This is a genomic window from Solihabitans fulvus, assembly GCF_008386585.1.
Classification (GTDB): domain Bacteria; phylum Actinomycetota; class Actinomycetes; order Mycobacteriales; family Pseudonocardiaceae; genus Solihabitans; species Solihabitans fulvus.
On record NZ_VUOB01000025.1, the window covers coordinates 1 to 57,671 of the forward strand.

Annotated in this window: 52 protein-coding genes (1 of these 52 running past the window's edge); 22 read left to right on the plus strand and 30 right to left on the minus strand. The window is 70.1% G+C overall.

Annotated features, from left to right (window positions below; translation table 11 throughout):
• Positions 1-236: 236 nt before the first annotated feature.
• The gene (locus F0L68_RS15175; protein WP_149850214.1) at positions 237-1,256 is read left to right on the plus strand and encodes a COX15/CtaA family protein; all 1,020 of its coding nucleotides are present in this window, start codon (positions 237-239) and stop codon (positions 1,254-1,256) included.
• A 35-nt stretch (positions 1,257-1,291) separates the two neighbouring features.
• On the opposite strand, the gene F0L68_RS15180 is transcribed toward F0L68_RS15175, so the two are convergent.
• The 3 genes from F0L68_RS15180 to F0L68_RS15190 all read right to left on the minus strand — a co-directional run bounded on the left by F0L68_RS15180 (position 1,292) and on the right by F0L68_RS15190 (position 3,105).
• Positions 1,292-1,756, minus strand: coding sequence for a GbsR/MarR family transcriptional regulator (locus tag F0L68_RS15180; protein WP_149850215.1), 465 nt, complete (start codon positions 1,754-1,756; stop codon positions 1,292-1,294).
• Positions 1,757-1,921: 165 nt separating this feature from the next.
• Positions 1,922-2,809: an ATP-grasp domain-containing protein gene (locus F0L68_RS15185; RefSeq protein WP_149850216.1), complete on the minus strand. Its 888-nt coding sequence runs from the start codon at positions 2,807-2,809 to the stop codon at positions 1,922-1,924.
• Entirely contained in the window at positions 2,809-3,105 is a 297-nt protein-coding gene (locus F0L68_RS15190; protein WP_149850217.1) for a Rossmann-fold NAD(P)-binding domain-containing protein, read from the minus strand. Before F0L68_RS15190 ends, F0L68_RS15185 begins: the two co-directional genes overlap by 1 nt.
• A gap of 81 nt (positions 3,106-3,186) precedes the next feature.
• Here F0L68_RS15190 and F0L68_RS15195 point away from each other — a divergent pair, with 81 nt between their 5' ends.
• From F0L68_RS15195 to fxsT, 4 genes are all read left to right on the plus strand, one after another.
• Positions 3,187-4,815, plus strand: a complete 1,629-nt coding sequence (locus F0L68_RS15195; protein WP_149850218.1) for a DUF885 domain-containing protein — start codon at positions 3,187-3,189, stop codon at positions 4,813-4,815.
• A 171-nt stretch (positions 4,816-4,986) separates the two neighbouring features.
• Positions 4,987-6,477: a VMAP-C domain-containing protein gene (locus F0L68_RS15200; RefSeq protein WP_149850219.1), complete on the plus strand. Its 1,491-nt coding sequence runs from the start codon at positions 4,987-4,989 to the stop codon at positions 6,475-6,477.
• Positions 6,478-6,730: 253 nt separating this feature from the next.
• Positions 6,731-7,537, plus strand: coding sequence for an AAA family ATPase (locus tag F0L68_RS15205; RefSeq protein WP_223198810.1), 807 nt, complete (start codon positions 6,731-6,733; stop codon positions 7,535-7,537).
• Entirely contained in the window at positions 7,534-11,808 is a 4,275-nt protein-coding gene (gene fxsT / locus F0L68_RS15210; protein ID WP_149850221.1) for an FxSxx-COOH system tetratricopeptide repeat protein, read from the plus strand. Before F0L68_RS15205 ends, fxsT begins: the two co-directional genes overlap by 4 nt.
• Before the next feature lie 33 nt (positions 11,809-11,841).
• Here the strand turns inward: fxsT and F0L68_RS15215 are convergent, their stop codons facing one another.
• Together F0L68_RS15215 and F0L68_RS15220 are read right to left on the minus strand one after the other, a co-directional pair.
• Entirely contained in the window at positions 11,842-13,050 is a 1,209-nt protein-coding gene (locus tag F0L68_RS15215; RefSeq protein ID WP_223198811.1) for an FxsB family cyclophane-forming radical SAM/SPASM peptide maturase, read from the minus strand.
• 39 nt (positions 13,051-13,089) lie between these two features.
• Entirely contained in the window at positions 13,090-13,278 is a 189-nt protein-coding gene (locus F0L68_RS15220) for an FxSxx-COOH-like cyclophane-containing RiPP peptide (protein WP_149850223.1), read from the minus strand.
• Between the two features lie 296 nt (positions 13,279-13,574).
• Between F0L68_RS15220 and F0L68_RS15225 the strand changes: the two genes are divergently transcribed.
• Positions 13,575-14,543: a quinone oxidoreductase family protein gene (locus tag F0L68_RS15225; RefSeq protein ID WP_149850224.1), complete on the plus strand. Its 969-nt coding sequence runs from the start codon at positions 13,575-13,577 to the stop codon at positions 14,541-14,543.
• A gap of 70 nt (positions 14,544-14,613) precedes the next feature.
• Here F0L68_RS15225 and F0L68_RS15230 read toward each other — a convergent pair whose 3' ends face one another.
• Positions 14,614-15,213, minus strand: a complete 600-nt coding sequence (locus tag F0L68_RS15230) for an FKBP-type peptidyl-prolyl cis-trans isomerase (RefSeq protein WP_149850225.1) — start codon at positions 15,211-15,213, stop codon at positions 14,614-14,616.
• Positions 15,214-15,436: 223 nt separating this feature from the next.
• On the opposite strand from F0L68_RS15230, the gene F0L68_RS15235 reads away from it, so the two are divergent.
• The 4 genes from F0L68_RS15235 to F0L68_RS15250 all read left to right on the plus strand — a co-directional run bounded on the left by F0L68_RS15235 (position 15,437) and on the right by F0L68_RS15250 (position 19,097).
• Complete coding sequence (locus tag F0L68_RS15235; protein WP_438672284.1) at positions 15,437-16,450, plus strand: hypothetical protein; 1,014 nt, start codon at positions 15,437-15,439, stop codon at positions 16,448-16,450.
• 5 nt (positions 16,451-16,455) lie between these two features.
• Positions 16,456-17,094 (plus strand): hypothetical protein, encoded by a 639-nt coding sequence (locus F0L68_RS15240; protein ID WP_149850226.1) that lies wholly within the window; start codon positions 16,456-16,458, stop codon positions 17,092-17,094.
• Positions 17,095-17,162: 68 nt separating this feature from the next.
• Positions 17,163-17,876, plus strand: coding sequence for an HD family phosphohydrolase (locus F0L68_RS15245; RefSeq protein ID WP_223198812.1), 714 nt, complete (start codon positions 17,163-17,165; stop codon positions 17,874-17,876).
• Positions 17,877-18,026: 150 nt separating this feature from the next.
• Complete coding sequence (locus F0L68_RS15250) at positions 18,027-19,097, plus strand: PA2928 family protein (protein WP_149850227.1); 1,071 nt, start codon at positions 18,027-18,029, stop codon at positions 19,095-19,097.
• A gap of 38 nt (positions 19,098-19,135) precedes the next feature.
• On the opposite strand, the gene F0L68_RS15255 is transcribed toward F0L68_RS15250, so the two are convergent.
• The 5 genes from F0L68_RS15255 to aspS all read right to left on the minus strand — a co-directional run bounded on the left by F0L68_RS15255 (position 19,136) and on the right by aspS (position 24,476).
• Positions 19,136-20,350, minus strand: coding sequence for a low temperature requirement protein A (locus F0L68_RS15255; protein WP_223198813.1), 1,215 nt, complete (start codon positions 20,348-20,350; stop codon positions 19,136-19,138).
• A 617-nt stretch (positions 20,351-20,967) separates the two neighbouring features.
• Entirely contained in the window at positions 20,968-21,798 is an 831-nt protein-coding gene (locus tag F0L68_RS15260; RefSeq protein ID WP_149850228.1) for a MerR family transcriptional regulator, read from the minus strand.
• Positions 21,799-21,818: 20 nt separating this feature from the next.
• On the minus strand, positions 21,819-22,109 hold the full coding sequence (locus tag F0L68_RS15265; protein WP_149850229.1) for a DUF397 domain-containing protein: 291 nt from the start codon (positions 22,107-22,109) through the stop codon (positions 21,819-21,821).
• 24 nt (positions 22,110-22,133) lie between these two features.
• Positions 22,134-22,964: a helix-turn-helix domain-containing protein gene (locus F0L68_RS15270; protein ID WP_188316590.1), complete on the minus strand. Its 831-nt coding sequence runs from the start codon at positions 22,962-22,964 to the stop codon at positions 22,134-22,136.
• Positions 22,965-23,171: 207 nt separating this feature from the next.
• Positions 23,172-24,476, minus strand: a complete 1,305-nt coding sequence (gene aspS / locus F0L68_RS15275) for an aspartate--tRNA(Asn) ligase (RefSeq protein ID WP_188316591.1) — start codon at positions 24,474-24,476, stop codon at positions 23,172-23,174.
• Positions 24,477-25,005: 529 nt separating this feature from the next.
• Here aspS and srmL point away from each other — a divergent pair.
• Positions 25,006-26,121 carry a PheS-related mystery ligase SrmL gene (srmL, locus tag F0L68_RS15280; protein ID WP_149850232.1) on the plus strand — a complete coding sequence of 372 codons (1,116 nt, stop codon included), beginning with the start codon at positions 25,006-25,008 and terminating at the stop codon, positions 26,119-26,121.
• A 62-nt stretch (positions 26,122-26,183) separates the two neighbouring features.
• Here the strand turns inward: srmL and F0L68_RS15285 are convergent, their stop codons facing one another.
• Entirely contained in the window at positions 26,184-26,498 is a 315-nt protein-coding gene (locus F0L68_RS15285) for an ArsR/SmtB family transcription factor (protein WP_149850233.1), read from the minus strand.
• A 92-nt stretch (positions 26,499-26,590) separates the two neighbouring features.
• Here F0L68_RS15285 and F0L68_RS15290 point away from each other — a divergent pair, with 92 nt between their 5' ends.
• Positions 26,591-26,902 carry a putative quinol monooxygenase gene (locus F0L68_RS15290; protein WP_149850234.1) on the plus strand — a complete coding sequence of 104 codons (312 nt, stop codon included), beginning with the start codon at positions 26,591-26,593 and terminating at the stop codon, positions 26,900-26,902.
• 77 nt (positions 26,903-26,979) lie between these two features.
• On the opposite strand, the gene F0L68_RS15295 is transcribed toward F0L68_RS15290, so the two are convergent.
• Positions 26,980-27,438: an HIT family protein gene (locus tag F0L68_RS15295; RefSeq protein ID WP_223198814.1), complete on the minus strand. Its 459-nt coding sequence runs from the start codon at positions 27,436-27,438 to the stop codon at positions 26,980-26,982.
• A gap of 2 nt (positions 27,439-27,440) precedes the next feature.
• Positions 27,441-28,364, minus strand: a complete 924-nt coding sequence (locus F0L68_RS15300) for a heme o synthase (protein WP_149850235.1) — start codon at positions 28,362-28,364, stop codon at positions 27,441-27,443.
• A 380-nt stretch (positions 28,365-28,744) separates the two neighbouring features.
• Here F0L68_RS15300 and tkt point away from each other — a divergent pair, with 380 nt between their 5' ends.
• The 9 genes from tkt (at position 28,745) to F0L68_RS15345 (ending at position 40,493) form a co-directional block, all read left to right on the plus strand.
• Positions 28,745-30,844 (plus strand): transketolase, encoded by a 2,100-nt coding sequence (gene tkt, locus F0L68_RS15305; RefSeq protein ID WP_149850236.1) that lies wholly within the window; start codon positions 28,745-28,747, stop codon positions 30,842-30,844.
• Positions 30,841-31,956: a transaldolase gene (tal, locus tag F0L68_RS15310; RefSeq protein WP_149850237.1), complete on the plus strand. Its 1,116-nt coding sequence runs from the start codon at positions 30,841-30,843 to the stop codon at positions 31,954-31,956. The genes tkt and tal overlap by 4 nt, the downstream gene beginning before the upstream one ends.
• Positions 31,957-31,965: 9 nt before the next feature.
• On the plus strand, positions 31,966-33,597 hold the full coding sequence (locus F0L68_RS15315; protein WP_149850238.1) for a phosphoglucose isomerase-related protein: 1,632 nt from the start codon (positions 31,966-31,968) through the stop codon (positions 33,595-33,597).
• Positions 33,594-35,126 (plus strand): glucose-6-phosphate dehydrogenase, encoded by a 1,533-nt coding sequence (gene zwf / locus F0L68_RS15320; RefSeq protein WP_149850239.1) that lies wholly within the window; start codon positions 33,594-33,596, stop codon positions 35,124-35,126. Before F0L68_RS15315 ends, zwf begins: the two co-directional genes overlap by 4 nt.
• Positions 35,123-36,259 (plus strand): glucose-6-phosphate dehydrogenase assembly protein OpcA, encoded by a 1,137-nt coding sequence (locus F0L68_RS15325; RefSeq protein WP_149850240.1) that lies wholly within the window; start codon positions 35,123-35,125, stop codon positions 36,257-36,259. Before zwf ends, F0L68_RS15325 begins: the two co-directional genes overlap by 4 nt.
• Positions 36,260-36,270: 11 nt before the next feature.
• Entirely contained in the window at positions 36,271-37,038 is a 768-nt protein-coding gene (gene pgl, locus F0L68_RS15330) for a 6-phosphogluconolactonase (RefSeq protein WP_438672286.1), read from the plus strand.
• 96 nt (positions 37,039-37,134) lie between these two features.
• Positions 37,135-37,626 carry a GNAT family N-acetyltransferase gene (locus F0L68_RS15335; RefSeq protein ID WP_149850242.1) on the plus strand — a complete coding sequence of 164 codons (492 nt, stop codon included), beginning with the start codon at positions 37,135-37,137 and terminating at the stop codon, positions 37,624-37,626.
• Between the two features lie 166 nt (positions 37,627-37,792).
• Positions 37,793-38,905 carry a hypothetical protein gene (locus F0L68_RS15340; RefSeq protein ID WP_223198815.1) on the plus strand — a complete coding sequence of 371 codons (1,113 nt, stop codon included), beginning with the start codon at positions 37,793-37,795 and terminating at the stop codon, positions 38,903-38,905.
• Between the two features lie 391 nt (positions 38,906-39,296).
• Positions 39,297-40,493 carry a sensor histidine kinase gene (locus tag F0L68_RS15345; protein WP_223198816.1) on the plus strand — a complete coding sequence of 399 codons (1,197 nt, stop codon included), beginning with the start codon at positions 39,297-39,299 and terminating at the stop codon, positions 40,491-40,493.
• A 9-nt stretch (positions 40,494-40,502) separates the two neighbouring features.
• Here the strand turns inward: F0L68_RS15345 and F0L68_RS15350 are convergent, their stop codons facing one another.
• From F0L68_RS15350 to F0L68_RS15405, 12 genes are all read right to left on the minus strand, one after another.
• Positions 40,503-41,030, minus strand: coding sequence for a DinB family protein (locus F0L68_RS15350; protein WP_149850244.1), 528 nt, complete (start codon positions 41,028-41,030; stop codon positions 40,503-40,505).
• 96 nt (positions 41,031-41,126) lie between these two features.
• Positions 41,127-41,474, minus strand: a complete 348-nt coding sequence (locus tag F0L68_RS15355) for an RNA polymerase-binding protein RbpA (RefSeq protein WP_149850245.1) — start codon at positions 41,472-41,474, stop codon at positions 41,127-41,129.
• A gap of 66 nt (positions 41,475-41,540) precedes the next feature.
• On the minus strand, positions 41,541-41,774 hold the full coding sequence (secG, locus tag F0L68_RS15360) for a preprotein translocase subunit SecG (RefSeq protein WP_149850246.1): 234 nt from the start codon (positions 41,772-41,774) through the stop codon (positions 41,541-41,543).
• A 102-nt stretch (positions 41,775-41,876) separates the two neighbouring features.
• Positions 41,877-42,662 (minus strand): triose-phosphate isomerase, encoded by a 786-nt coding sequence (tpiA, locus tag F0L68_RS15365; RefSeq protein ID WP_149850247.1) that lies wholly within the window; start codon positions 42,660-42,662, stop codon positions 41,877-41,879.
• A gap of 5 nt (positions 42,663-42,667) precedes the next feature.
• Positions 42,668-43,873: a phosphoglycerate kinase gene (locus F0L68_RS15370; protein ID WP_188316592.1), complete on the minus strand. Its 1,206-nt coding sequence runs from the start codon at positions 43,871-43,873 to the stop codon at positions 42,668-42,670.
• A gap of 8 nt (positions 43,874-43,881) precedes the next feature.
• Positions 43,882-44,886, minus strand: coding sequence for a type I glyceraldehyde-3-phosphate dehydrogenase (gene gap / locus F0L68_RS15375; protein WP_149850248.1), 1,005 nt, complete (start codon positions 44,884-44,886; stop codon positions 43,882-43,884).
• 201 nt (positions 44,887-45,087) lie between these two features.
• Positions 45,088-45,558: a hypothetical protein gene (locus F0L68_RS15380; protein ID WP_149850249.1), complete on the minus strand. Its 471-nt coding sequence runs from the start codon at positions 45,556-45,558 to the stop codon at positions 45,088-45,090.
• 428 nt (positions 45,559-45,986) lie between these two features.
• Entirely contained in the window at positions 45,987-46,973 is a 987-nt protein-coding gene (gene whiA / locus F0L68_RS15385; RefSeq protein ID WP_149850250.1) for a DNA-binding protein WhiA, read from the minus strand.
• Entirely contained in the window at positions 46,964-47,962 is a 999-nt protein-coding gene (locus F0L68_RS15390) for a gluconeogenesis factor YvcK family protein (protein WP_149850278.1), read from the minus strand. The genes whiA and F0L68_RS15390 overlap by 10 nt, the downstream gene beginning before the upstream one ends.
• Before the next feature lie 35 nt (positions 47,963-47,997).
• On the minus strand, positions 47,998-48,855 hold the full coding sequence (rapZ, locus tag F0L68_RS15395) for an RNase adapter RapZ (protein WP_149850279.1): 858 nt from the start codon (positions 48,853-48,855) through the stop codon (positions 47,998-48,000).
• 160 nt (positions 48,856-49,015) lie between these two features.
• On the minus strand, positions 49,016-50,986 hold the full coding sequence (uvrC, locus tag F0L68_RS15400; protein WP_149850251.1) for an excinuclease ABC subunit UvrC: 1,971 nt from the start codon (positions 50,984-50,986) through the stop codon (positions 49,016-49,018).
• A gap of 108 nt (positions 50,987-51,094) precedes the next feature.
• Positions 51,095-52,090 (minus strand): zinc-dependent alcohol dehydrogenase family protein, encoded by a 996-nt coding sequence (locus F0L68_RS15405; protein ID WP_149850252.1) that lies wholly within the window; start codon positions 52,088-52,090, stop codon positions 51,095-51,097.
• Positions 52,091-52,198: 108 nt separating this feature from the next.
• Here F0L68_RS15405 and F0L68_RS15410 point away from each other — a divergent pair, with 108 nt between their 5' ends.
• Positions 52,199-52,537 (plus strand): ArsR/SmtB family transcription factor, encoded by a 339-nt coding sequence (locus F0L68_RS15410; RefSeq protein ID WP_149850253.1) that lies wholly within the window; start codon positions 52,199-52,201, stop codon positions 52,535-52,537.
• Between the two features lie 54 nt (positions 52,538-52,591).
• Here the strand turns inward: F0L68_RS15410 and F0L68_RS15415 are convergent, their stop codons facing one another.
• The 4 genes from F0L68_RS15415 to F0L68_RS15430 all read right to left on the minus strand — a co-directional run.
• Positions 52,592-54,058: an ABC transporter substrate-binding protein gene (locus F0L68_RS15415; protein ID WP_149850254.1), complete on the minus strand. Its 1,467-nt coding sequence runs from the start codon at positions 54,056-54,058 to the stop codon at positions 52,592-52,594.
• 82 nt (positions 54,059-54,140) lie between these two features.
• Positions 54,141-56,147 carry a hypothetical protein gene (locus F0L68_RS15420; RefSeq protein WP_149850255.1) on the minus strand — a complete coding sequence of 669 codons (2,007 nt, stop codon included), beginning with the start codon at positions 56,145-56,147 and terminating at the stop codon, positions 54,141-54,143.
• A 523-nt stretch (positions 56,148-56,670) separates the two neighbouring features.
• Positions 56,671-57,204: a Rieske (2Fe-2S) protein gene (locus tag F0L68_RS15425; protein WP_223198817.1), complete on the minus strand. Its 534-nt coding sequence runs from the start codon at positions 57,202-57,204 to the stop codon at positions 56,671-56,673.
• Between the two features lie 87 nt (positions 57,205-57,291).
• On the minus strand, positions 57,292-57,671 hold the 3' portion of the coding sequence (locus F0L68_RS15430) for a Rieske (2Fe-2S) protein (RefSeq protein ID WP_223198818.1). It continues 49 nt past the right edge of the window; only the last 380 of its 429 coding nucleotides appear in the window; its start codon lies beyond the right edge, outside the window; its stop codon occupies positions 57,292-57,294.

Genomic DNA, 57,671 nt, shown 5'->3' on the forward strand with positions numbered 1-57,671 from the left:
TAATTATCTGCAACCCCTTAGCCGACGGGCTGTCGGTGTCCGCCTGTGGAGACCTCGGGGCTACCTGGTCCGTGAAGCAGGAACCAGCAGGAAACCGTGAGGGACTACTGCGCCAACCCGCATGACGGGTGGGAATCCCCGGCTTCAGCCGTGGGGAGGACGTCAACCTGAGACCGGCCTCACTACCGGTGGTGGCCGGCGAATCGCCCGAGTCGGCCCGCGCCTACCATCGGTGCGTGCCGGCCCCCTCCTGGATCTCGCGGATCCCCTCCCCCAGCATCGCCCTGCAACGCGCCTTTGCCGTCGCCGCCGTGATCGCCCAGGGCGGCATCGCGGTGACGGGGTCGATCGTGCGGGTCACCGGGTCCGGGCTGGGCTGCCCCACCTGGCCGCAGTGCGTCGACGGCAGCCTCACCCCCGTCGAACACCCCGACGTCGCCGGGCTGCACCAGTGGGTCGAGTTCACCAACCGCACGCTGACCGGGGTCGTCGGCGTCATCGCCGCCCTCTGCGTGCTGTCTGCGTACTTCCACCGGCCGAGGCGGCGACGCGTGCTGGTGCTCGCGCTGACCATGCCCATCGGCGTGGTCGTGCAGGCCGTCATCGGCGGCGTGGTCGTGCACCTCGGCCTGGTGTGGTGGTCGGTGTCCGTGCACTTCCTGGTCTCCATGGTGCTGACCTGGCTCGCGATGCTGCTCTACGGCGCGATCGGCGAGGGCGACGAGCCGGCCCGCCCGCTGGTGCCGCGCGCGCTGCGGTCGCTCGAACTCGCCATGGTCGGTGTCCTCGCGCTGCTGCTGATGGCCGGCAACCTGGTCACCTCGGCCGGCCCGCACGCTGGCGACGCCAAGACGCCCCGCCTGCACCTGCCGGTGTCCAACCTGGCCCAGCTGCACGCCGACGTGCTGTTCGTGTTCCTCGGCATGCTGGTGGCCCTCGGCTTCGCGCTGCGCGCGCACGACACGCCGACGGCGCTGTGGCGGCGCTACTGGGCGATGATCGCGGTGGTGCTCGGCCAGGGCGCGCTCGGCATGGTCCAGTACCTGACCGGCATTCCCGAGGTGCTGGTCTCGATCCACGTGTTCGGCGCCGGCCTGGTCGTGGTGGCCATGGCGGCGCTGTGGCAGGGCTCGCGCGATCGCGGCCCGGCGCCGACGCTGCCGGCCGAGGCCACCGTGAACACCGACGACGCGAAGGACGCAACCGTCGCCGAGCAGACCACCGACACGAAGTCCGACGCGACCGTGGCCGGCTGAGCGCTACTTAGCTAGGCCGCCACTTCTCCAGGCGGCTACTTCGGCGGCGCGGGCCGCCGCTCCCACATCGGCGGCAGCTCCTCGGCCAGCCAGCCGTACAGCTCGTCCACCGTGCGCAGCCGGTGCGCGCGCTGCGGATCGCCGCTGAGCAGCCGCATCCCGGAGTTGGTCAGCTCGCGCACGCTGACCATCGAGTCGAGCCGCCGCTGCACCATGTCGACCCAGCGGCGCTCGTCGATCCGGTACTGCGCCGCCTGCCGTCCCCGGCGCGTCCGCTTCGTCACCAGGCCCGAGTTGACCAGGAACTTCAGGTTCGTGCTGATCGACCCGCTGCTCGCCTCCAGCTCCTGGGACAGCTCGGCGGCGGTGCGCTCGGACGGGTCACAGACCAGCAGGTAGCCGAGGATCCGGCCGCCGATGAGGGGGATGCCCTCCTCGGCGAAGTGCGCCGCGAACCGCTCGATCCAAGCCGACAACCGGGTTTCTCGCCCGACGCTCACCTGGGCCTCCGAACATCGTCTTCAATTAACACTGAAAGCACAGTGTGACAAACGTATACCAATCACTCGCGTTTGGCGATCTTTCTACCCCCGGGCACCGACAGCCAACGACAAAGAGGCCCCCGGCGGGAGCCTCTTCGTCGTCCGAAAGTCCGACAGGCGGAGCTACAGGAAGGCGCGGATCGCCGACGCGAACCGCAGCGGCGCGGCGGCGTCTGTCTGCCGGAAACCGAGCGAGGGCTCGGCGATCTCGAGTTCGAGCAGCAGCGGACGGCCGTCCGCGCCCTGCAACACATCTACCCGCGCGTACAGCAGATCGGTGCGCCGGATGCCGAGGACGCCGCACGCCGCGTCCAGGGTGTCCTCGGCCAGCCGACGACGGTCCGCGGCAGGCTCCGGCTCCGGCCGCAGCTGCTCGGCGATGTACAGCCCGGAGTTGTCGATCACCGCGCCGGGCCGGAGCATCGGCCCCTTCACGAAGGCGTGCGTGTAGGCGCCCGCGACAAACACCAGGGCGGTCTCGCCCTCCTCGCCCACCGCGGCCTGGTAGGGCTGCACCACCGCGGTGCGCCCGGTCGCGTGCAGCAACGCCACGTGCTCGGCCGCCTCGTCGAGCCGGTCGGGGGTGAACCGCTTGACGTCCTGCGAGCCCGCGCCGACGGCCGGCTTGACCACGAACTCGCCGGCTGGCCACGCGGCGGGCTCCCCCGGCGCGACCAGCTCGGTCGGCACGACCGGCACGCCCTTGTCCGCGAGCTCGACCAGGTACGCCTTGTCGGTGTTCCACCGCACGGCCGGCGCGGCGTTCACGAGCGCCGGCACCGACTCGCACCAGTCGAGGAACTCCGTCCTGCGCTCGGGGTAGTCCCACGGCGCGCGCAGCACGACGAGGTCGGCGGCCGCGAAGTCGACCGACCCGTCGTCCCACACCGCCCACTCCGCGGCCACACCCAGCTCGGCGAGCGCGGCCGGCATCATGGCGTCGTCGCCGTCACCGGTCGGCAGGTGCGCGCACCCGACCAACAGCACCCTCGGCGCGGCGGCTCCCGCCATCAGCGGCCTGCCATCCGGTGCCGGTGGACCGGTCCGATCTTCACGGCGGCGGTCGTCTCCCTGTCCCACTCGCCGAGTTCGACGTCCGGCACGGCGGCGCACAGCGCCTCGCCCGTGGCCACGTCGGCCACCACGACGTCGCCGAGCGCGCCGTCCTTGCCGACCAGCACGACCCGCGCGCCCGCCCGCCCGATGTTCTGCACGACGGCCCGCGTGGGCTTGCCGTGCGCCGAGACGAACTCCGCCGCCGCCTTCACCGCGCGCGGCGGCACCTCAACTGAAGTCTGTTCTGCCACCCACCGAGCCTACGATCACCGGCCGTTCGCCGTGCGGTGAGATCCGCCTCGCCCGAATCGCCGAACCCACATAATCCTGCAATGACCGATGACAAGACCGTGCCCCAGCTCGTCGACGAGTTCGTCGCGTGGCACTTCGACCGGGTGCCGGCGCGCGCCGCGATGCTGGGTTCGCTCGACCACGACGGGACCCTCGGCGACTTCACCGAGGCCGGCTTCCTCCGCTACGAGCGCGAGGTGGACGGCTGGCTGGCGCGGATGACCGCCGTCGACCCCGCCGGTCTGAGCCTGGACGATTCGGTGGACCGGGACCTCGTGGTGGCGGTCCTGCGCGGCGACCAGGCCATGGCGGCTTGGCCGGACTGGCGGCGCGACCCATCGGTCTACACCTCTGCCGTGCTCAGCAACCTGTTCACCTCGTTCCTGTACCGGCTGCGCCCCGAGGCCGAGCTGGTGGCGACGGTCGAGGCGCGGCTGCGCGAGGTGCCTGGGGTGCTGGCCGCCTGCCGCCGCAACCTGGATCCGACCCTGGCCGCGCCGAAGATCGTCCGCAGGGGCCTGGACCAGGCGCGCACCGCCCGCGCGTTCCTGACCGTCGCGCTGCCGGCCGAGGTGTCCGACCAGACGCTGCGCGCGCGGGTCGCGGCGGCCGCCGAGCCGGCCGCGGCGGCGTTCGACGAGCTGGTCACGTTCCTGGACGCCTTCGCCGACCGCGCCACCGGCGACTGGCGGATGGGCGAGCGGCTGTACTCGACGCTGCTCACCGACCAGGAGCTGCTCGGCTACGGCGCGACCGAGCTGCACGAGCGCGGCAAGGTGGCCTACGCGGAGCTCGACGCGGAGATGCGGGAGCTGGCTGGACGCTACTCGGGCGGTTCCGACGACTGGCACGCGGTGATGACCCGGCTCCAGGCCGACTTCCCGCCGACCGAGGAGGACATGCGGGCGGAATACGAGGCGGAAACGCTGCGGGCGAGGGACTTCCTGATCGAGCACGAGCTGGTCACCCTCGCCGAGGGCGAGGAGTGCCGCGTGGTGCCGTCGCCGACGTTCCAGCGTCCGGTGCTGTCGGTCGCGTCGTACATGTCGCCAGCGCCGCTGGGCACCGGCCGCGTCGGGCACTTCTTCGTGCCCTTCACCCCGGACGGTTTCCCGCAGGAGCAGGTGCGGCAGCGGCTGCGCACCAACGCGCGGGCGCAGCTGGCCACGATCGCGGTGCACGAGGCGTACCCCGGCCACCACTGGCACCTGTCCTGGCTGGCGGGTTCCCCACGCACCGTCCGCAAAGTGTTCCGCACCCCGTACTTCTCGGAGGGCTGGGCGCTGTACGCGGAGCGCCTGCTGCGCGAGCAGGGCTACTTCACCGATCCGGCCCAGGAGCTGGCGCACGTGGAGGCGCGAATCTTCCGGGCGGCGCGGATCGTGGTGGACACCGCGCTGCACTGCGGTGACATGACGGTCGAGCAGGCCGAGGAGTTCATGTCCACCAAAGCATCGCTGACCCCGGGCACCGCGGCCGGCGAGGTGACCAGGTACTGCGCGTGGCCGACGCAGGCGCCGTCCTACCTCACCGGGTCGCTGGAGATCGAGCAGATCAGGACGGACTACCTGGCCGAGGGCCGCGGCGACCTGCGCACGTTCCACGACACGCTGGCCGGCTCCGGCGCGCTGCCGCTCGGTCTCGCGCGGCGGGTGGCTTTGGGCGCTTAGGGCGTCGAACAACCGATGTCCCATAGGCCGTATGGTCGGATTCCATCAGAACCAGTTGTGGTGCCAGCGCTCCTGGGATATCTCCATGAGTCTCGGGGTGGACGGCTCATCGGGTGAATCCGGGACCTCGGGTCCCGGATTCACCCGGATGCGCCGAAAGGAACGCGGGGGGTGCGGGTGGTTGCCGGCGAACGTCCGTTGTCGGTGACGGAACTGGAGAAGCTGTGCACGGCCTTCCTCAAGCTGTCGGGAATACGTGAACAGAACAGTCGCGAGCTGTACATCGACGCGCTCAACGGTGAACTGACCACCCCGTTGTTCTTCGCGCGACACCCGGATCCACAGCACGACGTGTGGTCGCTGCTGCGCGCCTGCCAGGAGCACTCCGGTGGAATTCGCCGGCTGACGGCGATCGTTCGGGCTTTCCACCGAGACAGTCGCCCTATGGCCGAGCTGGACGAACTGGTCGAATGCCTGTTCCCCGACGAGTTTCTCCTTCCGGACGAACGGGTGGAACTGCTGAAGCTGCTGGGGCACATCGACCCGCAGTGGCTGCCGGCCGCCCTTCGTTACGCCGGTCCGCCGTCCCTGCTGACGGTCGCACTGGACTGGACCGACCCGGTGACGGTCGTCCGACGCCTCGAGGCGTGTGTGGTCGTGGCCGGTCGGCCGCCGCCGTTGCTGGTGTTCGTGGACTTCCTCGCGCACCAGGTCGACGCGGTTCGCTCGGCGGAGCACCACCGGTGGCTCGACCAGGTGGGTGACCGCGTGGAGCTCGCAACGAGCGGGCTGCGCGATCTGTGCGTTGCGGCGACGGCCCGACTGGATCAGGCCCAGCAGCACTACTTCGTGGTGCAGCTGCAACCGGACGGCGTCGACCCCACCAGCTATCTACTCTCGGTGTGGTTGCAGCACCACCGCACCATCGAGGAGCCGCTGCACCGCGACGACACGCCACTGACCCTCGCCGAGATCGTCGAGCGGTTGCCCGATCTGCTCAGCCAGGCGCACTCGGCGGCCGGGGTCGGCGGCGGCGAGTTGATCCTGGAGTTCATCCTGCCGCGCAGCCTGATCGGCCAGCCCGTCGACCAGTGGCAGGTGGATCGCGTCTTCCCGCACCGGATCGGCACGAGCCATCCGGTCGTGGTGCGCAGCCTCGACCGGCTTCAGAAGCGGGAGCTGCACAACGAGTGGCAGCGCAAGTGGCGTTGGCTGACCGTCCACGGCCACCGCGAGGACCCGGACGCCATCTACTGGCTGCACCATCAGGGAGTCCGTCCGCCCGCGCTGCGCGCCGGACTGCTGCGGGGAGTGCCCCCGGTCGCCCTGGCGATGGCCTTCCCGCCGGAGGACAAGCACGAACTGATCGCCGACGAACTGACCGCGGCCCTCTACGCCGGTATGCCCATTGTGCTGTGGTGTCGAAATGCATTGTTGCGCCAACGGTTCGAGCGCGAGATTCGTGAAACGCTCACCGGCCGAGGCCTGACCGAGTTGCCGTCGCAGGTGCTCAGGATGCGTCGAGAAGCCGACGAGGTGGAGGAATCCGAGCCGCTAGGTCGACACTTGACCTTGTTGTGGGACGACGCCGATCGCATTCCCGAGTCCTTCACGCATGCTCGGCTCAAGGCCCCACAGCCCCATCGTCATCGACAAGCCTGACTGGGTAGGGTGAAGTGAAATGGCTACGACACCTCAGTGGTTGATCTATCGTGGATCCGGTGAGCCGCACGACGGTTTGGCCGAACTGCCCGAACCTCCACCTTGGCGGAGATTTGACGGAGATCCCGTCGAGGGCGCCACAACGATTGGTCCGCCTGACGGGACTCTGCCGTGGGAAGGTGGAGCGGTCAGTTCGCGTCCAGGCGTGTCAGAACGGGCCAGAGCCTACTATCCGAGTAGCGACGTGGTGGAGATGGTGAACGCTGCGCTGTACCTGCGACGACCGCTCCTGGTGACGGGCAAACCCGGCACCGGAAAGTCCACGCTGGCCCACAGCGTTGCCCGCGAACTGAAGCTGGGCCCCGTCCTGTACTGGCCCATCACCAGTCACGCCAAGGTCGACGACGGCCTGTACCGGTACGACGCGATCGGCCGACTGCAGGAGGCCAGCCTCGCGCGGACCGCCGAACCGCCCGACGTCGGCCGGTACATCCGACTCGGGCCGCTTGGCACCGCCCTGTTGCCCCGGCATCGGCCGAGGGTTCTGCTGATCGACGAGCTCGACAAGAGCGATGTGGACCTGCCCAACGATCTGCTGAACATCTTCGAAGAGGGACAGTTCGACATCCCGGAACTCGCGCGCCTGCCCGAGGAGCAGGACAGCGTGCACGTGATGACACGGGATCCCGGCGGGCGCGCCGCCATCAGGCGCGGCCAGGTGCGGTGCCACGCGTTTCCCTTCGTGGTGATCACCTCGAACGGCGAGCGCGAGTTCCCCCCGCCCTTCCTGCGCCGCTGCCTGCGGCTGAACATCCAGCCTCCGGACGCGGAGAAACTGGCCGCCATCGTGGCAGGACAGCTCGGCAAGGCCGTGCTCGACGAGAGCAGGCAGCTCATCGAGCAGTTCGTGGACAGCCGGGACCACGGTGACCTGGCCACCGACCAACTCCTCAACGCGATCTACCTGGCCGCCTCAGGAGCCAGGCCCGACGCGGTGACGAAGGAACGTCTGGTGGCACAGCTGTTCCGGCCGTTGGACCGTTCGCCCGGATCAGCATGATCGATCGCTTCGTTGACGCGATCCGCGCGGTTGACCCGGATGTCACCAGCGAGGAACTGGCCGACGTCTGCTGGCTCGCCACGCACATGGGCGCCGCGGCGCGGGAACCGTGGCCAACTCGCACAACGCAAGCGACCCGTCCCATCCCGGTCGACCGCGACGCGCCGCGAGCCGACCCGACGCCGCACACCCCGCCTGAGCGCACGGACGAACCCGCACCCGGTTCCTCGCCGGACCGCGGGCCGGCCGAGCCCGCGGCGACTGACCAGGACCTGGCCGCGGCGCTCCGACCGCCGTCGCGACGACTACTCGGCGATGATCGGGGAGTCCAGACGCGGAGCCCCGCGATGCCCGCGGTGCCCGACACCCTGGCGATCTGCCGGGCGCTGCGGCCACTTGGCCGGCGGGTGCCATCCCCGACCAGCACCCATCTCGACGAGGACGCGACCGCGCAGTGGATCGCGGACACCGACCTGTGGATTCCCGCGACCCTCCCCTCGTCCGACCGGTGGCTCGATGTGGCGCTGGTCGCGGACCACAGCGCGTCGATGGAGGTCTGGCGACCCACCGTCGCCGAACTGCGCACGCTGCTCGAGCAGACCGGCGCGTTCCGGGACGTCCGGCTCTGGCACCTGGACGGCGACCTGTGCCACGACGAGCGTCTGTCGGTGTCCAGCGAGTCCGTGCAGGCCTCGTCGTGGCGTGACCCGCGCGAGTTGATCGACCCGACCGGGCGGCGGCTGATTCTGGTCGCCAGCGACTGCGTCGGCCAAGCCTGGTCCACCGGGGCCGTCGCCGAGACGCTGAGGGCGTGGGCGAAAGCCGGGCCGATCGCCATCGTCCAGATGCTGCCGCAACGGTTGTGGACCGACTGCGCGCCGGAGTTCGTCCCGGTTCGGTTGCACAGCGTCGCCCCCGGCGTGCCCAACAGCCGCCTCGGCGTCGCGAGCCGGCACGGCGACGGCGACCTGACCGGGGTGGGAGTGCCGATCCCCGTGCTGGAGTTGGAGGACCGCTGGCTCAAGCGGTGGGCATCGCTGGTGGCCGGCACGTCCGGCGGCTGGGTCAACGGCACGGCCGTCTTCACCAACCAGCTGGCCGCGTTGACCGTCCAGGGCGACCACGCCGCGCAGGAACTCGCCAGCCAACCGACGCCGAGGGAACAGCTGCACCGCTTCCGCGCCCGCGCCTCTCCCGAGGCCTATCGGCTCGCGATCTGCCTGGCCGGAGCGCCCCTGAGCCTGCCGGTAATGAGGTTGGTGCAGGGCGCGATGTTACCTTCGTCGAGGCCGTCCCACCTGGCCGAGGTGTTCCTCAGCGACCTCCTGCACAGACTGGACACGGACGGCACAGGCTACAAGCCACGTCCAGATGACGTGGAATATGACTTCCAGCCAGGCATTCGGGACGAACTGCTCACGGAACTCACTCGACAGGACGCACTGCAGGTCCTGTCGCGGGTCTCGAACTTCGTCACCGCGCGGCTCGGGTCACCACTGGATTTCCGCGCTTTGCTGACCACCGACCAACTGCCCGATTTGCCGGACCTGAGCCCACCGTTCGCGCGGGTCGCATACCAGGTTCTGCATTCCCTTGGCGGCCGGTACGCCGAGGCCGCCGAACGGTTGAATCGATTGAGTGAAATAGGGCGTGTCGCACGTCAGGTCACCCAGCCGACGACCTCAGATCCGTCATCTTTCGATCCTGACGCACCGTCACGTAGCCAGGGAGCCGACTTGACCCGCACAGTCCCGCCGATCGCCACCGAGCGCGACCGACGGGAGGAGATGCCGCCTGCGATCATGCGCGGGATTCCCTCGCGCAATCCGCACTTCACGGGGCGCAAGGACATCCTTGCCAGGCTGCGCAGCATGTTGGTCAACAGCACCAAGCAAACCGCGCTGCTGCCACACGCGCTGCACGGGCTCGGCGGAGTGGGCAAGACGCAGCTCGCGATCGAGTACGTCTACCGCTATGCCAGCGCCTACGACCTCATCTGGTGGGTGCCGGCCGAGGACCAGACGCTCATCCGCACCTCGCTCGCCGCGCTCGGCTCCGCCATGGGTCTGCCGGAGAGCACCGACCTGTCGCGAACCGTCGACGCGGTACTCGACACCCTGCGAACCGGTCAGCGCTACCCGCGCTGGCTACTGGTCTACGACAACGCCAATCGCCCTGCGGATCTGCAACCGTACCTGCCCTACCCGACCGGACACGTGCTGATCACCTCGCGGAACTCGAGCTGGTCGGACGTGGCCAGCACGGTCGAGGTCGACGTGTTCAACCGGCAGGAAAGCGTTGCGCTGCTGCGACAGCGCAGCGAGGACATCAACGCGGCCGACGCCGACCGCCTCGCCGACCGCCTCGGCGACCTGCCGCTCGCTCTCGAACAGGCCGCCGCCTGGCAGGCCGAGACCGGCATGCAGGTGGACGAGTACCTCGAGCTGTTCGACGACCAGCTCGAACAGCTCACCGAGAACCCGCCGAGCAACTATCCCGACACCGTCGGCGCGACCTACCGAGTGGCGTTCGAGCGGCTACAGGAACAGGCGCCCGCCGCGGCACAACTGCTCGAACTGTGCGCCTTCTTCGGCGCCGAACCGATCTCGGTCGTGCTGCTCTGGGAGGGCCGCTACGCCGACCTGCCATCGCCGTTGGACGAGACGCTGCGCGACCGCATCCGGCTGCGCAGGGCCATGCGCGAGATCGTGCGCTTCGCGCTCGCGCGGGTCGACGCGGCCGCCGACCGGATCTCGGTGCACCGACTGGTGCAGGCCGTCCTTCGAGCCCGACTCACGCCGGAGGAACGAGACGTCACCCGGCGCCACGCGCAACAGATCCTGGCGCTGGCCAACCCCAGTCAACCGGACTCGGCACAGAACTGGCCTCGGCACGCGGAACTGTCCCCACAGATCCTGCCAACCGGGATGCTCCAGGCCGAGGAGCGCGACTCCCGCATCGTCGTGCTCGACCAGATCCGCTACCGCCGCCAGAGCGGCGACTACGAGAGCGCGAGGGAACTCGGTCAGCTGGCGGTCGACACCTGGACGGACCTCTGGGGTGAAGACGACGAGTTGACCCTGATCGCCGCCAGGCACCTGGCCGATGCCATGCGCGCGCTCGGCGAAAACCAGCAGGCGCGCGAACTCCAGAGGGACACACTGGCAAAGCTGCGGGAGGTGTTCGGCGACGATCACGAACACACTCTCGACACGGCCGACGGTGTCGCGCTGGACCTTCGGATCAACGGCGAGTTCGACGCGGCGAAGGCACTCGACGAGGACAACCTGGCGCGAGCCCGTCGGGTGTTCGAGGAGAACGAACCATTCCCGCTGCGGGCCACCAACAACGTGGCCGTCGACCTGCGGTGGTTGGGAGACTTCACCGAGGCCCGCAGGGTGGATACGGACCTGGTGCAGCGGATGCGGTTGCAGTACGGCGAACGGGATCGGCGGACCCAGCAGACCGTCAGCAACCTCGCGCACGACCTGTACGGGCTCGGCGAGTACGCCGAGGCCCTGCAAACGCAGGAACGGACGTTGTCGATCCAGCGAGAGATCCTCGGCATCAATCACAGCGAGGTCCTGATCGAGACGCGGATCCTGGTGATGGCGCTGCGCAAGACCGGCCAGCACGCCAGGGCGAGGGATGTGGCTGAGGAGCTGATTCGGACCCTCCAGCGCCGGTTCGGCCTGCGGCACGAGTACACGTTGGCCTCGATGTTGAGCTACGCCAACGCGTTGTCCGACACCGGCGATCTGGACGCGGCACGGGAGGTCGGCGAGGACACGCTGGCCCGATACCGCGACGTCTTCGGCCCGAACCACGCCGTCACGCTCGCCTGCGCCGCCAATCTGGCGATCGTGCTGCGCCGTCAGGGTGATCTCAACGCCGCGTTGGAACTCAACCAGGCAACGCTGGACACTTTTCGGCAGCAGCTCGGCGCGGACCATCCCTTCACCTTGTGCTGTGCCGCCAACACCAGTAGCGATCTCGCCGCGCTGCACCGCCATCCCGAGGCGCGCGAACTGTCCGACGACACCCTCCAACGCTCGCGCGTGGTGCGCGGCGACGACCACCCCTACACCCTGGCCTGCGCGCTCAACTCGGCGCTGGACCATCAGAGCACCGGCGACGCGGAGCTGGCCGAACCGCTGCTGCGTCAGGTGGTCGCCGATTTCGGTCGCCGGCTTGGTGACGGCCACCCCGAAACGGTTGCCGCGTCAGCACGCAGGCGGGCCGACTGCGACATCGAGCCGCCGAGGACCTGAACCGGTTTCCCTACCGCACAACGGATCAACAGCTCATCGGCCGCCCGGCCGGAGGGCAGCCAGATCGGTGTGAACACGCCCAATGACGTGCGTGATCAACCGAGTCAGGTCGGCGCAGTAGACCGAGGCGTGGCGGAAGCCGCTGCCACGACGGTAGCGGTGCGAATAGTGTCCACCACCGCACACCCGACGGATTCCACACTGCTGGCAGGTCTCTCCCAATGCGGCCAGACCGATCTGCCGTGCGGCGATGGCCGGATGGCGCAGCGCCTCGTCGAAGCTGTTGTCCGCGACGGTGAGTTCGGTCGCTGCCGCGCCGTGATAGGCGGAGCGAAGCGTGTCGACCTGCTCGAGCGAACCGTCGGTGTCGACCACGATCAGGGCGACGGGACTCAGGCCGACGCTCTCCACCTGGCTCTGTCCGCCGAGCACGAGGTTGACGATCTCGGCGAACAGCCGAACCTCGGTCTCCCGACGGGGTGCGTCGTACCAGCGGTCGAAGATCGTCACCAGCCAGTCGCCGTAGGAGGCGTCCCCCTCGTCGGCGGACCGACGCGGCACCGGCACCGACCAGTTGCCCTGCGGCAGCAGGAAATCGACCTGTGGTGGGCCGAACGCCAGCAACGACTCGTAGGTCTCCAACGGATCGGCGTCGAGGTCGATGACGCACAGCAGGCCCGCGAACAGCCTGCGGTACCGCTCGCCTCCGAGCAGTCGAAGCGCCCGCGCGGCCTCGGCGTGACTGCCGCGCCCGTTCGCGTGCCGGCGGTGCCGATCGTGCGCCGCGGGCGATCCGTCGAGGCTCACCCCGACGCGGATGTCGTGTGCCGCCAGGGAGTCGAGCATCTTCTCGTCCAGCAGCACGCCGTTGGTCTGCACCCGAAGGTCGAGCGCGCAGCCATCGGGCAGCTCCCGGCGCAGCGTGGCCGCGATCTCGGCCAGCATGCCGGCCCCGGCGAGCAGCGGCTCGCCCCCGTGCAGCACCACCTTGACCCGGTCGAGCCGGTGCCGCGCCGCGTGTTCGGCGATTCGTCGGCAGCTCAGCGCCATGACGTCCGAGGACATGACCTTCGGCTTCGACGACCAGGTCCGGTCGGCCATCTCGTACATGTAGCAGTAGTCGCAGGCGAGGTTGCACCTGCTGTGCACCTTCAGGATGAACTGCTGGAACGGCACCGCGCGCCAGCCGCTCGCGAGGAGGTCCGCGACCCGCAGGGTGTCGACCGGCCACTCGTCGGTCACGCTGTGTCCCCTCAATACCGGGTAGATGCGCCACGAGTGTCAGCGGTGCTGGGACCAGTCCGCGTTGTTCTGGTGGAAGGCGACCGGTTGTTCCTGGTCGTCGATCTCTCGCCGCACTCGACGCAGGGCGTGCGCCAGCACCGAATCCCCCCGGATGATCACGTCGTCGAACGGTCCACAAGTCGCCCAGTCGAATTCCGTCTCGCCGCCCGCGAACACCTCGGCCATCGACGAACCTCCCCCTTTCACGCCGGCGCCGAACAGAACGCTTCGGAGGTGGCAAGGGATCCGGCCCGCGTTTCGCTCGGCCGCGTGATCACCCCGACGACGACCGTGCCGACGCCCGCGAAACTACCGACAGAGACCAGCCCCTAACTCTACGGCTACCGTGGGAAGTTTCCCAGGGGTTGCCGCACGGCGGGTGCACGCCACGTGGTGAACCCGGCAGGTGCCGGGAACACCGGGCACACCATGTGGTGTTGGTTCCGACGACGCGATCATGCGGTTTGACGAGGAGGCAGTAGATGCGGGCGGTACAGGTACGGGCGATCGGCGGGCCAGAGGTGTTGGAGGTCGTCGAGATCGACGAGCCCCAGCCGGGACCCGGTGAGCTGCTGGTCGAGGTCGCCGCGGCCGGGGTGAACTACATCGACACCTACCACCGCCGGGGTGTCTATCCGCTGCCGCTGCCCTTCGTGATCGGGCTGGAGGGCGCCGGCAGGGTGGTCGCGACCGGAGACGGCGTGACGGAGTTCTCCGTCGGCGACCGGGTGGCGTGGTCGGACGCGGCCGGCAGCTACGCCGAGCGCGTCGTGGTGCCCGCCGACCGGGCCGTTGCCGTTCCGGACGCGCTGGATGACGACACGGCCGCCGGGGCGCTCCTCCAGGGCATGACGGCGCACTTCCTCACCGCGACGACGTACCCGGTGCAGGCGGGCGACACGGTGCTGGTGCACGCGGCGGCCGGCGGGATGGGGCTGCTGCTGACGCAGCTCGTCACGGCACGCGGCGGCCGGGTGATCGCGACGGTCTCCACCGACGAGAAGGAGGCGCTGGCGCGGCAGGCAGGCGCCGCCGAGGTGATCAGGTACACCGAGGCGGACGTGGCCAAGGAGGTGCGCGCGCTCACCGACGGCGTCGGCGTCGCCGCGGTGTACGACGGGGTCGGCGCGTCCACCTTCGACGCGAGCCTGGACAGCCTGCGGATCCGCGGCGTGCTCGCGCTCTACGGCGCGGCGAGCGGCGCGGTGCCGCCACTCGACCCGCAGCGGCTGAACAAGGCCGGCTCGGTGTACCTGACCAGGCCGACGCTGGTGCACCACGTGGCGACGCGCGCCGACCTGGAGTGGCGGGCGCGCGAAGTGTTCGAGGCGATCGCGGCGGGCACGCTGACCGTCCGCGTCGGCGGGCGCTACCCGCTCGACTCGGCCAGGCAGGCGCACGAGGACCTGGAGGGCCGCCGCACCACCGGCAAGCTCCTCCTCAAGCCCTGATCGGCGCCTCGTGAGTGGAAACCGCGCATCGGCGCGAGTTTCCACTCACGAGGCGTTAGAGCTCCTAGACCTACTGGGCCGGGGTGACCTTCACGGCGTCGACGACGAACACCAGGGTCTCGTTCGGCTTGATGGGCGCGCGGCCCTGCGGGCCGTATCCCTTGTCCCCGGGGACGACCAGCAGGCGACGGCCGCCCTCCTTGAGCCCGATCATGCCCTCGTTCCAGCCCTGGATCACCGGGGACTGGCCGACGTTCTTCATCTGGTACGGGGTGCGGCCAGCCTGCCAGGAGGTGTCGACCTCCTTCTGGTCCGACCAGGTGACCAGCAGGTAGTTCATGTCGGCGGTGTCGCCCGCCTTGATCGCCGCGCCGGTGCCCGGGGTGAGGTCGACCGACAGCAGGTCCTTGGGCGGCTGGCAGGTGGTCGGGATGGTGATCGTCGGCTTCTGCCCCGCGGCGCCGGTGACCTTGATGTCGGCGGCGGTGCAGACCGGGCCGCTCGCGTTCGTCGCCGGGGACGAGCCCGAGGACGGGCTCGTCGCGGCCGAGGTCGGCGACGAGTTGGTCGACGTGCTCGGATCGCCGGTGGAGGCCCGGTCGCTCGCACTACAGGCGGCGAGGGACAGCATGGACATGACTACGACGGCCGCACGGCCCGCGATGCGCATGCCTGGAGCTTAGGGAAGCCCGCGGTGCGACGGGTGCGTTGGGTGGGCCTGCGCCGCGCCTACCTGGCCTGACCTGTCCGGACAGCGTCACCGGACAGATCACGAGAATCGTTTGAATGTCACCGAATTGCTGGTTCCGCCGTGACTAACGCGCGCGTACAGTGACTGCGCGCACCCGATCGGACACACACCGCATTCGTCCGAACGGGTGCCCGCCGAGGAGGTGACCTCTGTGTCGGCGGATGCCAGGGGCTTCCGCAACAACCCGCTGCAAGAACTGTTCTGGACGCGAACCGGGCTGCTGCTTCTCATTCTCATCGTCACCTCTGGTGTGTGCCTGACCGTCTCGAGCCTGATGGCGCCGAGTCCCGTGCACAACTTCCTGGTGTCGCTCGGCACGGGCACGTTGATCTCCGCCGTGGTCAGTTTCGGCCAGACACTCGTCACCGCGACCGCCTCGCAGCGCGCCCTGGTCGCCCCGCTCATCGAGGAGAGCAGGCGCGCGCTACAGGAGCTCAGCGCCGAGTACCGCTCGCTGGACCGGGAGTTCTTCCCGACGCACGTGTTCAAGGCGACCAGCGAACCGGACCCGGCGTTCAACCACCTGATGATGCAGGACCTGCACCGCACCAGGCAGTACTTCTTCCGCGGCTTCTCCGGGCGGCACGCGGCGGCGCGGCTGTTGCTGTCGCACGCGGAGTGGGAGCTGCGCGCGGTCGTCGCCGATCCGTTGGACGGCCAGGCGATCAGCGGCCGCGCGCGGTACTGGCTTCGGCACGAGGGCGCCGACGGCGACTACGACAGCATCCAGACCCGACTGCACGACGAGACCTGTATCGGGCTCGTCGGGCTGTACCTCGCGCGCAGCCGGTGCAGCCGGGTCGACGTCACGGTCGTGTCCGATCCCCCGCTCGACCGGCTGGAGATGTTCGACGACAGCGTCTGGCTAACCCTCTACAGCGACCCGAGCGGCGCGTCCGCGCTCTATCCGAGGACGCTGCGGTTCTCGGAGGGCTCGTTCGTCTACAGCAAGGAACGCGCCGAGTTCCTGCGGGTCAGCAACTCCCGCACGGCGCACCACTACGTCATCACCCCCGATACCGCCAGGGACGAGTTCATGCTCCTGTTCGAAAAGATCACCGGCAGCCCGTTGACAGAGGAGGGCCTGCGCTCCCTGGAGAACAAGTTCCACACCTTCCGCCGCGAATTCACGTCCTCTGCCGAATTGGGGAGCTGATACCCGTGCTCACCAGGTTCTCTGCCTTGGGGGAGCTGGCCAATGAGATCAACACCGCCAACTTCCCACTCAACGACCACTGGAGCACGGTTGGCGAGTGGTTTCAGGACTGGTGCTCCCAGCCAGGCCTGCGCGCCGATCTGAAAACACATCTGCGGACCCTGCCGACGCAACGCAAGGACGAGATCATCTCCCGTTCACGCGAGACGACGACCCACTTCGCCTGGTGCCTGCGGGACGAGCAGTCGGAGCCGTTCTCGTTCTGGGTGCACGAGTACAAGCCGCAGCGGGAGTGGCTGCGCGGCTACGCGGACTCGGTGCACAACCACAGGTATCACTTCTGCACCACCATTCTCTGCGGCTCCTACCTGCACGAACGGTTCGCCGCGGAACTGGACGACGAGCGCGGGACGATCACCTCGACGAGCCTGTTGCAGCGCACCACCTACCGGACAGGGACCTCGGCGTGGCTGCTCTCCCACGAGTTCCACCGAATTCCGCAGGCCGAGGACGGCACCATGACGTTCCTGGTGAAGTCACGGCCGTTGACCAGGTACAGCCTGTCCTATGACCCGGAAACCCGATCGAGTCGCCGACATGTTCCGGTGGAGGGAAGGCTGAGCGAACTCACGAACGGCCTGTAGATTTTCGCAAACGCATCTACGATCTCCTCGCTTGCCCGCCGACGGCGGACAAGGATCGGAGGGGCCCGATGCACTGCGAAAATCTGTCAGTCGATCATATCGACGATCACGAGAACAACGTCGTCACCGCCTCGTTCACGGTGTCGAAAGCCGCGCTGGCCAGTGTCGAGCGGCGGGTCTGGCAGTTGTGTCAGCAACTGGCCGCGCGACTGCCGTTCCACGGCTGGCACCACGTGAGCTTCGTGCGGGACAAGGCCGTGCACTTCGCCGCGCGCAACGGCTCGGACGCCGGCGTGGTGGCGGCCGCAGCCCTCGTCCACGACCTGAACTACATGGTCCGCCGCAACTCCCTTGCGGTAGCCGGGCGCGACCTGCGGATGGACATCCTGGTCGAATCGGGAGTGTCGCCTGCGGTGGCGCGGCGGATCGACGAGATCGTGGACGAGGCGGAGATCACCAATCGCCGGCGGGACATCTCGCTCGAGGCGCAGGCGCTCAGCGACGCGGACACGCTGTTCAAGGCGCTGCCCGTGACGCCGGTTGTGCTGGCGCACCGCTACCTGGACGAGAACGGCGTCAGCCTGCGCGACCTCGCCACGAAGATCGTCGGCGAGCAGCGCGGGATCCATGACGACGGCTACTACTTCTACGACGAGGAGGCCGCCGCGACGTACTCGCGGTGGGCGCTGGCCAACCTCGAACTGTGGCAGTGCATCGTCGAGGCCCTCGACGACCCCACGGTCGAGGAGCTGCTCGACGCCGTGGACAGCGCGGCCTCGTAGCCGCATCTGCGTTCCGGGACCACGACGCCGGCCTTTCCACGGCGCCGTGGCCCCGCAACGCCGCGCGCCCGCCGCCGTACCTGTGATCGGTAGGCCGTTCGAGGACCGCAGACTGTGCTCCGACGACAGCGACGCGGCAAGGAGCGACCTATGGACCACCTCGACGCCAGACCCCGCAGGACGTCGGTCCGCTTCCGGGTGGCCTGGACGCTGTTCCTCGTTCCGTTCCTGTTCATCGGCTTCATGTTCTTCGGCTTCAGCTACCTCGTCTCCCCCGAGCCCGAGATCAGGATCCAGCCGGGCGTCGGCGTCGCCTCGGTCGACGGCCGCGACGTCGCCCTGGTGCCCTACGAGCGGTCCGGGACGCGCGGCATGTTCCAGGTGATGGTCAGGGACCTGTTCCAGATGCGGCTGGCCGCCGTCGACGCCGCCGACGGCAGGACGCTCTGGGACGTGCAGCTGTCCGACCGGCTGGTCTGGGAGTCGTCGGTGCTGGCGGCCGGCAAGCAGTACGTCTACCTCGCCACCGACTCAGGGCCGGTCGTCCTGAACCTGCGGGACGGCTCGGTCGCCGCCAGGAACGACGGCATCACCGGCCTCGGCGGCTCCTTCATCGCCAAGCGCGCGGCCTACGGGTACGACGCGCAGAACCACCGGGTGATGGCGATGAACGCCGACGGCCGCGTCCTCGCTATTCCGCTGGACTCGTTGGTCGCCGCGCCGATCGACCGGGACACGGCCGGTTGGGCGAGCGCGCTGGCCCCCGATCGTTTCCTCGACCCGGCGAAGGTGACGGCGGCCGCGGGCGACCTCGGCTCCGGCGAGCGGGTCGAACTGCGGGAGCGGTCGGCCGGCGTGCCGGGCAGCGCGCTGGTGCGGGTGGCGGCCGACGGCCGGGCGACCCCGGTCGGCGACACCGTGTTCCACCACGCGTTCGTGGTGCTCGACGGAAGCAGCGCGGCAGGCGCCGCCGCCGGGCACGTCCTGGTCACCGGCGATCGGTCGGTCAACGACACCCACACCGCGCTCCGCGTCGTCTCCGTCGGCAGCGGCGCGGTCATCGGCTCCCTGGACGTCGCCTCGTCGCCAACGGCGACGATCGCGCTGGCCGGCGGCGGCACGGCGGTGGCGACGTCCTACGAGATCGCGGTGGTCACCGCCGACGGCCGCGTCACGCCGCTGACCGTCGGGGCGACGGACTTCTTCGGCAACCCCAGCTGACCCACAGCGCTCACCCCGCAGCGCTCACCCGACAGCGCTCACCCGGCAGCGGTCGCGAGCGCGGCGCGGCGGTTCGACTGGATCACGCTCACCGTGATGAGCGCGGCGAGGATCAGCCCGATCGCGACGATCACACCCGCCAGCGACAGCACGCCCGACGCGAGCGGGACGACCAGCACCAGCAGCGCGCCGGCCAGGACGCGGCGCAGCGTGCGGCCGCCCTGCCGGCCGGCCGCGCGCATCACGCTGGCCAGCACCAGGAACACCGCGACCGGAACCGCGACGGTGTAGGCAGCGGCCGTCGGGCTCAGGTGCGTGGTGTGGTTGGCGGTCTGCGCGACGACCTGGAGGCCGGCGCCAACGGCGGCGATCGCCGCGAAGATTCCGAAGTGGACATACGCCCAGACCGCCGCGGTGTCCAGGGAGTCGAGGTCGTCGACGGTGTCGTGCTTGAAGTAGGACCACCACAGCCCGAACAGCAGGATCAGGCCGCCTGCCGCGATCACCATGAGCGGCACGGAAACGCCGTGGTCGCTGATGCCCGACTGGATCGCCAGGGTGGCCGCGGAGATCGACTCCCCGAGCACGATCAGCGTGAACAGCCCGTAGCGCTCGGCGATGTGCCCGGGATGCCAGGAGGTTCCGCTGCCCCGGGTCTCGGCCCACAGCGGCACGAGCAGGTCGGCGATCGCGATCGCGACGAAGGCGATCCAGCTCCACGGCACGGGCAGGAACAGGCGCAGGATCCAGGCAACCTGGCAGACCGAGACCCCGACGGCGTACCGCAGCGCGGCCGGTCGGCCGGCCGGATCGTCGCGGGCGGCGCGCAGCCACTGCGCGAGCAGCGCGAGCCGCATGATCACGTACCCGATGACGGGGACGGTGAAGTCGAAGCGCTCGAACGCCGCCGGGATGCCGGCGGCCAGCACCAGCGCGCCGGCGATCTGCACGAGGGTGAGCAGCCGGTAGAGGACGTCGTCGGTGTCGTAGGCGGAGGCGAACCAGGTGAAGTTGACCCAGGCCCACCAGATCGCGAAGAACGCGACCGCGTAGCCGATCACGCCGTGGGCGACCTGTCCCTCGGCGAGGCTGTGGTGCAGCTGGCCCGCGCCCTGCGCGACCGCGACCACGAACGACAGGTCGAACAGCAGTTCCAGTGGAGTGGACGCGCGATGCGGTTCGGCCTGGTCCCGGCCGACCATGGGCAGCCGCCACGGCCGACCCGCCTGCCGTGGCGCGGTGGTCTCCGACATGCGCGACATCATCCCCGAGGTCGGCCGATGCCGCCGCGTCACGCGCGTGTCCGGCGCGCGACCGCGCGAGGTTCCGGGACAGTTCGACCGCGCGAGATCGCCACCGCCTCGGCGGCCGCCCGCACGCCCTCGACGCCGTGCCGGTCGAGTGCGTGCCGCAAGTACCGCAGCCGAAGCTGCCACCGCAGGACACCGAAAAACGCCAGTCCGAGGGCCGGGACTCCGGAATAGGTCCACCAGGGCATCGCGCACTCCAGCCGGCAACCGTTCCGAGCAGATGGCCGCACAACGCTGGGGAGGGAGCCGTCACCGGCGGCAGGATGCCGCGCGTGCGTGGACCTCGGTCATGGCGCTCAGGCTCGGATTGGCTGTCTCGCAAGGGAGACGAACCGTCGGAGCACCGATCCGGTCCGTGTCACGCGACGCCCGCAGTGGGGAGACTGTCGCATTCCCTGCCCGTTCCATCCCGCATGAGCGTGGACTGGAACTCCCCTCGATAGCAGGTGAACGTGGCAGCAAGCCTACGCCGGGCGAGATCGGTTCTCGTTGCTCCGACCGGGTGGCGACGCGCCGAGGTCGGTCGAGGGCGCGCCGCCTCGACCGGCCTCGGCTCGGCGTCAGGAGGCCGGCGTGATCTCGATCTGGAACTCGGTCACCCACTTGTCGAGGTCGTCCCTCGGGCACTCCAGCGAGATCTCCCGCGCGTGGCCGACGGCCAGGTACCCGTTCGCGTCGATCCACTCCGCCAGCGCCTGGAACGTCGGGCCGGCGTCGTGCATCGGGCCCCGGTGCACGATGGTCGCGGCGGACCCGATCCCGGGCAGGTCCTTGATCTCGACGCCGTCGACGGCGCCCGGCTCGGCCGACACGGGGATGGCGGTGTGCACCGTGACCGCGTCGTCCTCCCCTGGCACGTCGACGTAGTAGGCGAGGCCGGGGCCGGTCAGCGGGACGCCGGACTCCTCGACGATCCCGCAGAGCCGGTCGAACAGCGGGCCGATGACCGGCCCGATATCCTCGGGGCCGTAGCTCGCGGCCACGCCGGACAGTTCCGCGACGCGGATCGCCGGCACGTGCTTGACCAGGACTTCTTCGGCGGGCATGCGCCCCTCGCTTTCGATGGTCCGGAGCCTCGCCTCGACGCCGGTCAACCTGGCCCGGTCGGCCGCGATCCGCGTTTCCAGGTCAGCGCGGCGCAACCGCAACATGCCGTGCAGTTCCTCGACGGTCACCCGCTCGGCCAGGATCTCCCCGACCTGGTTCAGCGTGAAGCCGAGGTCCTTCAACGCGATGACGCGGTTGAGCGTGGCCAGCTGCGCCGCCTCGTAGAAGCGGTAGCCGGTGGCCTGGTCGACGCGCGCCGGCCGCAGCAGCCCGATCGCGTCGTAGTGCCGCAGCATGCGAACCGACACGAGGCCGAGCCTGGCGAAGTCTCCGATGGTGAACATGGTGCCTGAGTTCTACGGCCTCACACGGTGTCAGGGTCAAGCCGACCGCGCTTGAGGGCCGTGACGAGCCCGGTGAGCGCGGTGGCGGGAAACAGCAGCACGGGACCGGCGGGGTTCTTGGAGTCGCGGAACGCGGCGGCCGAGCCACCGAACGCCACCTCGACGCAGGCGCCGTCACTGCCGTTGTTGCTACTGGTGCTCTTGCGCCATGACGCGTCCACCAGAGCCACCTCGACACAACAGCCATCGCTGCCGTTGTTGCTCCTGGTGCTCTTGCGCCACCGCACGCCGCTGATGTCCGCCGTAGGCATGAGACCGCCCCCTCCTGCACTGGGCTACAGGCCAGAGATCACCTTCTCGACCCAGTTCCGGGACTCGTCAGGCTCCAGAGCGAGTGTCGCGAGGTGCTCGAAGCTCAGCCTACTGGCCTTGACCTGGCTCGCGGCCTCCACATGCATCGAGCCACCCGAGTGCTCGATGTAGAGCACATCGGGGTCGGCCGGATCCGGAAAACGCAGCACGATGAAGGTGCCGTTCTGTCCGTCGTGCGGGCCGATGTTGCCAGGCAGCACCTGGAAGGTGATGTTCGGCCTTACCGACATTTCCACGATGTGGCGAAGCTGGGCGATCGCCACGTCCGCGTCCGGCATCCTCGATGTGAGCGCCGAAGCCTCGACAATCGCGTGGAGTCGCAGCGGGTTCGGGCCGAACAGCCTCCGCTGCCGCCTCAACCGTATCTCGACGTCGAGGTCAGTCCGCCTGGCTGACTTCGTGACCCGGCTCGCTCCGAGGATAGCCCGAATATACGGTTCGATCTGAAAGAGTCCAGGCACATAGCCGAGTTGATACTCGCACTCCAGAGAGGCCTCGTCCTCCAGGCTCACGAAGTTCTGCTTCGCCAGACCGTATGCGCGCCACCAGCCGGGCGACTTCGCTTCCTCCAGCCGGTCCTTGTAGGGCTGCCACTGGTCGAAGACGAGTCCGTAGACGTCCAGCAACGCGCACAGCTCGTGATAGCTCGGCGCCTGGCCCTTCTCGATGCGACTCAGCTTCTGGTTCTTCATGTTGACCGCTCTGGCCGCCTCCAACTGGTTCAGTCCCGCCTCCTGCCGCAGCACGACGAGGCTTCGCGCGAGCCGTCGTTCGTGGAAGTTGAAGTCCGTCATCCTCGGCATGAGCTACCTCCCGTGTATGCCTGAGGACACAAAGTAATGTGGACGGATTCAACTTCGGAGATCCGGCTGCGCCTCGGATTCCTACGTAACGCAGCGTCGTCGCAGGTGAAAGCGCCGCTCCCGACCGGGATTATGCAGCATCCCGGCCGGGAATCCACCCGTTGGACGGACGGGTGACAGCGCCCATTTTTGGCCCAGTTACGGGGAAAGGCGGTTCAGGTCACGCGGGAACAGCGTCGTCTCTCGGATGTTCGACGCCCCAACGAGTCTGGCCGTCCATCGTTCCAACCCGATGGCGAATCCGCCGTGCGGCGGCATTCCGTGCGCGAACGTGGACAGGTAGCTCTCGTACGCGGCAGGATTCCCACCTCTCGCCGCGAGAGCCGCGAGATAGTCGGAATAGCGGTGCAGACGCTGGCCACCGGTCACCAACTCCAACCCCCGGAACAGCAGGTCGAAACTGTTCGAGTACGCCGGCCGCGCCGGGTCGGGATGCGTGTAGAACGGCCGTTTGACCATCGGATATCCCGTCACGAACAGGAAGTCCGAGCCGTGCTCGCGCGCGGCCCACTCCGACAACCAGCGCTCGTGCGCCGGTGCCAGGTCGGGCTCGCCCCTCGGGTCCTCCCCCGAGTTCGCGGCGAGGAGTTCCTGCGCCTCGGCGAAGTGCAGCTGCGGGATCGCCTGCGGCACCACGGGAAGCGTCACGTCCAGCAGCTCGACAGCGGCCGCCGCCCGCGCGGCGACCGAGGCCACCATGCCGGCGATGACGTCACGCAGCACCACCATGACGTCGCGATGGTCGGTGATGTAGCCGAATTCGGCGTCCAGGCTCGTGTACTGCGCGAGGTGCCGCGTGGTGTCGTGCGGCTCCGCGCGAAACACCGGCCCGACCTCGTGCACCCGCTCGAACACGCCGACCACGGCCTGCTTGAAGAACTGCGGCGACTGCGCCAGGTACGCGGGCCGGCCGAAGTAGTCGATGCCGAACACGTTCGCGCCGGACTCGGTGGCCGACTCGACGATCTTGGGTGTCTGGATCTCGGTGAAGCCGAGTTCGTCCAGCGTGGCACGGAAACCTGCGACCGACGCCGCCGAGATCTCGAACGGCGCGCGCAGCTTCGGGTGCCGCAGCGCGACGCTCGCGTGGTCGAGAACCGTTGGCAGCGTTGCCCTCGCGGCCGGCCGGTACAGGTCGAACGGCGGCGGCTTGGCCGGGTCGGACAGTGCCGTGACCGTCGGCTCGGTCAGCTCCGCGCCGCCCGGGGCCTGCGGGTTCGCCGTCACCGTGCCGACGACGTCGAGCACGGTCTCCTCCGGCAGGCCGGCCGTCGCCGCTATGGCGGACGGTTCGGTCAGCACGACCTGGGCGAGGCCGGAACGGTCCCGCAGGACGAGGAAGGTCACGGACTTCAGTTCACGCCGGCGGTGCAGCCAGCCGGCGATTCTCGTGCGCTCGCCGACGTGCCGGGGCAGGTCGGCGGCGAGGGTACGGGAGATCATCACACTCCAGATGGATTGCGCGATCCCTTGGGAGTGCGGGCGAGAAGGGTACTCGCGGTGCCACCGCACTTTCGCCGCCGCCATACAGCGGCGGCCTCGTTCCGGCCCGGTGACGGGGGCCGGCCGGCGGGGCATTGAACGGTCCGCCTGTGTGTGCGACCGCTGTTTCTCCCCGCAACTCGGGAGGGTCTTCACCGAGGGGCGCGAGTCCGCCTTCCCAGCTGCCGGCGGCTCTCTCCTGCTCGCGTGGTCCCTCGGCTACTCGTCTCCGTCAACGCGTTGCGGACACCGTAGTCAACGTCCCGCCGCCGGACGAAATGAGTTTTCGCGGAGTGTCATGCCTTGCTAGCGTCGAGAACGTGTTGACCACGCGGCGATTTAGTTGCCCCCGGCTGGCAGTGCCAGCCGCCGGGGCTGATCGGCGCGCGGTGGCCTGAGTTCGGGTTCCGCTGCCGCAGCGGTGTCTCGGCGGCGGATCGGTCGGGGGAGCTTTCCAGCCCGCCGACCCCGGACCGATCGGAGCCATCCCATGCTCACCGTCACCGAACTCACGCACGCCCTGTCAGCCCGCGATCTGACCCGCCCCGAGCAGGGGCCGCACGCCGTCCAACTCCTCGTCGACGAGATCGTCGGGGCGCTCGGCACGGCGCTGGGCAGCGAGGTGCGCGTCCTGCGCGACCATCCCGTGGTGCCCGTCGAGGACAACTACGAACGGCTCGGCTATCCCCGCGACGCCGTCACCCGCGATCTGCGGTACAGCCGGTACGTCAGCGAGACGTGCATGCTGCGCAGCCACACCAGCGCGATGATCCCGCCTGCCCTGCGCGACGTCGCCGCGCGCCCACTCGGCCGACTGGACGTGTTGCTCGCCTGCCCCGGCATCTCCTATCGGCGCGACAGCGTGGACCGGCTGCACACCGGCACCCCGCACCAGCTGGACCTGTGGCGCGTCGTGGACGGCCCGCTGGGTTCCGACGCGCTGGACGAGGCGATCGCGCTGGTGCTCGGCGCGGCGCTGCCGGGGGCCACCTACCGCGCGGTCCCGACCGAACACCCCTACACCGAGGGCGGCCGACAGCTGGACGTGCTCGTGGACGGGGAGTGGGTCGAGGTCGGCGAGTGCGGCCTCGCCGCACCGAGGGTGCTGGCCGGCGCGGGGCTGCCGCCCAGGGTGCGCGGCGTCGCTATGGGCCTGGGACTGGACCGGTTGTTGATGCTGCGCAAGGGAATTCCAGACATCCGGCTGCTGTCGGCGAGCGATCCGCGCATCGCGGGTCAGCTGCTCGACCTGCTCCCCTATCGGCCGGTGTCCCGGCATCCGGCGATCGTGCGGGACCTGTCGGTCGCGGTGGCCGCCGAGGCCGACGCGGAGACGCTCGGCGACGAGGTCCGGGACGCGCTGGGGCCGGATGTTGTTGCGGTGGAGGAGATCCGGGTGCTCTCGGAGACCCCGGTCGAGGACCTGCCTGCGGCGGCGGTCGCACGGCTGGGTGCCCGGCCGGGACAGAAGAACGTGCTGCTGCGCGTCGTCCTGCGGGATCACTCCAGGACGTTGTCGGACGAGGAGGCGAACCTGGCGCGCGACCGCGTCTACGCGGCGGTGCACCGGGGTGCCGAGCACCAGTGGGCCACTGAGGATCACTGAGCCGGGGATCACTGAGCCGGGAAGTCGTTGCCGCAGCACCGTTCCCGGCGGGTGACCGAAGACTAGGGTTGCTCGGCACGCAGGATGGCGAGCAGCCCGGGGAACAGCGTCTCGACGTCGTCCCGGCGCAGCGTGGCCATCCTGCTGTTGCCCCGGTCGACCTGCCGGATCAGTCCGGCCTCGCGCAGCGCCCGGAAGTGGTGCGTCAGCGTCGCCTTGGACACCGGCAGGCCGAACGAGCTACAGGTCCGTGCGGTCCCGTCCGGCTCGGCTGCCAGCTCGCGGATCACGCTGCGGCGCAACGGATCCGCGAGCGCGGCGAGCACTCGGCCCAGCTCGATCTCGTCGCGGGAAGGATGCCCCTCCTCGTCCGGCACGGCACGCACCTCCAAAGGTTCGATTTGCATCTTACCTCAGTTCGCGCCTACCGTCCGAGGTACGAACATTGCCTTACCTCGGAGGAACAACCATGACCTACTCGCTCGTCGGTTTCGCCCGCCCCAGGCCGGATCGCGTCGAGGAGCTGCGCGAGCTGCTGCTGTCGTTCGTCGAACCGACCCGCGCCGAGGAAGGCTGTCTGGAGTACCACTTCCACACCGACACGCAGAACCCCGACGTCTTCGTGTTCTACGAGGTGTGGCGCTCCGAAGCGGACCTGGACCGACACCTCGCGCTCCCGCACATGCGGGAGTTCTGGCAGCGACGGATGGACTACCTGGAAACAGACCTGGACATCCGCTTCGTGACCATGCAGAGCCCCTACCCTGGGCAGGCCGCCTGAGTCAGTCCGCGCGGCGCAGGTTGAACGCGCTCATGTCCGTGCCACGCACTGTAGGTCGGGAATCCGGTCAGGACGGGTCAGGCCTGGGCGAGGAGATGAGCACGCAACCGCCCTGCCAACTCGTCGGCCAGCCCGGCCGGCACGTGTTCGGCCTCGGGGCGGCCGAGCAGCCCGAACACCCGGGGCCCGCGCAGCTCCTCGGGCAGCTCGGGTGGGCGCGGAACGACGTGGAAGTGCACGTGCGCGAACCCCGCTGCCTCGGCGAACTGCACGACGTAGGTCTTCACGCAGCCCGTGACCGCGTGCAGGGCGCGCGACAGGCGGATCTGCCAGAGCCCGAGTCCGGCGGCCTCCGCGTCGGTGAGCTCGGCGAGGGTCGTCACGTGCCGACGCGGCACCAACACCAGCCAGCCGGGCAGCGCGGTGTTGATCGCGCGCGCGACCCGCCAGTGCTCGTCGGTCGCGACCAGCTCGCTCGCCGGCAGCTCGTCGAACCGATCGTTGTTGGCGCAGCTGAAACAGCCCTCCGCGCCCACGGTCAGAACGGCCAGCCGAGCACCGGAAGGCCGATCACCGCGTCGACGGCCAGCGCCACGAACACCAGCGACAGGTAGCTGTTGGACAGGTGGAAGAACTTCATCGTGTTGGTGTTCTCGCCACTGCGCATCGCCGCGTGCAGCCGGTGCGCGAACACCAGGAACCACACGCCGGCCAGCGCCGCCACCGCCGGGTAGATCCAGCTGGTCGCCGGGGCCAGCGCGAGCGTCGCCGCGACCGTCAGCCAGGAGTAGATGACGATCTGCCGACCGACCTGCGCCGCCGTCGCCACCACGGGCAGCATCGGCACGCCCGCCCTGGCGTAGTCGTCCTTGAACTTCATGGCCAGCGCCCAGGTGTGCGGCGGCGTCCAGAAGAAGATCACCGCGAACATCACGAACGCGGGCCACTGCACGCTGCCGGTCACGGTCGACCAGCCGATCACCACGGGCATGCAGCCCGCCGCGCCGCCCCACACGATGTTCTGCGAGGTCCGGCGCTTGAGCACCAGCGTGTAGACGAAGATGTAGAACAGGATGGTCGCCACGGCCAGCCCGGCGGCCAACAGGTTCGTGGTGATCCACAGGAACCCGAACGACATGACGCCGAGCGCGATGCCGAAGATGAGCGCGTTGCGCGGCGTCACCTCGTGGCTGGCCAGCGGCCGCGCCTTGGTGCGCTTCATCACCGCGTCGATGTCCGCATCGACGAAGCAGTTGAGCGAGTTCGCGCTGGCCGCGGCCAGCGTGCCGCCGGTCAGCGTGCAGGCGATCAACCACAGCGGCGGCAGCCCGTGCTTGGCGAGCAGCATCGCCGGAATGGTCGTCACCAGCAGGAGTTCGATGACGCGCGGCTTGGTCAGGGCCACATAGGACCGGACGACCTGGCGCGGCCCTCGCGCGGGAGCTTCGAGAACGGCGCTCACGACAGCACCAGCGCAGCGCTCACCGAGGACATCGCACTCCTAAGGCTCAAATCGGAAATTCGGCCAAGGCACCACACATCGGTACCGAACGCCGAACTGATGGTAACCGCGTCCCACAATCGCGCAGCGTCAGGGGCCTGCGCGGTCACCCAGAGTCTGATCTAGGTCACACCATCACCCAATCGCGAACACTGAGATCACGCGCTGGGCCAGCCAGGACTAGGCTGACCGGCGGACGAGGAGAACATAGCGGGCCGGGCCAAGCGGAAAGAACGGCGGCGATACGCGGCGGGCATCGTGATCGATCGAGATGACGCCCCGTGGTCGCCCCATCCACCGCCTACGGTCCCCCGCGCTATCTGAGAGTGGGAGCTGTGTCCGTGTCCGTCACCGACGACCTCACCCGGCTGACCGAGGCCAACCTGCCCGAGGACTGGACCGAGCTCGACAAGCGCGCTGTCGACACGATCCGGGTACTCGCCGCCGACGCCGTGCAGAAGGTGGGCAACGGTCACCCCGGGACCGCCATGAGTCTCGCGCCGACCGCGTACGCGCTGTTCCAGCGCGCCATGCGGCACGACCCGAGCGACCCGAACTGGATTGGCCGCGACCGCTTCGTGCTGTCCTGCGGTCACTCCAGCCTGACGCTGTACCTCCAGCTGTTCCTGTCCGGCTACGGCCTGGAGCTCGACGACCTCAAGGCGCTGCGGACCTGGGGTTCCCAGACCCCCGGGCACCCCGAGCACGGTCACACCGCCGGCGTGGAGATCACCACCGGGCCGCTCGGCCAGGGCCTGGCCTCCGCAGTCGGCATGGCCATCGCCGCCCGCCGCGAGCGCGGCCTGTTCGACCCGGACGCCGCGCCGGGCACCAGCCCGTTCGACCACCAGATCTACGTGATCGCCTCCGACGGCGACATCGAGGAGGGCGTGACCTCCGAGGCGTCCTCCATCGCCGGTCACCAGCGGCTTGGCAACCTGACCGTCGTCTACGACGACAACCAGATCTCCATCGAGGACGACACCGCGATCGCGCTGTCCGAGGACACCGCCAAGCGGTACGAGGCCTACGGCTGGCACGTCCAGCGCGTGGAGGGCGGCGAGAACGTGGCCGGCCTGCTCGCCGCGCTGGAGGCCGCGAAGGCCGAGACCGAGCGCCCGTCGTTCATCGTGCTGCGCACGGTGATCGGCTACCCGGCGCCGACCAAGATGAACACCGGCAAGGCGCACGGCGCCGCGCTCGGCGAGGACGAGATCGCCAAGGTCAAGGAGATCCTCGGCTTCGACCCGGCGCGCACCTTCCAGGTCGACGACGAGGTGCTGGCGCACGCCCGCGAGGTCGGTGCCCGGGGCAAGCTGGCGCACCAGGAGTGGCAGGGCGCGTTCGACGCGTGGGCGCAGGCCAACCCGGAGCGCAAGGCGCTGCTGGACCGGACCTCCGCGCACGAGCTGCCGGCCGGCTGGGCCGAGAAGCTGCCCACCTGGGAGGCCGACCCCAAGGGCGTCGCGACCCGCAAGGCGTCCGGCGAGGTGCTCAACGCGCTGGCCGACGTGCTGCCCGAGCTGTGGGGCGGCTCGGCCGACCTGGCCGAGAGCAACAACACCACGATGAAGGGCGCCGACTCGTTCGGCCAGACGGACACCTCCACCAGGGAGTGGAAGGCCAACCCGTACGGCCGCACGCTGCACTTCGGCATCCGCGAGCACGCGATGGGCTCGATCCTCAACGGCATCGCGCTGCACGGCCCGACCCGCCCCTACGGCGGCACGTTCCTGGTGTTCAGCGACTACATGCGCCCGGCGGTCCGGCTCGCCGCGCTGATGAAGCTGCCGGTCACCTACGTGTGGACGCACGACTCCATCGGCCTCGGCGAGGACGGCCCGACGCACCAGCCGATCGAGCACCTCGCCGCGCTGCGCGCCATCCCCGGCCTCGTCGTGCTGCGGCCCGGCGACGCCAACGAGACGGCCGCCGCGTGGAAGGCGATCCTCGAACAGCACGACGCGCCGGTCGGCCTCGCGCTGACCAGGCAGAACCTGCCGACGCTCGAGGGCACCGACGCCGACGGCGTCGCCAAGGGCGGCTACGTGCTGGCCGAGGCGTCCACCGGCGAGCCGCAGGTCGTGCTCATCGCCACCGGCTCCGAGCTTCAGCTCGCGGTCGAGGCGAGGAAGATCCTTGAGGCCGACGGCGTTGCCACGCGCGTGGTCTCGATGCCCAGCGTGGAGTGGTTCGACGCGCAGGACGAGGCCTATCGGCAGCAGGTCATTCCGGCGTCGGTGAAGGCGAGGGTCGCCGTCGAGGCGGGCATCGCCCTGCCGTGGCACCGGTTCGTCGGCGACGCTGGCGAGATCGTCTCGATCGAGCACTTCGGCGCGTCCGCCGACTACCTGACCCTGTTCCGGGAGTTCGGGTTCACCGCCGAGCACGTCGTCGAGGCGGCTCGCAGGAGCATCGCGCGAGTGGAGGGAAACAAGTGAGCGACAACAACCCGCTGGCCGCGCTGAGCGAGGCCGGCGTCTCGATCTGGCTGGACGACCTGTCCAGGCAGCGCCTGACCACCGGCAACCTCGTCGACCTGATCGAGAACAGCCACGTGGTCGGCGTGACGACCAACCCGACGATCTTCGCGGGCGCGCTGTCCAACGGCGCGTCCTACGACGAGCAGGTGCGCGAGCTGGCCGCGCGGGGCGCGTCGGTCGACGCCGCGGTGCGGGAGATCACCACCACCGACGTGCGCAACGCCTGCGACGTGTTCCGCGGCACCTGGGAGCGCACCGACGGTCTCGACGGCCGGGTGTCCATCGAGGTGGACCCCAGGCTCGCGCACGACACCGAGCGCACCGTCGCCGAGGCGCTCGACCTGTGGAAGACCGTCGACCGGCCCAACCTGATGGTCAAGATCCCGGCGACCGTCGAGGGCCTGCCGGCGATCACCAGGGTGCTGGCCGAGGGCATCAGCGTGAACGTGACGCTGATCTTCTCCGTCGACCGCTACCGCGACGTCATGGACGCGTTCCTCGCCGGCCTTGAGCAGGCCAAGGAGAACGGCCACGACCTGGCCTCGGTCCACTCGGTCGCGTCGTTCTTCGTGTCCAGGGTGGACAGCGAGGTGGACAAGCGGATCGACGCGCTGGACACCCCGGCGGCGCACGCGCAGCGCGGCAAGGCGGCCATCGCCAACGCGCGGCTCGCCTACAGCGCCTTCGAGGACGTCTTCGACGGCGACCGGTGGGGCGCGCTCGCCGAGGCCGGCGCGAACCCGCAGCGCCCGCTGTGGGCCTCGACCGGCGTCAAGGACCCGGCCTACCCGGACACCCGCTACGTGGACGAGCTCGTCGGCGACGGCGTGGTCAACACCATGCCGGAGAAGACGCTGCACGCGGTCGCCGACCACGGCGACATCCACGGCAACACCGTGGCGGGCAAGGCATCGGAGGCCAAGCAGGTCTTCGACTCGCTCACCGAGGCCGGCATCGACATCGACGATGTCTACGCCGTGCTGGAGAGCGAGGGCGTGGAGAAGTTCGAGAAGTCCTGGACCGAGCTCCTGGACACCGTGACCGCGCAGTTGGATCAAGCGAAGGGCTGAACTCCGACGATGAGCGACATGATCTCCGTCGAGATCGTGCACAGCCCCAACACCGACCAGGTCGACGCCATCGTCGCCGACCTGGTCGGTGCGGCCGTGCCAAGCAAGTTGACGGCCGCCGACCCCACCCTGTGGGGTCCTGACGCCGAGTCCGAGGCGGCCATCCGGCTGTCCTGGACGACGCTGCACGAAACCTCGCGTCCGCTGGTCGCGCAGATCGCCGAGCTGCGTGCCGCGCTGCACGCCGACGGCGTCGACCGCGTGGTGCTGGCCGGCATGGGCGGCTCCTCGCTCGCGCCCGAGGTGATCACCGCGACCGCGGGCGTGCCGCTGGTCGTGTTGGACACCACCGACCCCGCGCAGGTGGCCGACGCGCTCGCCGGCGACCTGCACCGCACGGTGCTGGTGGTCTCCTCGAAGTCCGGTGGCACCGTCGAGACCGACAGCCACCGCAGGATCTTCGAGAAGGCCTTCACCGACGAGGGCATCGACGCGGCCTCCCGCATCGTGGTGGTGACCGACCCCGGCTCCCCGCTGGAGGCGGCGTCCACGGAAGCGGGCTACCGCAAGGTCTTCACCGCCGACCCGCACGTCGGCGGCCGCTACTCGGCGCTGACCGCGTTCGGCCTCGTGCCGGCCGGGCTGGCTGGCGCGGACATCGCCGCGCTGCTCGACGGCGCCGCGCAGGCGTCCGAGGAGCTGGCCAAGGACGCGGACGACAACCCGGCCGTGCTGCTGGCCGCGGTGCTCGGCGCCGCGCACGCGCACGGCGCGGAGAAGGTCGTGCTGGCCGACACCGGCTCCGGCGTCAAGGGCTTCCCGGACTGGGCTGAGCAGCTGATCGCCGAGTCCACCGGCAAGAACGGCACCGGCCTGCTGCCGGTCGCGGTCGAGGGCCCGGACGCCCCCGGCTTCGTCGACGCTGGCTCCGACGCCACCCCGGTGGCGATCGGCCCGGCGCAGGGCAACGCGGCGGTGGCCACCGCGGGCTCGCTCGGCGGCCTGTTCCTGTTGTGGGAGTACGCCACCGCGCTGGTCGGCAGGGTGCTCGGCATCAACCCGTTCGACCAGCCGGACGTGGAGGCAGCCAAGAAGGCCGCCAGGTCCCTGCTGGACGCGCCGCAGTCGACCGAGTCCGCGCCGTCCTTCGTGGACGGCCCGGTCGAGGTGCACGCCTCGGGTGACTGGCTGCCCGCCGGAACCTCGACCGTGGCCGACGCGCTGCGCGCGCTGGTCGCGCAGGCGCCCGCCGCGGGCTACGTCGCGGTGCAGGCGTACCTGGACCGGCTCGACGACGCCTCGACGGCCGTGCTGCGGCCCGAGCTGGCCCGCCGCACCGGCTTGCAGACCACCTTCGGCTGGGGCCCGAGGTTCCTGCACTCCACCGGGCAGTACCACAAGGGCGGCCACCAGAACGGGGTGTTCCTCCAGCTGACCGGCGACTCCGAGGTCACCGTCGAGGTGCCAGGCAGGCCGTACGACCTCGGCACGCTCCAGCACGCCCAGGCGCTCGGCGACGGCCAGGTGCTGGCCGAGCACGGCCGCCCGGTGCTGCGGCTGCACCTCACCGACCGGGTCGCCGGCCTTGCCCACGTCGTGCGGGCTGCCCAAGAGGTTTCGGCCCAGGAGGTAGGTCGATGACGAGGACGCACTGGCGTAACCCGCTGCGCGACGAGCGGGACAAGCGGCTGCCCAAGATCGCAGGCCCGTGCGGCCTGGTGATCTTCGGCGTGACCGGCGACCTGTCCCGCAAGAAGCTCATGCCGGCCATCTACGACCTGGCCAACCGGGGGCTGCTGCCGCCGGGCTTCGCGCTGACCGGCTTCGCCAGGCGCGACTGGGAGAGCCAGGACTTCGGCCAGGTCGTGCTCGACGCGGTCAAGGAGCACGCGCGCACGCCGTTCCGGCAGGAGGTCTGGGACCAGCTGGCCGAGGGCTTCCGGTTCGTGTCGGGCAGCTTCGACGACGACGAGGCGTTCGACAACCTGGTCGCCACCATCCAGGACCTCGACCGGGTCAGGGGCACCGGCGGCAACCACGCGTTCTACCTGTCCATCCCGCCGGGCGCGTTCCCGGTGGTGTGCCGGCAGCTGGCGCGCTCGGGCCTGTCCGCGCAGAACCCGGACCAGTGGCGCCGGGTGGTCATCGAGAAGCCGTTCGGGCACGACCTGACCAGCGCGCGGCAGCTCAACAAGATCGTCAACGAGGTGTTCCCCGAGGACTCGGTCTTCCGTATCGACCATTACCTCGGCAAGGAGACGGTCCAGAACATCCTGGCGCTGCGCTTCGCCAACCAGCTGTTCGAGCCGATCTGGAACGCCAACTACGTCGACCACGTGCAGATCACCATGGCCGAGGACATCGGCCTCGGCGGTCGCGCCGGGTACTACGACGGCATCGGCGCGGCTCGGGACGTCATCCAGAACCACCTGCTCCAGCTGCTCGCGCTGACCGCGATGGAGGAGCCCGTCTCCTTCCACCCCGGCGACCTGCACGCCGAGAAGATCAAGGTCCTCTCGGCGACCACCGCGGCCTCTCCCTACGACGAGACGACCGCGCGCGGTCAGTACGTCGGCGGCTGGCAGGGCGGCCAGAAGGTGCCCGGTCTGCTGGAGGAGGGCGGCTTCGCCAAGGACTCCAAGACGGAGACCTTCGCGGCCATGCAGATGGACGTGAACACCCGCCGGTGGGCCGGTGTGCCGTTCTACCTGCGCACCGGCAAGCGGCTCGGGCGCAGGGTCACCGAGATCGCCGTCGTCTTCAAGCAGGCCCCGCACCTGCCCTTCGACTCGACCGCGACCGAGGAGCTCGGGCAGAACGCTCTGGTGATCCGGGTGCAGCCGGACGAGGGCGTGACGATGCGGTTCGGCTCCAAGGTGCCAGGCAACACCATGGAGGTCCGCGACGTCACGATGGACTTCGGCTACGGGCACGCGTTCACCGAGTCCTCGCCGGAGGCCTACGAGCGGCTGCTGCTGGACGTGCTGCTCGGCGAGCCTTCGCTGTTCCCCGTCAACGACGAGGTCGAGCGGTCCTGGGAGATCATCGACCCGGTTCTGAAGCAGTGGGCGTCCAAGGGCGTCCCTGAAAAGTATCGGGCCGGCACCTGGGGTCCGACCTCGGCCGACGAGATGATGGCCCGTACCGGTCGACACTGGAGGCGTCCGTGATCATTGACCTGCCCTCGACCACGACCTCACAGGTCAACAACAAGCTCGTGGAGGTCAGGGAGCGCGGCGGAGCCGTCGCGCTCGGCCGCGTCCTCACCCTGGTGATCGTGACCGATGACGGGGCCCGCACGGAGGAGGCGGTCGACGCGGCGAACGACGCCAGCCGCCTGCACCCGTGCCGGGTGATCGTGGTCGCGAAGGGGGCCCGCAAGGCCGCCCCGCGACTGGACGCCCAGATCCGTGTCGGCGGCGACGCCGGCGCGAGCGAGGTCGTGGTGCTGCGGCTCTACGGCCCGCTGGCCGACGAGGGTGCGAGCTGCGTGATCCCGCTGCTGCTGCCCGACGCCCCCGTGGTGGCGTGGTGGCCGTTCGAGGCTCCCGCGGTGCCGGCGAAGGACCCGATCGGCGAGCTGGCCCACCGGCGGATCACCGACTCGGCCGCGGAGAAGAACCCGATCAAGGCGCTCGAGCACCGGCAGAAGTCCTACGCGGACGGCGACACCGACCTGGCCTGGACGCGGCTGACCACCTGGCGGACCCAGCTGGCCGCCGCGCTCGATCTGGCGCCGTTCGACAAGGTCACCGACGCCGAGGTCACCGGGGAGGCCGACTCGCCGTCGACCGACCTGCTCGCGGCCTGGCTGGGTTGGTGCCTGCGCATCCCGGTCAAGCGCTCGAAGACGACCTCGGGACAGGGCATCGTCTCCGTGGTGCTGGAACGCAAGTCGGGCAACGTGGAGCTGCACCGGCCGGACGGCAAGATCGGCATCCTGACCCAGCCTGGCCAGCCGGAGCGGCGGGTGGCGCTGCACCGGCGCGAGGTGCAGGACTGCCTGTCCGAGGAGCTGCGGCGGCTGGACGCGGACGAGATCTACGAGGCGACCCTCAAGTCGCTGTCCAAGGTCGTCCGCACCAAGACCGTGGCGGCGCGCAAGCCCGCCGCGGCCAAGGCCGCCACAGCGACCGCGAAGCCGGTCGCCGCGACGGCGAAGGCCACGGCCAAGCCCGCGGCGAAGCCGGCCGCGGCCAAGGCGGCCAAGCCGTCGACGGGGGCCGCCGCGTCCCCGAACGGCAGCGCGGCGAAGGCGAAGCCGGAGCCCAAGCCGGCTCGCCGGGTCAAGGCCGGCACGTGATCCAGTCCGAGATGGTGGTGCACCGCGACGGCGACCTGTTGGCCGCCGCCGCGGCGGCCCGGCTGGTGACCGCGCTGGTGGACGCCCAGGCGGCGCGCGGGTCGGCGTCGCTGGTTCTCACCGGCGGGCGCACCGGCACGGCCGTGCTGGCGCACCTGCGGGACAGCCCGGCCCGCGACGCCGTCGACTGGTCCAGGGTGGACCTGTACTGGGGCGACGAGCGGTTCCTGCCCTCGGGGCATCCGGACCGCAACGAGACCCAGGCCAGGGCGGCATTCCTGGACCACGTGCCGGTGTCGCCGGAGCGGGTGCACGTCGTTGAGCCGTCCGACGGCAGGTTCGGGGACGACCCCGACGCCGCCGCCGACGCCTACGCGGACGTGCTGGCCGCCGCCGCCGCGCAGGCCGAGGGTGACGGCTCGGTGCCCGCCTTCGACGTGTGCCTGCTCGGGGTCGGCGAGGAGGGGCACACCGCCTCGATCTTCCCCGACTCCCCCGCCGTGCACGAGACCGAGCGGACGGTGGTCGCGGTGCGCGACTGCCCGAAGCCGCCCCCGACCAGGGTCAGCCTGACCCTGCCGGCGATCCGCAGGTCGGTGCAGGTGTGGCTGATGACCACCGGCGAGTCGAAGGCCGACGCCGTGGCGTCGGTCTTCGGCGGTGCCGGCGAGGTGGCACTGCCCGCGGCCGGGGCGCGCGGCCAGCGCCGCACGCTGTGGCTGCTGGACGCGGGCGCCGCCGCGAAGGTGTCAGAGGAGCGCACGTCGCGGCAGGCGTGAGTCCCGCACGATCGTCGCCCCTTCCCGGCCTCGCCGGGGAGGGGCGCTGTGCTGTTCGGGGCGGCGGCAACGGCGTCGGTGGATCATGATGTGCGCATGACCACCAGCACGCGGGCGATCGACGACCGGGACCTCGACGGCGTTCTCGTCCTCAACAACGGCGCGGTCCCCTCCGTCAACGAACTCACCCGCGACCAGCTCGCCGAGCTGGTCGCGGGGGCGGCGGTGGCGCTGGTGGCGGTGGACGGCGACGAGGTGGCCGGTTTCGTGCTGGCCCTCTCCCCCGGCCTGCCCTACGAGAGCCAGAACTACCGGTGGTTTTCCGGGCGCTACCAGGACTTCCTCTACGTGGACCGCGTCGTGGTCGCCGAGTCGCGGCGCGGCGCCGGGGTCGGCGGCGTGCTGTACGACGCGGTGACCGAGCGGGCGCGGGCGCTCGGCGCCGGCCGGGTGACGTGCGAGGTCAACGTGCGGCCGCCGAACCCGGGGTCGATGTGCTTCCACGAGCGCCGCGGCTTCCGCTCCGTCGGCGAACAGCACACGGAGAACGACACCAAGCGGGTGGCCCTGCTGGCCCTGCCGCTCTGACACAAAGATCTGCCGATCGGCAGATGGACATCCCCGCCGCCCCGCCGCGCCGACCGAACCACCCGCCCGATCTCTGCTCATCGGCGGATACACCGCCACCCATCGGCCCGGAATCCTTGGTGTATCAGGAAAGTCCCGTCTCGGGGCTACGCGAGGGAGCAGGGCGATGGGGAATTCGGGGCAGGTCAAGGAAAGCACGTCAGCGAAGACCGTGGACCGACGCCGCTGGTGGTCGGGCTGGCCGGGCTGGGTCGGTCCCCTGGCCATCGGGTGGTCGCTCCTCTACGGCGCGGCGTCGCTGTGGTGGGCGCTCGGCGGCGCGGGCTACCCGTTCGGCACGGTCGCCGACAACCGCGCCTCCGGGTCCGTCCTGGAGTCGAGCCGGGCCGAGGTGGTCGCGCCGGTGCTCGCGGCCGTCTGCCTCGCCGGGGTGGTCGCCGGAGTGCTGATGGTGCGCCGACGTGGCAGCGGCCGGGTCCGGGTGCTGTTGCTGGCGGTCGGCTGGGCGCAGGCGATCGCGTTCGCCCTGGCGATCCCGGACTACACGCTGGTGGCCGTGGTGGTGTTCGCGCCGGTGCTCGTGGTGTTCGCCTTCACCGGGGTGCCCGGGGAGCAGCACGACCTGGGCAACATCCTCTACTGGCACCGGGACAACCTGATCATCGTGTTCGTCGGCGGAATCCTGTGGGCCGGCGCGACTCTCGTCTACCAACGGCGCTCAAGGGGCCTGTGCGTGCGGTGCGGACGGGGCGGCAAGGCTTCCGCCCGGACCACGCCCGCCTGGACCACGCCAGAGGCGGCCGCGAGGTGGGGACGTTGGGCGGTCCGGATCGCCCTGCTGTCCACCGTCCCGTACGAGACAACCAGGCTGGCCTGGTACTTCGGCTACCCGCTCGGCATCACACCAGGTTTCCTGAAGGAGATGCAGGACACCAGGGGGATGCTCACGATCGGCCTGTCCATGGCCATCGGCTCGGTGCTCGGCGGCGTGCTGACGCACGGCCTGGTGGCCCGCTGGGGCGAGGTCTGGCCGAGGTGGGTCTGGTTCAGGGCGGGCAGGCCGGTCGGCCTCGCCACGGCGATCGTGCCGGCGGCGGTCATGTCGGTGGTGCTCATCCCCGCGGGCGTCATGGCCATCAGGGGCTGGAACCAGCCGCAGGGCTGGGGCACCACCTACCCGGCGATGCTGTGGATGGTGTGGGGCGCGGCGCTCGGCGCGGCGACCCTCGCCTACTACCTGCGCAGGCGAGGCGCCTGCCGGGTCTGCCACCGGGGTTGAGCCGGTTGCGTTTGCCCGCCGTGGTGGGTACGGGCTTGCCGAGCATCGTGCCCACCACGGCGGTCGTCGCGCTCCTCGATGTGCGAACGCACAGTTCTGGATCCGGAAACGTCCCGGACGGCGTGTTCCGATGTCTCGATCAGGCAGGCGACGCCTGAGAGCACGACCCGACTTAGGGGGCTCCATGCCCGACGAGGTGGCCGACCAGCCGAACCGGACGCTGGAGGAGCAGGACGCGGCCCCCGCCAGGTCCGCCCGGTTCTGGCGTCGCAGCAGGCCACGCGGCAGGTCTAGGCTGCCCACCACCACCCGATCGCAGTACGGTATTCCACGGCGGGCGGTCAACAGTGGAGGTCGGATCCTGGTTGTCGAGAGGCTTCCGGTCGGTGGCATGACAGCGAGGGCCACGGACAGGGTGAGGCGCGCCGCCGAGAGCCGGTGGTCGGTGCTCACCCGCCAGCGCCAGTTCGCCGTCGACCTGCTCGCGATGGTGATCGGCGCTCTCGACGTCTGGCTCGTCATCCCGCCCAAGGCCCAGCCCTACTCGATCGTGCTGTCCGCCGTCGCCTGCCTCGCGCTCGCGGTGCGCAGGCGCTTCCCGTTCACCGTGGTGCTCATCGCCGTGCCTGGTTTCCTCGCAGGCTGGGCCGAGCTGACCGCGATGATCGCGCTGGCCACCCTGGCGCGCCGCAGGCTGCTCGGCTGGCAGACCATCGTCGGCGCGGTGCTCGTGTGGATCTGCCGGTTCACCCGCTGGCCGCTGGACGACTTCGCCGGCCAGACCTGGCGCGAGCACGCGTTGGACGGCATCTACGCCTGCTTCGTGGTCGGCATGCCGATCGGGCTCGCGCTGCTGGCCTCGGCGCGGCAGGAGCTGTTCAACCGCATCTCCGAGCTGGCCGACAGCCGGGAGCGGGAGCGGCGCTTCCACGCACACGCGATCCGCGCCGAGGAGCGCGCCAGGCTGGCGCGGGAGATGCACGACCTGGTGTCGCACCAGGTGAGCCTGATCGCGATGCAGGCGGGGGCGCTGCGGATGGCCGCGGAGGACCCGGAGTCGCGGAAGGTCGCCGGCACTATCCGGGAACTCAGCAGCCGCACGCTGGACGAGCTGCGGCAGCTCGTCGGCGTGCTGCGCACCGAGGACGCCGACGACCCGCAGCCGGGGTTGGCGGAGCTGCCGGAGCTGGTGCAGACCGCGGGCGTGACGGCCTCGCTGACCATCCAGGTCGCGCCGCTCGACCTGGCCAACGCCATCTCCGCGGCGGTCTACCGGACCGTGCAGGAGGCGCTGACCAACATCCGCAAGCACGCCCAGGGCTCGATCGCCACGGTGCGCGTCTACTCCGAGAACAACACCGTGCTGGTCGAGGTCCGCAACGACCGGCCGCGCCGCCAGCCGACCGCGCTGTCCGCGACCCTGCTCTCGCTCGGCACGCTGCCGTCGGGCGGCCACGGGCTGGTCGGGCTGCGGGAGCGCGCCGCGCTGCTCGGCGGCACCCTGCACGCCGGCCCGACCACGGACGGCGGCTACCTGGTCAGGGCCGTGTTCCCGGCGTTGTACCCGCCGTCGGACGAACCGGCCTGACCAGCCGCGTCAGGACGGCAGGTCGCCGTCGCCGGTCGAGCCGTCGATCAGCTCCCTGAGGATGTCGGCGTGGCCCGCGTGCCGCGCGGTCTCCTCGATCATGTGCACGTAGATCCAGCGCACCGTGATGTCGCCGTGGCGGGGGTGCGGGACGAGGTCGGTGAGCGCGCGGCCTGCGCCCGCCGTGCGGGATCGCGCGCACTCGCGCTCGTAGTCGGCGATCAGCTGCTCGACGGTCTCCCCCGGCTCCACCCGGAAGTCACCGTCGGGGTCGTCGTCGGTATAGGGCGGCACCGGCACGTCGGCGGCGGGCCGCTGGGCGATGCCACGCTGGAACCAGGACTGCTCGACCCACCGCAGGTGCTTCACCAGGCCGGCGAGCGTGGTCATCGAGGGCACCAGCCTGCGCTGGGCGTCCTGCTCGGACACGCCGCGCACCTTGGCCACGATCACGGCCCGGTACTCGTCGAGGAAGCCCTCGAGCATGGCCCGCTCGTCGGTGGTGCTCAACAGTTCGTCAGAAGAAGGTTGCGCCATAACGGTGACGATAACTGCCGGCACAAACCATTTCCGGGGTCACCACATCGCGACGAAAGCGGTGCGGTGACCCCGGAAACGGTGTTCGTTGTTCGGTTAGAAGTCGCCCTCGCGCTGCCTGCGCAGCTTGGTGAGCGCCTCGTCCAGGATCGCCTGGCCGTCCGCGTCGGAGCGCCGCTCCTTCACGTAGGCCAGGTGTGTCTTGTACGGCTCGTTACGCGGCGGAGCCGGCGGGCTCTGCTCGTCCCGCCCCGCAGGAAACCCACACCTCGGGCAGTCCCACACCTCGGGCTCGTCCGCGTCCACCGCGAAGGACGGGCGCGACTCGTGCCCGTTGGCGCACCAGTACGAAACCCGATGCCTCGGCGCGGACTCGCCGCGCTCCGACTCACCCATCGGGCCTGCGCCGACGCGGGTACCGCGAATCGCGTTACCACCAGCCATCGACCGTTACACCCCCACCAAGTGGTTGCCGCTAGTCCTCGACTGACTCATCAGCATGACGGACACCTATCCGAGCTTGACCAGCAACCCAATCCCCACGATGGAGATCAGCCAGACCGCGGCACAGAACAGCGTGAGGCGGTCCAGGTTCTTCTCGACGACGCTCGAGCCGGACAGGCTCGACTGCATGCCGCCACCGAACAGCGAGGACAGCCCGCCTCCCCGGCCACGGTGCAGCAGTACCAACAGCACCAGCAGCACACTGGAGACGATCAACAGGATCTGTAGGAACAGCTTCATCTCATCCTCGCTGTCGGGCGGTTGACGCCACAGCGTACCGGGTCGAACGCCGACCGTGGAGCGCCGTGTGGATCAGAACGAATGGGAACAGATCAGGCCTGGTCAGGGCAAGGGCCCACCGGCGGCGAGCGCGCACAGCTTCGAGAACTCGTCACCGTCCAGGCTCGCGCCACCGACCAACGCGCCGTCGATGTCGCGCTGCTTGACCAGCTCGCTGATGTTGCCCGACTTCACCGAACCGCCGTAGAGGATCCGCACCGAGTCCGCGACCTCCGCGCCGTACTTCTCGGCGAGCGCCGCCCGCAGGGCCGCGCACACCTCCTGCGCGTCGGCCGAGGTGGCGACCTTCCCGGTGCCGATGGCCCACACCGGCTCGTAGGCCACGACCACGTTCGACACCTGCTCCGCCTTGAGCCCCTTGAGGGCCGCGATGAGCTGGTTGTTGCAGTGGCCGACGTGCTCGCCCTGCTCGCGCACCTCGATCTTCTCGCCGACGCACAGGATCGGCGTGACGCCGTGCTTGAGCGCGGCGCGCACCTTGCGGTTGACGAGGTCGTCGTCCTCCGCGTGGTACTCGCGGCGCTCGGAGTGGCCGACGACCACGTAGCTGCACCCGAGCTTGGCCAGCATCGCGCCGGACACGTCCCCGGTGTAGGCGCCGGAGTCGTGCGGCGACAGGTCCTGCGCGCCGTACTTGAGCAGCAGCTTGTCGCCGTCGCACAGCGTCTGCACGCTGCGCAGGTCGACGAACGGCGGCAGGACGGTCACCTCGACCTTGGCGAAGTACTTCTCCGGCAGGGAGAAGGCGATCTTCTGGGTCAGCGCGATGGCCTCGAGGTGGTTGAGGTTCATCTTCCAGTTGCCGGCAATCAGCGGCAGACGGGCCATGGTGTTCAGCTCTCCAATACCGCGACGCCGGGAAGTTCCTTGCCTTCCAGGAACTCCAGGGATGCGCCACCGCCGGTCGAGATGTGCGAGAAACCGTCCTCCGGCAGGCCGAGCAGCCGGACCGCCGCGGCCGAGTCGCCGCCGCCGACGACGCTGAACGCGTCGCTTTCGACCAGCGCGCTCGCGACGGCGTTGGTGCCCCTGGCGAACCTCGGGAACTCGAACACGCCCATCGGGCCGTTCCAGAACACCGTCTTCGCGTCAGCCAGCTTGCTGACGAACAGCTCGCACGTGCGCGGGCCGATGTCCAGGCCCATCCGGTCCGCCGGGATCGCGTCGACGGGGACCGTCTCGTAGTCGGCGTCCTCGGCGAACCCGGTGGCCGCCAGCACGTCGACCGGCAGCACCAGCTCGACGCCGCGCTTCTCGGCCTCGGCGAGGAAGCCGGCGACCTGCTCCAGCTGGTCCTCCTGGAGCAGCGACTTGCCGACCTCGTGGCCCTGGGCCCTGAGGAACGTGTAGGCCATGCCGCCGCCGATGAGCAGGCGGTCGACCTTGGCCAGCAGGTTGGCGATCACGCCGAGCTTGTCGGAGACCTTCGCGCCGCCGAGCACGACGACGTAGGGCCGGGCCGTGTCCTCGGTGAGCCTGCGCAGCACCTCGACCTCGGCGAGCACCAGGCCGCCTGCGTAGTGCGGCAGCTTGGTCGCCACGTCGTAGACCGACGCCTGCTTCCGGTGCACCACACCGAAACCGTCAGAGACGAACGCGCCGTCCGCGCCGACCAGCGCGGCGAGGTCGTCGGCCAACGCGGACCGCTCGGCCTCGTCCTTGCTCGTCTCGCGCGCGTCGAAGCGGATGTTCTCCAGCAGCGCCACCGAGCCGTCGGTCAGCGCGGCCACGGTGGCCTTCGCCGACTCGCCGACCACGTCACCGGCCAGCGCCACGTCGGCGCCGAGCAGCTCGCCGAGGCGGGCGGCCACCGGCGCGAGTGAGAAGGCCGGGTCCGGCTCGCCCTTGGGGCGGCCGAGGTGGGCCGCGACGACGACCCTGGCACCGGCGCCGGTCAGTGCCGTGATGGTGGGCAGCGACGCGCGGACCCGCCCGTCGTCGGTGATCCTGCTGCCGTCGAGGGGGACGTTCAGGTCGGCGCGCACGAGTACGCGCCGACCCGAGACACCCTCGGCGATCAGATCGTCGAGAGTCTTCACAGTCCGCCTCAGAGCTTCGATGCGACGAGCGCGGTGAGGTCGGCGAGGCGGTTGGAGTAGCCCCACTCGTTGTCGTACCAGCCGACGACCTTGACCTGGTTGCCGATGACCTTGGTCAGCGGCGCGTCGTAGATGCAGGACGCCGGGTCGCCGACGATGTCGCTGGAAACGATCGGGTCGACGTTGTAGGTCAGGATGCCCTTGAGCGCACCCTCGGCCGCCGCCTGGTAGGCCGCGTTGACCTCCTCGACGGTGGTCTCGCGGCCCACGGTCACGGTGAGGTCGGTCGCCGAGCCGGTCGGCACCGGCACGCGCAGCGCGTAGCCGTCCAGCTTGCCCTTGAGCTCCGGCAGCACCAGGCCGATGGCCTTGGCCGCACCGGTGCTGGTCGGCACGATGTTGATCGCGGCGGCGCGGGCGCGGCGCAGATCCTTGTGCGGCGCGTCCTGGAGGTTCTGGTCCTGGGTGTAGGCGTGGATCGTCGTCATCAGGCCCTTCTCGATGACGAACGCGTCGTGCAGGACCTTGGCCAGCGGCGCGAGGCAGTTCGTGGTGCAGGAGGCGTTGGAGATCACCGTCTGCGAACCGTCGTACTGGTCGGTGTTGACGCCGGGGACGACCGTGAGGTCCTCGCCCTTGGCCGGCGCGGAGATGATGACCTTCTTCGCGCCGCCCTCGTCCACGTGCTTACGGGCGTCGGCGGCGTTGGTGAAGAAGCCGGTGGACTCGATGACGACGTCGACGCCGAGGTCCTTCCAGGGCAGCTTGCCCGGGTCGCGCTCGGCGAGCGCCTTGATGGTCTTGCCGTCGACCTCGATGCCCTCATCGCTCACCCGGACGTCCGCGGCGAGCTTGCCAAGCACGCTGTCGTACTTGAGCAGGTGAGCCATCGTCGCCACGTCGCCGAGGTCGTTGAAGGCGACGATTTCGATGTCGTGCCCACTGGCCTGAACAGCGCGCCAGAAGTTGCGTCCGATGCGGCCGAAGCCGTTGACACCTACGCGAACCGTCACGGTGTCTCTCCTCATGGCTCGACCCGGTCATGCCGGGAGCGTTAGTGGTCTCGGGAGTTACCTGGACTACCCGTTTCCACCCTAGCGGCAGAGCCTTGCGCTGGTCAGAGGGGCCGCCGATTTTCTTTATCGAATCAGCCCATCGGAAATGTGAGCAGGGCTACTACCAGCCACTTTGGTCTAGACCTTGTTGCGGCAAGGTCAACTGAGCGTGAGCCGCGCGGCCGCGAGCACAACCAGCAGGTCGGGGACGCGGCGGTGCGCGCTCGGCGGCCGAACCCAACGGACACCGCCGTACGGAGTAGTGCTCGGCGGCAGCGACACCTTCGTGTCGATCAGGTCGACCCCGACCGGCGCGACGGCGGTGCCGGGCGGCGTGGCGGCCCGGTCGGCGAGGAACACCCACCGTTCGGGGTCGCCGGGCACGGCGATGACCGGGCCCTCCAGGTTGCGCCGGGCCAACAGCCCGAGGATCTCCCCCGCCGTGCCGACCCTGGCCACCATCGCGACCAGGTTGTCCGGCAGCAGCAGGTACAGGACGCCGCCGTCGACGGCGGTCCGCCAGCCCCAACGCTGCCCGTACTCCTCGCCCGCCACCCTGAGCCGGTCGAGGTCACCGCCGCGCCCACCGGACCCATCGGCTGGTTCTGATCTGTCTCTTGGTCCGTTCATGACCGCGACGCTCCTGCCAAAGCCGGCCCGGTGGAGCCGAGGGTTCGGGGTACACCTCGGCCCCACCGAGATCCTCCGTGGCCGACCCGGCCCTGCCGGACGCCGGTGTCGACCACAAGACCAAGGCTTCAGCGGAACATCACCGCTGGCCACGCGCGGAGCGGGTGGGACGGCCCCTGCGGTGCATGGCGGATATGCACACGCGGGGTAATGCCCGATCACAGCGGCCTGGCCCCTCCCCGTTGGCGCGACGCTGCGACGGGGAAACCACCCGGTCGGCTCAGGCCAGGTCATCACCCTCTCGGGGACCCCAGCGGAACGGGCGACTCACCACCGACAGTACAGATCGGGCCGACCGCCCGCCGGCACCCTGCGTGACAAACCGCGCGTGCCCCTCGGTGACCCGGCCGAACGACCCAGCCGGGAACTCAGCCCTCGGCCTCCAGCATCTCGGCCGTGACCGCCGACTCGGTGTCCGGCATGCCGAGCTCCCTGGCCCGCTTGTCGGCCATGGCGAGCAGCCGACGGATCCGGCCGGCCACCGCGTCCTTGGTCATCTGCGGGTCGGACAGCTGGCCGAGCTCCTCGAGCGACGCCTGCCGGTGCGCCAGCCGCAGCTCACCCGCCGCGACGAGGTGGTCCGGCGCGCCGGGCCCGAGCAGTTCGAGCGCCCGCTCCACCCTGGCCGCCGCGGCGACCGCGGCGCGGGCGGACCGGCGCAGGTTGGCGTCGTCGAAGTTGGCCAGCCGGTTCGCCGTGGCGCGCACCTCGCGGCGCATCCGGCGCTCCTCCCAGGCCATCACGCTGTCGTGCGCGCCGAGCCTGGTCAGCATGGCGCCGATGGCGTCGCCGTCGCGCACGACCACCCGGTCCGCGCCGCGCACCTCGCGCGACTTCGCCTGGATGCCCAGCCGCCGCGCGGCTCCGACCAGCGCCAGCGCCGCCTCCGGCCCTGGGCAGGTGACCTCGAGCGCGGACGAGCGACCCGGCTCGGTGAGCGACCCGTGCGCGAGGAACGCCCCGCGCCAGGCCGCCTCGGAGTCGCAGACGCCGCCGGAGACCACCGGGGCGGGCAGGCCGCGCACCGGCCGGCCGCGCGGGTCGAGCAGGCCGGTCTGCCGTGCCAGGCCCTCGCCATCCTTGACGACCCGCACCACGTACCTGGTGCCCTTGCGCAGCCCGCCCGAGGTGATCATGTGCACGTCGGAGTGGTGCCCGAACAGCTCGTGGATCTCCTTGCGTAGCCGCCGCGCCGCCGCACCGGCGTCGAGCTCGGCCTCCACCACGACGCGGCCGGCCACGATGTGCAGGCCGCCGGCGAACCTCAGCAACGAGGAGACCTCGGCGCGGCGACAACAGGTCTTGGACACGGCCAGACGGCTCAGCTCGTCCTTGACCGCGGCGGTCATCGCCATGCGTCCTCCTCTCCCTCTACGGGGTAAGTACTGCTCAGTTCTGGTTGTTCCCGCAGCGCGCGCGACAGACACCGCGCCAGCGCATCCGGATCATGCCGTTCCGGCGTGCCCGCCGCCGCGATCCTGGCCAGGTGCGCCCTCGCCCCGAGCGCCGCGGCGGCCGTGCCTAACCGGTCGGGAGTCGGGACCGAGTCCAGGTCAGCGATCACCGCGTCCGCGCGAAGCTCCGGCGCGTGCTCGCAGAGTACGTCCAGATGACGCTCCGGTGAGAAACCGGCGGTTTCACCCGGTTGGGGGACCAGATTGAGCACGACGACCTTCTTGGCCGAGGTCTGCACCAACGCCTCGTGCAGCTCCGGCACGAGCAGGTGCGGCAGCACGCTGGTGAACCAGGAGCCCGGCCCGAGCAGCACCACGTCCGCCTCCAGCACCGCCCGCACGGCCTGCGGGCAGCCGCGCGGCGGGACACCGGGCCGACCCGCCCGGTGCAGCCTGATCCGCTGCACCAACCCTGGCGTGGTGGCCACGGCCACCTGGCCGCGGATCCGCCGCACCGAGGCGGTGTCCTCGTCGAGGCCGATCACGTCGGCCTCGATGTCCACCGGCTCGTTGCTCATCGGCAGCACCCTGCCGCGCACGCCGAGCAGCCGGCAGGCCTGGTCGAGCACCTCGACCGGGTCGCCGAGCACCTCGAGCAGGCCGGCCAGCACCAGGTTGCCGACGGCGTGCCCGGCCAGCGCCCCGGTGCCGCCGAAGCGGTGCTCGAACACGCGGCTCCACAGCTGCCCGCCGTCGTCGTCTGAGGCGAGCGCGGCCAGCGCCTTGCGCAGGTCGCCGGGCGCCAGCAGGCCGAGCTCGCGCCGCAGCCTGCCGGAGGACCCGCCGTCGTCGGCGACCGTCACCACCGCGGTGATGTCCGGCGTGATCCGCCGTAACGCGCCGAGCGTGACCTGGAGCCCGTGCCCGCCGCCCAACGCGACGGCCCGCAGCGAACCGTCCGGACCCGTGCCCGGAAGCGCTGCCGTCACTCTCGCCCCAGATCGCGGTGCACGACCTTGACCGCCATGCCGTCCTCGGTGGCCAACCGGCTGGACAGCTCCTCGGAGATCGCCACGCTGCGGTGCTTGCCGCCGGTGCAGCCGACCGCGAGGGTCAGGTACCGCTTGCCCTCACGCCGGTAGCCGGCGCCGATCAGCCGCAGCAGCTCGTGGTAGCGGTCGAGGAACTCCTCGGCGCCCTCCTGGCTGAGCACGTAGTTGCGCACCTCGGAGTCGAGGCCGGTCTGTTCGCGCAGCTCGGGGATCCAGAACGGGTTCGGCAGGAACCGCACGTCCATCACCAGGTCGGCGTCCATCGGCAGCCCGTACTTGTAGCCGAAGGACAGCACGGTGACGCGCGTGCGGGTGGTCGACTCGGAGCCGAAGGTGTCCTCGATCTTGGCGCGCAGCTGGTGCACCGACAGCGACGAGGTGTCCAGCACCAGGTCGGCCTCCTCGCGCAGCGGGGTCAGCAGGTGCCGCTCCGCCTTGATGCCGTCGGCGAGCCTGCCGTCGCCCTGCATCGGGTGGCCGCGCCTGACCTGCTCGAACCGGCGGATCAGCACGTCGTCGGTCGCCTCGAGGAACAGCACGCGCGGCTTGTAGCCCCGCGCGTCGAGGTCCTTGATGATGGCGGCCAGGTCCTCGGTGAACGCGCGGCTGCGCACGTCCATGACGACGGCGACCCTGGTGATCGCGCCGCGCGCCTGCGCGCCCAGCTCCACCATCGTGGCGATCAGCTCGGGCGGCAGGTTGTCCACCACGAACCAGCCGAGGTCCTCGAGACACTTGGCTGCCGTGCTCCGGCCGGCCCCGGACAGACCGGTGACCACCGCGACCTCGATCCCCGACCGCTCACCAGCGCTGGTAGTCACGCCGTCCGTCCTCCCGTTCACACGCACCGACGTCCCCCGGTGCCGCATTGCAAAACTCATTCTGGGCAAAATTGTTCTGGGCATGATTGCGCAGGACCGAGCGGACCGCACAACCCGCTCGGACGTCCCATCAGGAATTGTCCCCTGCACGGTCGGGCGCACTGCCGGCCAGGGTCGAGTGCACCGACTCGGCGGTGCGTCTGCCGACCCCCGGCACCCCGCTGATCTCCTCGACGGTCGCCTCCTTCAGCCGCTTGAGCGAGCCGAAGTGCTTGAGCAGCGCGGCTTTCCGCGTCTGGCCGAGGCCGGGCACGTCGTCGAGCGCCGAGGTCGTCATCCGCTTCGAGCGCTTCTGCCGGTGGTAGCTGATGGCGAAGCGGTGGGCCTCGTCGCGCACCCGCTGGAGCAGGTAGAGGCCCTCGCTGGTGCGCGGCAAGATCACCGGATCGGGCTCACCCGGCAGCCAGACCTCCTCCAGCCGCTTGGCCAGTCCGACCACGGCGACGTCGGTGATGCCGAGCTCGGCGAGCACGTCGGCGGCCGCGGTCGCCTGCGGGCCAGCGCCGTCCACCACCAGCAGGTTGGGCGGGTAGGCGAACCGGCGCGGCTTGCCCGTCTCCGGGTTGATCCCCGGCAGCGGACCGGCCGCCTCCGCCTGCTCCTCCGTCTCGCTCAGGTACCTGGCGAACCGGCGGCGCACCACCTCGGCGATCGAGGCCACGTCGCCCTCCTGGGCGGCCTCCCTGATCGCGAAGCGGCGGTACTCGGACTTGCGGGCGAGGCCGTCCTCGAAGACCACCAGCGAGGCGACCACGTCGGTGCCCTGCACGTGGCTGATGTCGGTGCACTCGATCCGCAGCGGCGCGGTGTCCAACCCGAGCGCGTCCTGGATCTCCTGGAGCGCGGCCGACCGCGCGGTCAGGTCGCCAGCGCGGCGCAGCTTGTGCTGGGCGAACGCCTCGGCGGCGTTGCGCGAGACGGTGTCCATCAGGGCGCGCTTGTCGCCGCGCTGCGGCACCCGCAGCTGCACTCGGCTGCCGCGCAGCTCGGACAGCCAGTCGGCGAGCACGTCGGCGTCGGCCGGCAGCTCGGGGACCAGCACCTCGCGCGGCACCGGGCTCGCCGCCGCGTCGGGTCCGGTGGCCGAAGACTCGGTCGACTCGGCCTGCTCGCCGTAGAACTGGGTGACGAACTGGTCGACCAGGCCGGGCACGTCGACGTCCTCGACCTTGTCTACCACCCAGCCGCGCTGGCCGCGGACCCGGCCGCCGCGCACGTGGAACACCTGGACGGCGGCCTCCAGCTCGTCCTGGGCGAAGGCGACGACGTCGGCGTCGGTGCCGTCGCCGAGGACGACGGCCTGCTTCTCCATGGCCTTGCGCAGCGCGCCGATGTCGTCGCGCAGCCGGGCGGCCCGCTCGAACTCCAGCTCGTCCGAGGCGGCGGTCATCTCGCGTTCCAGCCGCTTCACCATCGCGTCGGTACGGCCGGACAGGAAGTCGCAGAAGTCCTCGACGATATCGCGGTGCTCGTCGGCGCTGACCCTGCCGACGCACGGCGCCGAGCACTTGTCGATGTAGCCGAGCAGGCAGGGCCTGCCGATCTGCTCGTGCCGGCGGAACACCCCCGAGGAGCAGGTGCGCGCGGGGAAGACCCGCAGCAGCAGGTCGAGGGTCTCCCGGATGGCCCAGGCGTGCGCGTAGGGGCCGAAGTAGCGGACGCCCTTGCGGCGCGGGCCCCGGTAGACGTGCAGCCGGGGGAACTCCTCGTGCAGCGTGACGGCGAGCACCGGATAGGTCTTGTCGTCCCGGTAGCGGACGTTGAACCTCGGGTCGAACTCCTTGATCCAGTTGTACTCGAGCTGGAGCGCCTCGACCTCGGTGCCGACGACGGTCCACTCGACGCTCGCGGCGGTGGTGACCATCTGCCGGGTGCGCGGATGCAGCGTCGACAGGTCGGCGAAGTACGAGGACAGCCTGCTGCGCAGACTCTTCGCCTTGCCGACGTAGATCACCCTGCCGCCGGCATCGCGGAACTTGTACACGCCAGGTGCGTCCGGGATGGTGCCAGGCGACGGGCGATAGGTCGACGGATCGGCCACGTTGCAAAGCCTACGGGTGGGCACCGACAGTCCAACGGCCGGCCGTCGCGACGCCGGGGCGGACCTGGCGCCCCGGCGTCGCCTCAGCGCGGCGACCGGCCCCGACCGTCAGTGCCCGACCGTGACGATGATCTTGCCGACCTGCGCGTTGGACTCCAGGTAGCGGTGCGCGTCGACGATCTCGGCCAGGTCGAAGCTGCGGTCGATCACCGGCCGGAAGGCGCCGGACCGGAGCGCGGCGCCGATGAACCGCTCGGCCCGGCGCAGCCGCTGCTCGTCCATGGTGATCTCCATCAGCGTGTAGGAGCGCATCTGGAACGGCCTGCCCGGCGCGGTCGTCGGGAACGGCGTGGGTTCGCGGCTGAGGGTGCCGTAGACGAACAGCGTGCCGCCGGGCGCCATGACCTTGGCCAGCTCGCGGACGCCGGGACCGGCCACGGGGTCGAAGACGAACCGCACGCCCCGGCCCTCGGTCACCGCGAGGACTCGCTCGACCACGTCCTCCTCGTCGGTCACGATCACGTGCTCGGCGCCTGCGGCGAGCAGCTGGTCGCGCTTGGCGCTGGTGCGCGTGGTCGCGATCGGGATGCCGCCGAGATGGTTGACGAGCTGGATCGTGGCGAGGCCGACGCTGCTGGAGGCGGCGGTGACGACGACCGCGTCGCCAGCGCGCAGGCCGCCGACGTCGACCAACGCGCCGTAGGCGGTGATGAAGGGCATCCAGACGGCGGCGCCGGTGACGGCGTCGATCTCCGCCGGCCGGTGCACCACGGCCGAGGCCGGCACGATCACCTGGTCGCCGTAGACGCCGTAGTCGCCCATCCGGAACGCGGGCACGACGCTGACCAGGTCGCCGACGGTGAAACCCGCGACACCGTCGCCGACGGCCTCGACCGCGCCGGCCGCCTCGTAGCCGAGCAGGGCCGGGAACCGGTCGACCCCGTGCACGTAGTGGCCTGAGCGGAGCATCGACTCGGACCGGTTCAGCCCGATGGCGTCCACCCTGATGCGCAGCTCACCCGCAGCGGGCTCGCCGACCTCGATCTCCTCCAGCCGCAGCACTTCCGGGCCACCCAACTCGTGGAAGCGCACTACCTTCGCCATCGTCCGTGACCTTTCCCCGCAGTTCATGTTCGGCAACCGTCGAACATATGGAACCGTAGGCCATGTTCGTCAGTTGTGGAACATGTTGTGCGCTGGCACACTGCGGAGGTGGCCAGCCGAACCTCGTCGCCGCTCTCGAACCCGGACGAACTGGACTTCCAGACCGTGCTCGCCGCGCTCAGCGACCCGGTCCGGCTGGGCATCGTGGCCGCGCTCGCCGAGGTGGACGGCGTGCACTGCGGCGGGTTCGCGCTGCCGGTCGGCAAGTCCGCGGCGAGCCGGCACTTCCGCATCCTGCGCGAGGCCGGGGTGATCCGGCAGTGGGACGACGGCGTGCGCCGCCTCAACAGCCTGCGCCGCGACGAACTCGACCACCGCTTCCCCGGCCTGCTGACGCTGGCGATCGCGGAGGGCGCCGCCGTCCGCGTCCCGTTCGCACCCGAGTAGACGCCCTTCGCGCACCCGAGTAGTCGCCCTTTCGCGACCGGCGCGCGCGCCCCGTCACTGCGGACATCCGCCGCTCGGTGGCACCCCCTTGGGCGAGGAGAGCGAGAGGTAGGAGACCTTGCCGTCCTGATCGATCTTCACGATGGGGATCGCCTTGTTCACCGGGTTGTGGTTGGCGTCGAAGGCGCAGATCCACCCGCTCGCCGCGTCGACCTTCAGCTCGTTGAGGGACTGCGCGACGGCTCCAGGGGTCGGCGCGGCGACTCCCGCCTCCACCACCTGACGAATGGCGATCGCGGCGGTCCACACCGAGTCGTGCGACAGGACCGCGTCGCCGTCCGCCAGGGACTCACCGGGAAACAGCGTGGGGAAGCAGGTGCCGCAGTGCGCCGTGAACCTCGCCGACGTCTCGGCGGACGCCGCGTTGGCGTCCCTGCTCCACATGTCCGGGTTGGTGATCGCCGGCGAGATGACGGTCATGTTGGCGCTCTGACCGCTGCGCCACATCGTCTCGCCTGCCTGGCGCAGCAGATCGGTGGCGCCGACCACCGTCAGATGGCGGGCGCTGGCACAGCTCCGGCTCGCCAGTCCGCCGAGGAATCCCTGCAACGCGTTTCCCCTGCCGGCGAAATACACCACGTCCGCGTGCTGGTCGCAGACGCGGTTCGCGGCCGCGGCCAGGATGGTGCCGGACGCGGTGAGCCTCGAGTCGTACACCATTCCCGGCTGGGCGATCGTGTGGCCTCGGGTCTTGTCCGCCTCCAGGGTCTGCACGAATGCGCTGCCGAGAGTCGCGGCGAAGTCGTCGTTGTTGTTCTGGTCCTGGACGACGACAACGGTGGCATTGTCGGGAACTTCGGGGTCGCGATCGAGATAGTAGAGGGTCGCGGCGGCCTCATCGCTGTTGGTCGGCGCCACCCGCACCATTCCCGGCACCGGGCCGGGCTCGTCCTTCGACAGCGTCATGTGGTCACCGGTGATCGCACCGGCCACGATCGCGATCTTGTGCCTCGCCAGCTCGGCGACCAGGCTCCTGGCGTTGTCGACACTCACCCCGAGACCCGCGACCGCCACGACGCGGTCGGTGTGCACGATGGCGGCGGCGGTCGCCTGCCACGCGCCAAGCTGACTTCCCTCGTCGGCCAGGAAGAGCTGGATCTGCGGAACGGGCGGCTTGCCGTTCGGCCGATTCCAGGCCAGCTGCGCGAGATAGGCGCCCTCGACATCGCGGCGCACCGACTCGTGCGTGTTCGGGTCGACACCCGGCACCGGGCTCATCGGGTCGGTGAAAACGACCCGCACGTAATCCAGATGACTGTCCGCGACCCGCTGGTTCTCGGTCCTGATCAGGCCCTCGACGGCCCGCAGGCTCTCGTTGAAGACATAGGAACCGTCGGTCACGTACGTGGGTTCGTCGTGCGGCCAGAAACGGTAGAGACCGCCGCCGACCACGAGCAGCAGCCCGACCGCGGCGGTCAAAGCCAGTTTGGCATGGGCCTGCCACCACGGAAACTTCTCCATTTTCCCTACCGAGGCGGACACGGGCACCCCCTGCGCGCGACGACAACGATCTCGGGATCTTCCGGCGAACAGGGGTGACCGGTCACGGACGTCCATCCTGGTGGTAGAAATCGGCCTCGGCGACCAGTCGCAGACCGCCTCGCGGCGAACGCCTCGCCAGATCTCGAAAGCCATTACAGATCACGGGATTCAGCCGCAGCGCCGGATCGCTCAGCGGGTCCGACCACAGCCAGCGCGCCACCACCATTCCCGCGATGGTGACCCACCGTTCCCCGTGTTGATCGCTGTCGGGCAGTTCACTCGACGGCGGCACCTCGGCGATGAGCTCGGCGGTCAGCATCCCGTGCGCGGTCTGGGCGTCCTGAGCCGAACGAGGCGGGGCGGGCACGACACCGTTGGGGCTGCCGCTCGGCCGTGGCGCGGAGGTGACCAGGTTGAACGTCTCGATCCAGCCTTCCGCGTCCAGTCGGTCGAACTGGTCGTTGAGATACCCGGTCGCGCCGGAGAACTGGCCCGCCGCCAGCAGGTAGTAGTGCTCGTCGGTCGACAGGCGGCCGTCGTCCATCGCGTGTCGGGCGAGCCTGGCGAACGTGTCCAACCAGGACACTCGGCCGTCCGCGAGCTGCGAGAGCTTGTGCAGCAGCAGCCTGCGCAGCCAGGCGTTCAGCACCGGCGCACCGGCGGCGTCGCCATGGCCCTCGCCTCGGCTGAGCCAGCCCAGGGCGGCGACCTGCGCCTGAATGCCCCTGGTCGCCGGCAGGCAGTCCTCCCCCGTGGCGACGTCCCGCGCCGCCGCCCAGGTCACGACATCCTGCGACCTGACCCGGCTCAGGTCGTCGAGGAGCAGCGCCTTGGCGGCCAGGTCCGCGAACCCCGCAGGATCGCCCTCGCATCGGAGCGCGAACAGCCTGCGCAGATCCGGCTCGGCCAGGTCCCCGGACACCCGCTCGAGCCGACCGTAGGCGGCCAGTACCTTCGCGACGCTCCACGGATGGCCGCGCGTGAGACTGAACACGAGCCGGGCGATGTTCTCGGATCCGCGAGAGAAGTGTTGTGCCGCAATGTGGCCGACGTGCTCCAGGGACAGGTCCGTCAGCCGCACGGGATACACCGCCGAGTGCGGCGACCCGGCCTGTCGCGCCGCCCAGTCGGCGAACGACGCGCTGCCGTCGGCGGGAATCGTGGCCCACATGGCGACGTAGTCGCTCTCGGCCGAGGTCGTCAGCGACGGGTGGCTGAGGTCGATCCGCCTGCTGGTCACCACGACGACGAGCGGGTCGGCCCGCCCTGCTCGACGTGCGCGGGCGGCCTGCAACGCGGACATGAACCGCTGGCCCACCGCGACGTCGATGTTGTCCAGCAGCACCAGGCAGTTCCTCGGCCGGAATCCGTGAGCGTAGTTGGCCGCGAGGTCCGCCAGGAATGCCTCGCACAGGACTCTGGCGAGATCGTCGCCGTGCTGACGCGGGCTCTGCCCCCACTCACGCAGCTCGACCAGCGCTTGAAAGCCGCCGCCGGGCGGCTTGCGCAGGGCGGTCCGATAGAATTCGATGCCCGTGCGGTAGAGCGATGCGACGAGCCACTTCGACGGAATGGCACGAGCTATCACGGTCCCCGCACCGAGCAGCGACGGCAAACCGAGCAGTTGCGGCAGTTGGCCGACGAGACCGGCGAGATCGTCGCGCCGCTCGCCGATACGCCTTGCCTGAACCAGAATGTCCTCGATCGCCGACTGCGTCTCTTCAGGGCTCTTCGTCGTGACCTTTCCCTCGGTGATCAGACGACCGAGGGCGAATCTGGGAAACTTGAGACGCCCGAATTGAGTCCATCGAGCGGAGGTGAGCGCATAGGCCAACTTGCCGACCAATTGCCAACTCTGCATCCCCGAGTCCAGATTCTCCAGGTTCAACACCGAGACAAAAGGCTGCGAGGCCTGCAATTCGGCGCGCGACACGAGCTCGCCGAGAATCGAGGTCTTCCCACTCCCCCGTGGGCCGAACACCGCCACCACCGGGCGCGCGACATCCGGATATCGTTTTCTGTCCAGCGAGTCCGACCATATCATTTCGAGCAGTTCCCGCCGCCCCATCAACTCAGGGAAGCCCCCAGAATCCATTTCACCCCTTGGCCCATGCATGGATGCCGCTGACGTCGTCGGAACGATCAACGGGACATCGCGCCAAGTATGCTGCCCGCCGGCGAACTCAGTCAACACTCTCCGTGCCGATGGTGCCACGGAGTTATGGGCAGTGCGCACGGGCGAGTGCGGTTCGATTCTGTGCGACCTGGATTGAAAACTACCCAGCGATGACCGCTATGGGCGCCATGATCTCGTGGGAACATGGGATTAATTCCGGATGCCCCGGACAGTAACACCGTAGTGGACAGTATTCGCAAAGAATTGTGGTTTCAGCCGGTTGGCGAAGGCCAACGTCCCGGTGGGACCGGGCGTGATCGCGCGCGGCGGTGCCTCGTTGCAATCCATGCCCGCCGCGAGTCCAGCGACCTGTCAGTAGGGATGCGCGGGCGGATCCGGTGGACGGATCATGCGGCCCGGCCGACTGATCGACCGGGCCGCAGATGCCACTCGAACGGGCTAGTAGCCACTCGCCTCAGGCGAGGACCACGTGGTCGCCGTCGACTTTCACCGCGACGACGGTCAGGCCCTTCGCCGCCGGCCCCTTCTTCAGTCCGCCGGTCGCGCCGTCGAACTGGCTGCCGTGGTTGGGGCAGGTGATCACGCCGCCCTTGGGCGGGTTGACCGTGGTGCCCTGGTGCGGGCAGATCGGGTCGAAGGCCGCGACCTCGGTCGCCGTCGGGCGCACCAGCAGCAGCTTGCCGCCGCCCGGCCGGTCCACGAGCAGGCCGCCGCCCTGCGGGACGTCCGCGAGCGCGGCCAGCGCTCCCCCGGCGGAGCCCGTGGACCCGGTGGACCCGGTTGGGCCGGTGGAGCCCGTCGGGCCGGTGCCGGTCGAGCCACCCGTGGAGCCGGAACCCGATCCGCCGGACGAGGACGAGTCGGAGCCACAGGCCGCGGCCAGGGTCGCGGGCGCGAGCAGCGCGACGACGAGTCCGCACAGCATCTGTCTGCGCGACGGGTTCGACGGAAGCAAGGTGGACACGGTGGTGGGGTCAGCAGGGCTCAACTCGGCCTCCTGGAGCGGACGGACGTTGCCAGTCTGCCGAGCACTACGCGTCCCCGCCGGACACGGTTCACCGAACGGGCGGAAAACTCAGGCCAGCACCACGTGGTCGCCCTCGATCCGGACGGCGAACCGGGCCAACCCGCTGGTCGACGGCCCCTTGCGGACGTCGCCCGTCGCGGCGTCGAACTGGCTGCCGTGCGTCGGGCAGGTGATCACCCCGCCGCCGGGCGGGTTCACGATGGTGCCGGCGTGCGGACAGGCCGGGTTGAAGGCGCGGACGTCGTCCTTGGTTGGCCGGACCAGCAGCAACCGGCCGTTGCCCGCGACGTCGACGAGCGTGCCGCCGCCGACGGGCACCTCGGCCAGCGCGGCGAGCCGGTCTCCCGGCTTGGCCGAGCCGATCCCGCCGGTCCGGCTCGGACCGCCGCCACCGCACGCGACGAGCGCGCCCGAGGCGAGCGCGATGG

Coding starts and splice junctions, on each gene's coding strand:
- F0L68_RS15350 (WP_149850244.1), bottom strand. CDS start 41,030: ATGGCGCAACCTTCTTCTGACGAACTGTTGAGCACCACCGACGAGCGG.
- whiA (WP_149850250.1), bottom strand. CDS start 46,973: ATGGCGATGACCGCCGCGGTCAAGGACGAGCTGAGCCGTCTGGCCGTG.
- srmL (WP_149850232.1), top strand. CDS start 25,006: ATGCTCACCGTCACCGAACTCACGCACGCCCTGTCAGCCCGCGATCTG.
- F0L68_RS15415 (WP_149850254.1), bottom strand. CDS start 54,058: ATGGAGAAGTTTCCGTGGTGGCAGGCCCATGCCAAACTGGCTTTGACC.
- pgl (WP_438672286.1), top strand. CDS start 36,271: ATGGTGGTGCACCGCGACGGCGACCTGTTGGCCGCCGCCGCGGCGGCC.
- zwf (WP_149850239.1), top strand. CDS start 33,594: ATGACGAGGACGCACTGGCGTAACCCGCTGCGCGACGAGCGGGACAAG.
- tpiA (WP_149850247.1), bottom strand. CDS start 42,662: ATGGCCCGTCTGCCGCTGATTGCCGGCAACTGGAAGATGAACCTCAAC.
- F0L68_RS15185 (WP_149850216.1), bottom strand. CDS start 2,809: ATGGCGGGAGCCGCCGCGCCGAGGGTGCTGTTGGTCGGGTGCGCGCAC.
- F0L68_RS15245 (WP_223198812.1), top strand. CDS start 17,163: ATGCACTGCGAAAATCTGTCAGTCGATCATATCGACGATCACGAGAAC.
- F0L68_RS15250 (WP_149850227.1), top strand. CDS start 18,027: ATGGACCACCTCGACGCCAGACCCCGCAGGACGTCGGTCCGCTTCCGG.
- F0L68_RS15220 (WP_149850223.1), bottom strand. CDS start 13,278: ATGGCCGAGGTGTTCGCGGGCGGCGAGACGGAATTCGACTGGGCGACT.
- F0L68_RS15380 (WP_149850249.1), bottom strand. CDS start 45,558: ATGAACGGACCAAGAGACAGATCAGAACCAGCCGATGGGTCCGGTGGG.
- F0L68_RS15225 (WP_149850224.1), top strand. CDS start 13,575: ATGCGGGCGGTACAGGTACGGGCGATCGGCGGGCCAGAGGTGTTGGAG.
- F0L68_RS15195 (WP_149850218.1), top strand. CDS start 3,187: ATGACCGATGACAAGACCGTGCCCCAGCTCGTCGACGAGTTCGTCGCG.
- F0L68_RS15230 (WP_149850225.1), bottom strand. CDS start 15,213: ATGCGCATCGCGGGCCGTGCGGCCGTCGTAGTCATGTCCATGCTGTCC.
- F0L68_RS15420 (WP_149850255.1), bottom strand. CDS start 56,147: ATGGGGCGGCGGGAACTGCTCGAAATGATATGGTCGGACTCGCTGGAC.
- F0L68_RS15265 (WP_149850229.1), bottom strand. CDS start 22,109: ATGCCTACGGCGGACATCAGCGGCGTGCGGTGGCGCAAGAGCACCAGG.
- aspS (WP_188316591.1), bottom strand. CDS start 24,476: ATGATCTCCCGTACCCTCGCCGCCGACCTGCCCCGGCACGTCGGCGAG.
- F0L68_RS15270 (WP_188316590.1), bottom strand. CDS start 22,964: ATGACGGACTTCAACTTCCACGAACGACGGCTCGCGCGAAGCCTCGTC.
- F0L68_RS15355 (WP_149850245.1), bottom strand. CDS start 41,474: ATGGCTGGTGGTAACGCGATTCGCGGTACCCGCGTCGGCGCAGGCCCG.
- F0L68_RS15205 (WP_223198810.1), top strand. CDS start 6,731: ATGGTGAACGCTGCGCTGTACCTGCGACGACCGCTCCTGGTGACGGGC.
- F0L68_RS15290 (WP_149850234.1), top strand. CDS start 26,591: ATGACCTACTCGCTCGTCGGTTTCGCCCGCCCCAGGCCGGATCGCGTC.
- fxsT (WP_149850221.1), top strand. CDS start 7,534: ATGATCGATCGCTTCGTTGACGCGATCCGCGCGGTTGACCCGGATGTC.
- F0L68_RS15405 (WP_149850252.1), bottom strand. CDS start 52,090: ATGGCGAAGGTAGTGCGCTTCCACGAGTTGGGTGGCCCGGAAGTGCTG.
- F0L68_RS15315 (WP_149850238.1), top strand. CDS start 31,966: ATGAGCGACATGATCTCCGTCGAGATCGTGCACAGCCCCAACACCGAC.
- F0L68_RS15340 (WP_223198815.1), top strand. CDS start 37,793: ATGGGGAATTCGGGGCAGGTCAAGGAAAGCACGTCAGCGAAGACCGTG.
- F0L68_RS15255 (WP_223198813.1), bottom strand. CDS start 20,350: ATGTCGGAGACCACCGCGCCACGGCAGGCGGGTCGGCCGTGGCGGCTG.
- F0L68_RS15345 (WP_223198816.1), top strand. CDS start 39,297: ATGACAGCGAGGGCCACGGACAGGGTGAGGCGCGCCGCCGAGAGCCGG.
- F0L68_RS15335 (WP_149850242.1), top strand. CDS start 37,135: ATGACCACCAGCACGCGGGCGATCGACGACCGGGACCTCGACGGCGTT.
- F0L68_RS15260 (WP_149850228.1), bottom strand. CDS start 21,798: ATGTTCACCATCGGAGACTTCGCCAGGCTCGGCCTCGTGTCGGTTCGC.
- secG (WP_149850246.1), bottom strand. CDS start 41,774: ATGAAGCTGTTCCTACAGATCCTGTTGATCGTCTCCAGTGTGCTGCTG.